This window comes from Klebsiella sp. K5-306 (assembly GCF_051835185.1).
In the GTDB taxonomy this organism is placed as follows: domain Bacteria; phylum Pseudomonadota; class Gammaproteobacteria; order Enterobacterales; family Enterobacteriaceae; genus Klebsiella; species Klebsiella oxytoca.
On record NZ_JAIFJY010000008.1, the window covers coordinates 1 to 57671 of the forward strand.

A 57671-nucleotide genomic window follows, 5' to 3' on the forward strand; every position below is an offset into this window, starting at 1 on the left:
AGATAACATCATGGCCCGGATACGACGGTATCGTAAGAGAGGCCGGATATACGAACGCAACTTACCCCGTTACACAAAATGCAGAGATGGCTTGCATAACGGGAGGTGTCCATATACGGCAAGGCGCTTTGCGCCGCCCCCGGGAGCAAAGCGCAGAGTGGCATAATTTCCCGGAGGCGGTGGTCAACCCGTTGTCCGCAGATATTGGTGAATCTGTAGCCCGGCTAAGCGCAGCGCGAGCCGGGAATCTGGTAGGGACGGCGGGTTACTTGAACCCCACGATCGGGTGAGGTTTATACGGTGCTTCCAGCTTCTCAATCTGCTCTGGCGTCAGCGTTAAATCGACCGCATGCAGCAGTTCATCCAGCTGTTCCTGCCTTGACGCGCCGATAATCGGCGCGGCCACGCCGGGCTTGCTCAATAGCCAGGCCAGCGCGACCTGAGCGCGCTCGGCATCAAGCTCTTCCGCGACCTCCGCAAGGTTTGCGGCAATCTGCTCGTCATTCTCATCCATGGCATTATAGAGCGACTTACCGAATTCATCCGATACCAGGCGGGCGGTGGTTTCTCCCCAGGGACGCGTCAGACGACCGCGCGCAAGCGGGCTCCAGGGCATTACCGCGACCCCTGCGCGGCTGCACAGCGGTAACATCTCATTCTCTTCTTCACGGTAAATCAAATTGTAATGATCCTGCATGGTGACGAAGCGAGCCCAGTTATTTTGCTCCTGCAATGCCAGCGCCTGCGCGAACTGGCGCGCATGCATCGACGATGCGCCGATATAGCGGGCTTTACCCGCCTTGACGACGTCGTTGAGCGCCTCGAGGGTTTCTTCAATGGGCGTGGTGTAATCCCAGCGATGGATCTGCAGCAGGTCGACATACTCCATGCCGAGACGGCGCAGGCTGTCGTCAATAGATCGCAGGATCTGCGCCCGCGACAGTCCCTGCGGCAGATCGCCCACCTGATGATAAACCTTGGTCGCGACAATCACGGAATCGCGTCGGGTATATTCGCGCAGCGCGCGGCCGAGGATCTCTTCGCTGCTGCCGTCAGAGTAATTATTAGAGGTGTCGAAAAAGTTAATCCCGCCTTCGAGGGCGTATTTAATGAGCGGGCGGCTGCTCTCTTCCGGTAAGGTCCATGCATGGTTGCCGCGGTCCGGTTCGCCGAAGGTCATACAGCCAAGGCAGAGCCGGGAAACGCGGAGATCGGTATCGCCAAGAGGGATATAGTGCATAGTGCGCTCCTGCTACGGATAAAAGTATCCCTTAAGCATAGCAGGAGCGGTGACGGCAATTATGCTAGCCAGGCGTGGATTTTGGCTTCAATTCCTGCGGCGTCGAGGCCGAGATCGGCATACGCTTCTTCCTGGGTTCCCTGCGGGATGAAGAAATCAGGCAGGCCGAGATTCAGCACCGGCACCGCGCGACGGCGAGACATCAGCAGCTCATTCACGCCGCTGCCCGCGCCGCCCATAATGGCATTCTCTTCCAGCGTAACCAGCACCTCGTGTTCTGCGGCCAGCTGTAGCACCAGCGCTTCATCCAGCGGTTTGGCAAAGCGCATATCCACCAGAGTGGCGTTAAGCTTCTCCGCGACTTTGGCGGCCTGTGGCAGCAGCGTGCCGAAGTTAAGGATGGCGATCTTCTCGCCTTCGCGTTTCACCACGCCTTTACCGATAGGCAGCGATGCCAGCGGTTCAAAGGCAGCACCGGTACCGGAGCCACGCGGATAGCGCACTGCGCTCGGGCCGTCGTTGTAGTGATAGCCGGTATAGAGCATCTGGCGACATTCATTCTCGTCGCTTGGCGTCATGATAACCATATCCGGGATGCAGCGCAGGAAGGAGATATCGAATGCGCCCTGATGGGTCTGACCGTCAGCGCCAACGATTCCTGCGCGGTCGATAGCGAACAGCACCGGCAGCTTCTGGATAGCGACATCGTGGATCACCTGGTCGTAGGCGCGCTGCAGGAAGGTTGAATAAATCGCCACCACCGGCTTATAGCCGCCAATCGCCAGGCCAGCGGCAAAGGTGACCGCATGCTGTTCGGCGATAGCCACGTCGAAATACTGGCTGGGATACTTTTTCGAAAACTCGACCATTCCTGAACCCTCGCGCATCGCGGGGGTAACGGCCATCAGCTTGTCATCCTTTGCGGCGGTTTCGCACAGCCAGTCGCCGAAGATTTTCGAGTAAGTTGGCAGGCCGCCGCTGCTTTTAGGTAGCACGCCGCTGGTGTGATCGAACTTCGGCACCGCGTGGAAGGTAATCGGGTCTTTTTCGGCGGGCTCATAGCCGCGGCCTTTTTTGGTCATGATATGCAGGAACTGCGGACCTTTCAGGTCGCGCATGTTCTTCAACGTGTTAACCAGACCGATAACATCGTGGCCGTCCACCGGCCCAATGTAGTTAAAGCCCAGCTCTTCAAACAGCGTCCCCGGAACCACCATCCCTTTGATATGTTCCTCGGTGCGTTTGAGCAGCTCTTTAATCGGCGGTACGCCAGAGAAGACCTTTTTGCCGCCTTCGCGCAGCGTGGAGTAGAGTTTTCCGGAAAGCAGCTGCGCCAGATGATTGTTTAGCGCGCCGACGTTCTCAGAGATCGACATTTCGTTATCGTTGAGCACTACCAGCAGGTCGGGTTTGATATCACCAGCGTGGTTCATCGCTTCAAACGCCATCCCGGCGGTGATCGCCCCGTCGCCGATCACGCAGACCGCGCGACGCTGCTTATCTTCTTTGGCCGCGGCGATGGCTATGCCGATGCCGGCGGAGATAGAAGTGGACGAGTGGCCGACGCTAAGAACGTCATACTCGCTCTCCCCGCGCCAGGGAAAGGGGTGCAGTCCGCCTTTCTGACGGATAGTCCCGATTTGATCGCGGCGTCCGGTCAGAATTTTATGCGGGTAAGCCTGGTGGCCGACGTCCCAGATAAGGCGATCGAAAGGCGTGTTATAGACGTAGTGCAGCGCCACGGTTAGCTCTACCGTGCCGAGGCCGGAGGCAAAGTGCCCGCTGGAGCGGCTGACGCTGTCCAGCAGGTAGCGCCGCAGTTCGTCGCACAGTTTCGGCAGGCTATCTTTCGGCAACAAACGCAACTCCTGGGTGGAGTCCACCAGCGCCAGGGTCGGGTATTTGGCAATATCAAAACTCATCAGAGACTCATTTATTGTTTATTTATCACGCTGAATTATGTAATTCGCGAGCGCTTCCAGTGCCGTGGTATCCAGAGATTGCGCGGCCAGCTCGTTTAACGACCGGCGGGCGTCGGTAATCAGGTCATGGGCCTTTTTCCGGGCTTGCTCAAGTCCCAGAAGGGCGGGGTAGGTACTTTTGCCCAACTGCTGGTCGGCTCCCTGACGTTTGCCAAGGGTGGCAGTATCCCCTACCACGTCGAGAATGTCATCCTGGACCTGGAAGGCGAGACCGATATTTTCTGCGTATCGATCGAGAGCGGGCAACGCTCTGCGTCCGGCTTCACCTGCGCTCAGTGCGCCCATTCGTACCGCTGCGCGAATCAATGCACCGGTCTTATGGCGATGAATACGCTCCAGCGACGGCAGGTCAACCTGATGACCTTCCGCTTCCAGATCCAGCGCCTGACCGCCGCACATCCCGGCGATGCCGCTGGCCTGCGCCAGTTCAGAAATCATCGCCAGACGATCGCGATCCGGTACTTCTGGCATCGGCGCATCACTCAGTATAGAAAACGCCAGCGTTTGTAGGGCGTCTCCAGCAAGAATTGCGTTCGCCTCACCGAATTTTATATGGCAGGTCGGCTGTCCACGGCGCAAATCATCATCGTCCATTGCCGGAAGATCGTCGTGCATTAGCGAATAGGCATGGATGCATTCGACGGCGGCGGCGGGAGCGTCCAGCGTAGCGCGGCTAACGCCAAACATGTCGCCGGTCGCGTAAACCAGAAACGGGCGCAGGCGCTTGCCGCCCAATAGTGCGCCGTACTGCATGGCTTCGACCAGCGGAGTGTTCTGAAAGGGCTGCGGAGCGATAAAACGACGCAGCGCTTCGTTAGCCTGCTCAACGCACGACTGTAGCTGTTGCGGAAAATCCATTTATTCAGCGTCCGGCGTAAAAGGCGTCAGCGGCGCATCTTCGCTATCCGCCAGCAAAATTTGCACGCGCTGCTCGGCCTGCTGCAGCTTTGCCTGCCCCTGGCGCGCAAGCTGTATGCCGCGCTCGAATTCGCCGAGCGCTTCTTCTAGCGGCAGCGAGCCGCTTTCCAGACGATTAACAATCTGCTCCAGCTCGCCCAGGGCGGTCTCAAAGCTGGCCGGGGCCTCATTTTTCTTTGGCATAGTGAATATAGACTCTTGTTATGTCTCGATGGCTATCAATATGGTAACGAAGTCGCGCGGTTAATCAAATAACGCGCAATGCCAGGTGAAAAGCGTCCAATAGTGGTATACTCCGCGCCCTGGATGCAGACGCCGATCGCGCCTGTACAACTTTTTATGCTTAAAGCCCCGTCGGGCTTGCCAACGAATATTGTCGCCATGAAGTTTATCATTAAATTGTTCCCGGAAATCACCATCAAAAGCCAATCTGTGCGATTGCGCTTCATTAAAATTTTAACCGGGAACATTCGTAACGTTCTCAAAAACTATGATGAGACGCTTGCCGTCGTTCGTCATTGGGATCATATCGAGGTTCGGGCAAAGGATGAAAACCAGCGCCTGGCTATTCGCGATGCCCTGACCCGTATCCCCGGTATTCACCATATTCTTGAAGTCGAGGACGTTCCTTATACTTCCCTGCACGATATTTTCGAGCAGACGCTGCCGCTGTGGCGTGAAGCGCTGGAAGGTAAAACCTTCTGCGTGCGCGTTAAGCGCCGCGGTAAGCATGAGTTTACCTCAATCGAAGTCGAGCGCTACGTTGGCGGCGGTTTGAACCAACATATTGAAACGGCGCGCGTGAAGTTAACCGACCCCGATGTGACGGTGAACCTCGAGATTGAAAACGATCGCCTGCTGCTGGTTAAAGGGCGCTATGAAGGTATTGGCGGTTTCCCGATCGGCACCCAGGAAGACGTGTTGTCGCTTATTTCCGGCGGTTTCGACTCCGGCGTCTCCAGCTATATGCTGATGCGTCGCGGTTGTCGCGTGCACTACTGCTTCTTTAATCTCGGCGGCGCTGCGCATGAAATCGGCGTACGTCAGGTGGCGCACTACCTGTGGAACCGTTTCGGCAGTTCCCACCGGGTACGTTTCGTGGCGATTAACTTCGAACCCGTGGTTGGCGAGATTCTGGAAAAAGTCGATGATGGCCAGATGGGCGTGGTGCTCAAGCGTATGATGGTTCGCGCGGCGTCAAAAGTCGCCGAGCGCTACGGCGTGCAGGCGCTGGTTACCGGCGAAGCGCTGGGACAGGTCTCCAGCCAGACGCTGACCAACCTGCGTCTGATCGACAACGTCTCGGATACCCTGATTCTGCGTCCGCTGATTTCACACGATAAAGAGCACATTATTAATCTGGCGCGTGAAATCGGTACCGAAGATTTTGCCCGTACCATGCCGGAATACTGCGGGGTTATCTCGAAGAGCCCGACCATTAAAGCGGTAAAGGCGAAGATCGAGGCGGAAGAAGAGCACTTCGATTTCGACATCCTGGAAAGAGTGGTAGCGGAAGCGACGAATATCGATATCCGCGATATTGCTCAGCAGACAGAACAGGACGTGGTGGAAGTGGAAACCGTCAGCGGCTTTGGCCCGAACGACGTAATCCTCGACATTCGTTCTGTCGACGAACAGGATGACAGGCCGTTAAAGGTGGAAGGCGTGGATGTGGTCTCTCTACCGTTCTATAAGCTCAGCACCAAATTTGGCGATCTCGACCAGAATAAAACCTGGCTGCTGTGGTGTGAACGCGGCGTGATGAGCCGCCTGCAGGCGCTGTATCTGCGCGAGCAGGGCTTCCAGAACGTGAAGGTGTATCGCCCATAACAAATTGATAACAAGGATGTTATATGATTCCTGAACAACCCGCAGGCCAGGATGGCGTGCCGTTGACGATTTATATTCCGGGACAGTGTTTGTCGTTTTCCCAATACCAGTGGGGAGCGAGGCTGGCCCGGCTCGCATTGCCAGAACGTCGCCGCCGTTTAGCTCCTGTACCCGCATTTCTTATTAGCACACTTATTATGTGGCTGATTTTTGCCTTTTTTGCGTCATTGAGCGATGGTCATTATCAGTTCAGATTAAGCGCCTGGTCCATTAGCGATGGGGCGGGCGAGTATCTTTTCAGGTTACGCAATTCAAAGGTGATAGCCGTTTTTCTGGGATGCTACATTGTCGGCGTGTTGACCATCCGGCTTCTTTATCGCCGATTTCAGAGATGTTGGTCCCGTCGCTTTTATGACGCCAATGAAGCTATTCGCAGCGGATATTGCCTTCAGCTGTGGGAGGAGGGCGTAAGTTGGATGGATCACTCTAATCAAAATTACCGGGCTTTTCTGGCGTGGAGACACGTTAAGGGGATCGTAAGTCACGGAAAAATGGATTATTTAGATTTAGGGACCTTAGGATTTTTGTGGATCCCCGTTGATTTAGATGCGTATCCGCGAGCGCAGGTATTCAGGTTTATTGAACGTCATATGTGAAGGTAACGGCGGAAATTTCCGCCGTTGGCTCACGCTTCGTAGTAGTTATAAATTCCCGCCGCCATGACCAGCTGTGATGCGACTTCATGGGCTTTTTCACGCCCAACCAGCAGATCAATTATCTTTAAAGCGAAATCAATGGACGTCCCGGGCGCCTGGCTGGTAAGTAGCTTAACGCGAGCATCCCAGACGACGCGCCTGTCCTGCCACTGCCCGGCAGGAATGCGATCTTTCAACCCGGGAAATCCGGTCATATTGCCGATGGGGAACAGATTATGCGGCACCAGTACGGTGGCCGCCGCGGCGCAGATCGCTGCGACGATACGCCCGGAAAGGTGAAACTGACGCACGGTCTCAACCAGCAGAGGGCTGTCGCGGAAGCACTCGGCGCCCTTAATGCCGCCAGGAAGAATGATGATATCGAAGTCGCCATCGGCCACTTCTACCAGTGGCACATCGGCCAGCAGCTTGACGCCGCGCGAGCAGACAATCGTCAGATCGCCATTGCTGGCGACGCTGGCGGTTGTGACCTTTATGCCGCCGCGAACGAGTAAATCTATGGTGGTGACCGCTTCGGTCTCTTCGCTACCAGGGGCGAGGCAAATCAGTGCCGACGCGCTCATATTCATTCTCCTTACGCTTAACCAGTTCAAACAGACGGGTATTTTCAGGTACGGCTATACCGTGGGCTCGAGCACGCTTTAGCAGAAAACCGGTAATATAGTCGATTTCCGTGTGGCGCTGGGCGAGAATATCCTGCAGCATTGAAGAAGTATTTTCTGCCGTACTTTCAATAACCTGATGAACATAGAATAACAGGTTTTCCGGCGAGGTATGCATCCCCTCGCGCTCCATAACCGCCGCAACTTCATAGCAGATGTCAGCGACTTCCTGAGGATATTCGCGTAAGGCGCCGTTCTGGCAGTTCTTCAACGCCGTCAGCGGGTTAATCACGCAGTTTACCGCCAGCTTACTCCAGATTGCGGGGTAGATATTATTATGCCAGGCAACGTCAGGTAGCACGCCCTGGAGCACATCGGCAAGATAACTGTAGTCCTGCGGATAATTTTTCGCCGGACCAATGTGGCTGGTGCCATTGGCAACGTGGACAATGACGTTGCCGTCGCGGCGAGCAGCCTGGGTTGTCGAAGCCATCAGCAGCGGCTGTCTGATGCTTTTAAGCTCATCCACGGTTCCCATACCGTTATGCATGAGCAAAACAGGCGATGATGAGGGCAAAATTGCGCTCAGGTTTTTCACCGCGTTGGAGACCTGCCAGGCTTTCAGCGTGACCAGCAACAGGTCGCTACTGGCGAGAAAATCAGGATCGTTAGCGATAAATGATTCATTAAACACGCTACCGTCGGTATCAATGACATTGACGCTACAGAATGGCTGGGGGACGCGTAACCAGCCCTGGACTTCATGCCCGTGTTTGTACAGCGCAGTTAGCCATAACTGTCCCAGTGCACCGCATCCGAGTACGGTTACTTTCATTATTCCTCCTCACCTGTGAGTGCTGCATCAGGTGCTCATGGCTAAAGTATAGCGTTATCAGTTATCCTTTCGGGATAACAAGTTGAGTTATGTCGCGTTGCAGGTATTATGCAACGCAAAAGAAACTGAAGGAGAGGAAAAGATGCCATCTTTCGATATTGTCTCTGAAGTTGATCTTCAGGAAGTTCGAAACGCCGTAGAGAACGCGACCCGTGAAGTTGAATCGCGTTTTGATTTTCGTAACGTCGAAGCGAGCTTTGAACTGAACGAAAAGAACGAGTCTATCAAGGTCCTCAGTGAATCTGATTTCCAGATTAATCAACTGCTGGATATTCTGCGCGCCAAGCTGCTTAAACGCGGAATTGAAGGCAGTTCTATTGAAGTTCCGGATGAGTTCGTACATAGCGGTAAGACCTGGTTTGTCGATGCAAAGCTGAAGCAGGGGATTGAGAGCGCGACGCAGAAGAAAATCGTTAAGCTTATCAAGGACAGTAAGCTGAAGGTGCAAGCGCAGATCCAGGGTGAAGAAATTCGCGTTACTGGAAAATCTCGTGACGATCTGCAGGCGGTTATGGCGCTGGTACGCGGCGGTGATTTAGGTCAGCCGTTCCAGTTCAAAAATTTCCGCGATTAGTCAGCATGTTCAGATAGTACGCGCTTATCCGGCCCATTAGATCGGTCGGATAAGCCGTCGCTCATTTTGACTCACGTTCTGAATCATGACTTTTAAATGTGAAATAAATGAGTTCAACTACACAATAATATTCCCTTTAGTTAATCAATCTCCTCTCAGCCTCGCAACAGCGGCTTGCTCTCAGACATTAAACCCGCATATCGATTATGACTGGTAAGCGGTATAGCACGCCAGTTGCATAATAGTGGCGATAGCCGGCAGGGTTATGTCCTTGAGCTTGCATTCAAATATATTTCATGTTTTGCCATGCTAACTCCTTAATAGACTATTCATTGACTTATTAGCGTTTTTACCCATCAAAGAGTTGGTTGAATTATTCGACTTTCACTATGCTGCCGCCATATAAAATTTGTACGGTCGAGGAATATGGAGATGTTTTTATTCATCGTGCTTATTATTTACCTGCTTGGTATTTTTATAATTTAATGTTCAATAACACATCGCATAAGGTATCAGAAATTGATGAAAATAAAATTAAAGCGATTTCAGATAGGTAACACTAACATCCGGATGTTTACCAGAACCCTCACTTTATTAATATTGTGAAATGAGTTTTCGAACGAATAGCGCCTGGCCGAATGGTGTGTTTATCTGAGGTTGCTGCTAAAATCCAATAAAATCAGATTATTGAAGCCCGGCTTTGAGCGGTGTTATTCTTTTTGATTTCGCATGAAACAATAGTAAACACAAAGTTGAGGATATTAGAAATCTTCCGATTTAAATTAAAAACAATATTCGTTCTTGATCTTCATCATGAAGGTCTGGAAGTTGATATAACGGGTAATAATTCACTTTTGTTTATGAAACTATTCGAGGAAAGTATAGCGAAGTCAGTTAAGTGTTGTATGAAAGCTGTGGCCGGCAGGGATAATATCAGCGGCCTAAACCATAAGGTGCAGAACAGAGATAAGCTTACGCGGATGCAACCTCTGCAGAGGGTAAAATTCGTAAATTAAAAATATAATTGACTAAATATTTTGCTTAAAAATACTAAAGTTTATGCTTCATATATTTCATAAATCATATTGGTTGCTGTATACAAGATGTTGATGAATTGGATGTGATTTACACACAAGGATCGGTGCACTAATTAGTGTGCTAAAAATGGCCTGATGTGAATGATGATGCTTGCACATTGTGTAATTCCATTAGGCTGTGCTCTATCAATACTATCTGAAAAGGTTTATATGAAACATTACGCGAATAAAAAAAGAATGCTAAAATTAAATCCTGTTGCTGCTTCAATATTACTGCTTTTACCGGTAATGGCCCAGGCTGATATCTCAATCATTAATGGGAACGTCACGTCAGCAAACGGTGTTCCTGTTGTGAATATTAAAGAAGCAAATAGCAAAGGACTCTCACATAACGTTTACGAAACACTAAACGTGGGCAAAGAAGGGGTGATTTTCAATAACTCCGCCAGCGCCGTGCAAACGACTCTGGCCGGGCAGATTGAAGGTAATGCTAATCTCGCGGGTGGAACCGCGAAAGTTATTCTGAATGAAGTAACTTCAAAAAATGCAAGTACCATCAACGGGATGATGGAAGTGGCCGGCGACTCTGCTCATCTGATCATTGCTAACCCAAATGGGATTACCACCCAAGGGGGTGGTTTCATCAATGCGGAAAAAGGGACGCTGACGACCGGTACGCCAAATGTAAAAGATGGTGCATTAACCGGTTATACCGTGAAGGGCGGCAATATTACTGTTGGTAACTTCCAAAGTGAATCACCCACAGAAATTTTAGCCCGCAGCGTCAAAGTGAACGGAAGTCTAAGAGTTGATGAGCTATCAGTCACCGCAGGCAACAACGTTTTCGATGTCGATGGTTCTATCACCGGCACAGTGGAGGCCATCGATAAAGCTGCTTCCTATGGCGTGGATGTCTCTAAACTCGGCGGTATGTATGCCAACCGCATTAATTTGATTAGCACTGAAGGCGGCGTTGGGGTACGTAACGAAGGGACTATTGCCGGCGGTGCCAGTGGCCTTAATATCACTAGCAACGGTAAGCTAATAAATAACAGCGCTATGATCCAATCTAGTGGCGACATAGCTGTAAATACCCATGGTGCTCTGGATAATATAAACGGTAAAATTAACAGCGGTAGAAGTATTACAATTGATACTGCCAAAAGCAGCATCAATAATACCACTGGGGGAAATATTTCTGCTGCATCAGATATTAACATTCTAAGCGGTGCACTGGATAATGCCAATGGTAAGATTGCATCTGGAGGAATGTTAACGGTTAATACCAACAATAATAAGCTGAACAACTCCGGAAGAAGCAAAAACGCTGGTATCGAAGCGGCAATAGTACTTATCGAGAGCGGAGAACTCAGCAATAGTAATGGTCAAATACATGGCAATTATATTAATCTAAAGAATAGCTCTATGGCTAATAACTCTGGCGTTATTGATGCCGATGGAAACGTAGAGATTAATAGTGCTGGTAATATAGAAAATATAACTGGCTTGATTCGCTCCAGTGCAGCTAATGTGAAAATAACAACTACTAAAGCTGTTAAAAATAACAATAATAAATCACTCGATCCGGCCGGTGCGGAAGCCAAAGGTATAATTTCTGGAAGCGGAACAGACATCTCGGCAGATTATGTCTTTAATAATGCTGGAACAATTGCCTCAGCCGGTGATATTAAATTAAAGACCACTAGAGATATCGATAACTACCAGGGGAAAATTGAAAGTAGTCAGAATATTTCAATCGAAGGTCGTGAGCTGCGGACCAGCCAGGCAGGAATCAATGGTATAAAAGGTGTTAATATCGAGCTTAGCGACAAATTTGATAGCCGTCTTGCTATGGTAACGTCTACCGAGGGTGACGTATCGATTAAAGCTAACAAAATTATTAATGACAGCTCGTTGATTCTCGCCAAAAATATCAACGTTGAATCAGGCTCATATCTGGACAGCAAGTATTCAATGATGTTCTCCCGTGAAAACCTGACGTTAAAGGCGGAAGGCGACATTAATGTTAGTTCTAGTAACATGTTTGGAGCTTATGCAGGACAATATTTCGGTTACATCAACCAGGAAGGCGGTGTAATCGCCGGTAAGAATCTGAATATTACCGCAAAAAATGTCAACAATACTTCTGGACGTATTATCTCTCAGTCGGGAGATGCTAACATTAACCTTTCTGGTAACCTGACAAACAACAAAGGGCAGGTGGTTGCTAATTCTGGCGACATGAACATCGCTGCCAAACATGTTGCTGCAGATTATTCAACTATTTACAGTGCAGGCAACATGAATATTAATGTTGACTCGCTGTCTTTAGAAGGTAGCGGTTCTATCGCTAAAAATACCGCAACTGGTATTATTTCCTCAGATAGGGATATTTTCATAAATGTTAATGGTGATTATTTCAATAATGGCTGGATTAGTGGCAAGGGGGATGTGACTGTAAAAAGCACCGGCTATTTAAGAAATTCTCATACCATTAATGCTGACGGGAATCTTAACGTTAGTGGATATACTATAGCTAACAATAAAGATATCGTTTCTGGCAAGGCATTGACAATTACTACCAATACTGACTTGACCAACAATGCTAATGGTAATATCACTGGGTATACGACCAGGGTCGATGCTAATAATGTCTCTAATATGGGTAACCTGGTTGCTTCATCCCAACTCAATTTGAATGTGGCAAATAATATCTATAACTATTTGAATATCTATACCGAAGGAAAAGCCGTAATCAATGCCAAAAAAGTTATCAATACTGGCTTTTGGGCTGTCTTTGGTGGGGCTCAAGGACTTCAGACAGCTGCAAATATAACAAATATATTTGGTACTGTGGTTGGTAAATAGATAGAACGCTAAATATAAGGTAAAGGCAGCAAGGGATTGCTGCTTTTACCTGTCAGGAAACGAAATGGATATTCGATATATTTTCAGCGCGGCCTTGATATTAATGAGTTTCAGCTCGAAGACGTTTGCAGACATGCCGCTCGGGCGTATGATAAAAGAACAACAGAGTAATGATAATACATCAATCAAAGAACGGAAGATTGAAAAAAAAGATGTTTTTTCGCAAGCCGTACAGGAAATAGCGGTGGATAGCGATTTTCCACAAGAGACGCCATGCTATGATATTGACGAGCTTATTCTCGAAAATGACTTCCTGAACGATCGCTGGATCCAAAAAATTAAAAAAAGAATCACCGGTAAGTGTTTGGGGGTCAAAGGATTACAAAAAGCAGCTGTCGTTTTGCAGGATCACTTTATAAATTCCGGGTACATAACAACCCGAGTCGAGATACCTTCTCAGGATCTTTTGACTAAAAAACTAAAGCTGCGAGTTATTCCTGGGCGAATATCACAAGTTATTATATCTGATAATGATATAAGTACATGGGGGTTGCCCTTTAAGGAAGGAGATATTCTGAATGTCAGGGATATTGAGCAGGGGCTGGAAAATATACAGAGGACGCCTTGGGTTGATGTTAAGATAAATATCATACCTGGCGTTAACAACGGTACCAGTGAAGTTGAGATTAAACCTCAGCGTACTAAAAGATGGAATTTAAGAACAACATATAACAATATTGGTGATAAAAGTACTGGCAACCAACTCTTAGGGACAACCGGTTATGTTTATAATTTAACGAAATCTAGCGATCTTTTTTATTTGGCCGGTACCAGTAGTCAGACAGGAGGGTATAAAAATGTTAGCACCTACTATAGTATCCCTTTTGGATACTCTGAATTAAGCCTTTTTTATAGTAGTAGTAAATCAAAACAGAGTATTGATGTTGGCCCCTATGATTTTGACTATGTGGGGAAGACGCAGTACTTCAGCCTTAAGGGATCACGAATGCTGCATCGTGATGCGAGTTCAAAGCTTTCCGCCAATGCAGAACTTATCAGACGCAAGTATGATTATACATTAGGGGGGGAAGAATTAGTTTTACAAAAACGCGATATGAGTAATTTGAAGCTCGGGGTAAATTACAAGAAAAATTTCCCCGGGGCCGTATTAGATTCCAGTTTAAGCTGGCAGCGTTTTATCAAGGCCTTAGGAAGTACAGAAACGCCGGATATGCGTAACGGAGATGTAAGTCGCCAGAGTCAGATCATGAATCTGAATGTGAATTATATGAAATGGCTAACTTCATTACCTGTTGATGCTTATTATGAACTTAATCTCGGTGTACAGTATACGCCGGATAATCTTACTCTACAGGATCAGCTTACTATAGGCGACCGTTGGAGTGTTCGTGGCTTTGATGATAGTGGAGGAATTTATGGTAATAAGGGATTTTATATACAGAACACGCTCAATCTTATTACAGGTTATAAAAACATAACTCCCTATTTTGGTCTGGATTATGGCCAAATCATCGGTAAGGTCCCGGTGCAGGAGATTGAGAGTAAAAAAATAATGGGCGGCATAACCGGTTTAAAAGGAGTTGTTTATGGTTTGGAGTACGATTTATCCTTATCGAGCCCTTTTGTCTACCCCGATAATTTAAATGTAGATAAGTATAAAGTTAAGTTTAACTTTAATTACCAATTATAACTATCGTAGCGATAAATCATGCGTGTTGGTACGGATATTGTTGAAGTGGAAAGAATTATTCAGGCCTTGACGAACAGCAATTCTTGCTTTTTACAGAGAGTGTTTACTCATGCTGAGATTAATAAAATTAACCCGCACGACCCAAATTATGAGCGCGCTTCTGGGTTCTGGGCGGCAAAAGAATCAATTGTAAAAGCAGTAGGTTATGGGTTTAACAATAAAATCCGCTTTCATGATATTGAGGTCACGCATGATGAATATGGAAAGCCAGCGTTTTTGATAACCGGAAGACTGAAGGAAATCCTCGATGAGCAAGGAGTTGCTAATATCTCCTTAAGTATCTCTCATTGCCGTACTCATGCAATCGCAGTGACTATTCTTTGTTAATTAAGGTGATCAATAGATATGTATAATTATAATGACCTCGTTGATAAAACCGTATTAGTCACAGGCGCCAGCGGTGATATCGGTCACGCCATTTGCGGCAAATTTCTTGAGCAAGGATGCGTCGTTTATGCACTTTACTGCACCAATAAAGCGCAGTTGAAGGAGCTTCAATCACATCATCCTGCTGGAAAAAAACTTCATCTCCTGCAGGGGGATCTATCGAATCAGGAAGATGTTGCGGCCATATGTGCACAATTATCCAGTGATAAAGGAAAACTGGATGTTTTAGTGAACAATGCAGGAATAGTGAAAGATAACCTCTTTGCTGCTATGACTTTTGATGATTTTAGCTCTGTTATTAATACTAATCTTCTGGGGCTTTTTCGCTTGACTAAAGAGGTCTTACTTTTGTTACGTTCGGCCCAGAACCCTGCAATCATTAATGTTGCATCTATTGCTGCTATTGTTCCGAGTATTGGTCAGGTTAATTATAGCGCTTCCAAAGGTGCCATTTTAAGTTTCACACGAACGCTGGCCGCTGAGCTTGCGCCACGGGGCGTACGAGTAAATGCCGTTGCGCCGGGAATGATCGAATCAAAAATGGTTAAAAAAGTGTCTCGTACGGTAGTGCGTGAAGTCACTAATTCAATTCCGCTTAAGCGCCTTGGGAAATGTGAAGAAGTTGCAAATACTATTGTTTATTTGAGCTCTTCTGCTTCAAGTTATATTGTCGGGCAAACCATCGTCATTGATGGTGGTATGGTTATGCGGTGATATATGTCAAAATTTAAGATCCCGACAAAAGTTTTTCTGGCTATGGGTGGGTGGCGCCAGCCATTGTTAATGGTAGATAGAATCGATGATTTTAAGTATGGCGAGAATGGGTATGTTAAAGTGATAAAGCATGTCACTTATAATGAACCGTATCTTCTTGGCCATTTTCCTGAAGATCCTATCATGCCAGGGGCTATTATTTCGGAGATATTTGGCCAAGCTAGTGAATATTTCTCTTTTTTGTGTGACATTTGCGATATTTATCAACTACGCACAGGGCGAGAATTTCTAACTCTGCGTGATATCCACACATATATAGATCAACCTGATATGCTTGAAGTTATACATAAGCGTCGGGCACAGGTACGTGGAGTACTGGCTGCGCAAAATTTGAAGTTTAAAGCCTCAGCTTATCCGGGGGATACTATTGAAGTGGTAAGTAAACTCGCGTTTTCTGACAATAATGGCTTTAAACATTACTCGGTTATTGCCAATGTAGGTAAGAAAATTATAAGCCAGGGCACCATTATCAATTTTCGGGAAGTTTTATAATTTATCGTAAGGGAATGTTATGACTGATATTAATGAGAAGATCGATCAAAGAAAATCAATACTTGTGACTATAAAAGCGGAGCTTATTCATCGGCTTAATATTCAACGTGAAGAGCATCAAATTGATGACGATACTCCTTTGTTTGGTAATGGACTGAAGTTGGACTCTGTTGATGCGACGGAGATTATCGTCATGCTTGATAAGGCTTTTAACATTCAAGTGCAAGAAGGGGATGATCCATCATATATGAGAAGTATTAATAGCCTTGCTTCATTTATTATTCAGAAAAAACATTCCTGATGTCAATCATGTTAATTTATAAAGGTGTTTTATGAGCTCGCTTTTCGATTTACATTTAGAAGATAATGCTGTGATGGGCAATTATAACAACCGGAGCATACCTTCATCCTATCATGATATTTTAGATGAATATAAAGCGGTGAGAGAGAATGCTTTGCTGGTCGACTACTCTCATATGGCCATTGTTAGCGTAACAGGTGAAGATGCATGGATTCTTGTAAATCACATTGCCTCTGCTGACATTTCAATTGTACGAGATGAACAAGGAATTTATTCACTCGTCTTGAATGACGACGGGACTATCCTTGGTGATATGTATGTGCTGTGTGCTATGGATGGTTATTATATATTGTCTGAAAATATTTCTGTTGCCAGGATTATAGAAGTCCTTAAGTTCGCAGCGGAAAAATATGATGATTTAGGTATTCAGGAGATCCCGGAAATAAAATCCATGGAAGACGATAACTGGGGGGCTATCATGCTTGAAGGGCCATATTCCTGGGAGTTGATGTCCGAGATCTATGGATATGATATCATCGGTCTTCCTTATTGCGAATACATGAATACTGAAGATGACTTAATTGTCTTCCGCTGCGGTAAGCATGGGGAGTTTGCCTATCAAGTAATTGGCCCTCAAAGTTTACTCGTTGAACTATGGGTTAAATTACAAAAGATAGGAGTTAAGTACTTACTTAAAACTGGCGGTTTGGATTACCAGCGTATAGTTCGCGTAGAAAATCCTGGCTGGGATCAAAGCATTTACGCAGAATATTCAACAAACCCTGTCGAATTACAATTGCAGTGGGCTATCCAGTATGACAAGGAAGATTTCATCGGCAAAGCTGCTGTTGAGCTGATGTCTGCCCAGAGTGCTGCTCGCAAAGTTGTTGGCATTGTTCCGTGCGTTAATTGCGCGTCGCTTAGCAAGGATGATAAAATCCTTGTTAATGGGCAGACCGTTGGGTTTATTATTAATGCTGTATATTCTCCGGCTGCGCAAAGTTGGATAGCGTTGGCGTTTATTAATACCCCTTATGCACTATCAGACATCGACGGTTACATAATAAAAACAGCGCACGGTGATATTGCGGCAAAAACTAAAACTTTACCATTTATATATAATTTCAGTTTGCTGGTTAACCCGACAACGCATAGCTATATTGATCCATCGAAAGCGAAAAGTGTTTTATAAAGCATAGAGTATTAAAGTTAACTTGCTAAACACGGTCGTTATTTTTTATTTGCTGTTTAAATCAAGGGTTTTCCGGATATTATGAAAACAAACAGGAAAAGAGTAGTTATTACAGGGATGGGCATCCTGTCATCTCTTGCGGATAATATTGAGGATTTCAGGCTAGCCCTGCTACAGAAGGAAAATGGTATTACTGATAGCGCACGTTTTTCAGAATGGTTTGAAAACGCACGGGCGGCCGAAGTACTACATGAAATCGATTGTCCTGAATTATCTGAGGAGATTATTGCCTCGCTCGATAACGCTGCGCTGTGGGCATATAAGGTTGGCAGGGACGCGTTGATACAGGCCGGCCTGGTTAACTGCCCTCGTTGCCTTGATGAGATGGGCTTAATAGTTGGCGTTTCCTCTGCGGGTACAGAAGCCTTCCTGCCGCTTTTTGAGCAGCGAATTCAGGATTTTTCCTTACGTAAGGCGATGTATTCCGGTGGCTTCTCTTCCTGCTGTTCCAGCGTTTCGACATTGTTAGGGCTGAAAGGTGGAGTCGAACTTGTTGCCACGGCCTGTACAGCAAGCCCTAATGCCGTAGGTATGGCATTCGATTATATTCAGAATGGCAAGAGTAGCGCTATGCTGGCAGTTGGGACGGAGCCGATCTATTTACCGACCTTTGCTGGCTTTTATGCTCTCAATGTCATGCATCCCGTATCCTGTTCACCTTTCTCTGGCCAATCCGGTATGTCAATTGGCGAGGGGGCGGGGGCTATTGTACTGGAAGAGTATGAACACGCCATTGCACGCGGCGCTACCATCTATGGCGAGATTCTTTCTTATGCCACATCCTGCGACGCTTACCACGAAACAGGGCCCGATCCGCGAGCCAGCGGAGCAGTACAAGTTATGTTAAAGGCCATGGCTAATGCGGGGATTACACCCGATCAGGTTGATTATATTAATGCGCACGGAACAGGTACTGAAGCTAACGATCAAATCGAAACGTTGGCGATGAAAAAAGTGTTTCGCGACATTGAAAATATTCCGATCAGTTCTACGAAATCCTACTTTGGCCATAATATTGGCGCTGCCGGAATCGTTGAACTTATAGCTTGCCTGGTCACTTTGCCTGACCAACAGGTACTACCTACCCTTAATTTCACTGAGGCACGGCCTAACTGCGATCTGGATTACGTCCCGAATGAGTTCGTAAAAAAAGATATTAATATCTTTATGAAGAATAACTATGCATTCGGGGGTAACAACTGCTGCATGATTGTAAGCACCAGGCCGGGCTCGGTTCCGGTGACTTCATATGAGGCCAAAAGGGTAGCGATAACTGGCATAGGAGCTGTATCCGCTATTGGGCATCGTATCAATGAAATACTTACGAATATTAGTCAAATTGAAAGCAGCGCCGTCGAGCTTGAGGTGATCATTTTCCCTCAAGATGTATTAATTGAAGCTGAAGAGCTGCTGCATGTTTTAATAAAGAGCAGGCAGTTTGAGGAGCTTTTTGGGGCAAATTATGGCATTGCCAGCTGTGAAGCATCGCATGAACCATCCACCTTTAAAACTTTCCAGGTCAAAGGGCTTGAGCCGCGTAAACACCTGCGTCGCTTCGATTCGCGTAAGGCTACTCGCGGCGGTACCTTCGCGCTAATTGCGCTTACGGAAGCGCTAAATATGGCTAAGCGACGTATTAAGCGCGATGGAGAAGAACTCGGTCTGGTTATGGGCATGGCGCGCGGGCCACAAGAGACAACTTATAAATATTTGCAGAGTCTGAAGCCAGACCCTGGAAAGGTACGTACGTCGGAGTTTCCTGGTTCACTGATGAATGCGATTGCAACTTTTTGCGGTATTTCTGAAGGGGTAAAAGGGTACACCACTACTCTTGCAACCGGTGAAAATGCGGCTCTTGGCGCATTAACTTATGGTTATGAGATCATTCGCCAGCAGCTTCAGCCGCAAGTTATTGTCGGGGGCGCTGATGAGTATTTCCCTTCCATGTCTCTATACATGGATGGGGTGACGCAGAAGATTCACGCGGCATCTGATGTCAGGGACTATCAGGTCTATGCTAAAGAAGCGAAGGGCTACGTACCTGGCGAAGGCGCCTGTATGTTAATGCTCGAAGATCTGCTTGCGGCCGCTGCGCGCGGCGCTGAGGTTTTAGCGGAAGTTGTCGGGTATGGTAAATCATGCAACAACAGCTATTTTGATGTTACTCAAATTGATGAAAAATCCAGCGCAATGGCCTTAGCCATCGAACGCGCGCTTAATGATGCAGGAATTTGTGCCAGAGATATCGATTTGGTGTGTGGCACCAGCAACGGAAGCATTGAGAATTCAACAATTGAGTTGAATGCCATATATGAATCATTTCGTCAGGTTAATCCAATAGTCCCGGTAGTCAACTACAACGCCTTTTTTGGCTTCGTGGCTTCGTGTGCAGGCTTGTTGAATCTGATCATACTTCTTGATTGTATTAAAAAGCAGGCAGTTCCTGCTATACCGTATACCAGTGACTTTGTTGATCAGCGTATAAATTTTGTGCGTCAGCCTCTGAATATCAAAATTAAATATGTATTGCTGGTAGGGGCGACGGAAGGCGGCAACTATTACGCAATTATTATCAAAGGATAATACGATGGACAGGAAGTCTATTATTTCTGGTTATAGCGTTCATTTACCATTTGCCGATGATGGTTCACAGCTCATTGCAAATCTGAAACAGGGAAAGCGTGTCAAAACCGCGCCTTGGTTCAAGTCGAATGATGAAGCTATTAAATGTGGGCTTCGTGGTAATGTCAATGTTGCAAAGATGAAATATAGTAATGATAGCATTCCTGAATTACTCTATCGCCTAATTGATGAGGCCTTAAGGCAGTCAATGCTGGATGAGAATTGTCTTCGAGAAGATAATATCAGAGTCTATATTACTGGTATAGGGCCTCGAGTTGATGCTATAGATTATCGTTCTTTCGCTACTTATAATGATATTGAAGATCTCGCGCTGACTCCTTCAATAACCAATTTATGCGCCAAAAATATGTCTCAGGATATAATTGCAGAGCTTTTGGCTAAAAAATATCGTTTGCGGTATCTACCACCGAATATTAATTGCACCAGTAACTCCGGGCTTACAGCCGTTCATCTGGCAAGCCATGCAATTGAGCGCGGTGGTATAGAGCTTGCTCTCATTATTAATATATCCCAGGTAAAATCTCAGGATATTTGGTTTCTCTCAACTCAATCAATGTTGGATACGGATCTTGTTCAACCGTTTGGTGTAAATAGCAAAGGGGTGATCTTTGCTGAAGGTTATAGCGTTCTGGTACTTGAAAGTGACCATCATCGCCTGGCTCGACAACTTGTTGATGGAGTGAGTATCAAGACGGCTTATAAACAGATTAATGCCAGTAGAAGTAACGATGTTTACTGGCAGAGTACCTGTATATTAAAACTAGTCAACCAACTCTTGAATGATACGAGAGTTAAAATTGAGGACGTGTGCGCTTTTATCCCTCATGGTAATGGTACAGCGTTCAGTGACAGCATTGAAGCGAAAGCTATTGCTATTCTGGCAGGGGAGAATATGCTACCAGTCCTCGCTTACAAAGGGCAAATAGGTTATACCGCTACTGGTTCTGGATTGGTAGATTTAATAATTGGTCATCATTCAGTAAGTTGTCATGAGTTAATAAAACCGGTAATTAATGAACCCATTGTTAATGGTATAGCTCACCACTTTCTTACCGGGCCGGGAGTAATAAAACATCACAAGAGTCATTTGCTTAAAACCGGCTTAGGGGTAGATGGTTCTATTATCGCAGCTTTGCTGTCCAATACCGCCAGGGAAGCTAGCTAAATGGATGATGCTATGCATTTATTATCGTTGTCTCTTATGGAGCCCGAGGCACCTTTATTTTTATACAGTCCCAGTTGGCTAAATGTTTGGGAAGCACATTCCTATGATATAGCTTTGAAAAATACCGATACAAATAGCTGGGCTTTTAAACGATTTGGTACTCGCGCAGATGCCTATGACAAAGAAGTAGTGAACAGAACTAATTACATGGCGTATATCTCTGCGTTAGAAAAAGTATCCGATGTCGCAATGCAGGCGTTGCCTCAGAAGGAACGTATGCTATTGATGAAATCACGAACTGCTTTTATCTATGTTGACTCATGGGGAGAAGCGGCTGGCTTTGAATATGATATAAGTACGCTGCATTTATCTACCATTGATACACTACCAAAAAATTTAGTAAAAAAGTTTTCTGTAGATAATGTGACATGCAAAATCCGCGGTGAAAAAAATGCGCTGATTCAGGCAATGCGCCTGGCGCAAGACTATTTAAGCTGGGATATCTTTGATTTTGTCATTGTTTGTGGTGGTTATCGTGCCATACCATTGTTAGCGTTTACCGCAACAAATATTAATCCTCGTAGTAAAATGAAAGAATCTCGAAAAATTCCTGGGATGAATTTATCAATCGAACGCGTAGGATGTTTTATTTTCAGTCAAACAACTGGTGATCTAAAAGTAAACTGCGGGCCCTATTTTAGCGCAGACTCATCACAGTATCAAAAAAATTATGCATCAGATATTGATCTGGTTGCATTTTCCGGCAGGGCCAGTTCGATAACGCCATTTTTTAACCATCCTGTAAAATTACTCGATCTTGAAAAGAAATATGGTTCTAGTGGTTGCATAACGCCTGCTTTGAGCTGGCATCATATTTTTCAGCACGCTTTTAAGGGTGGTCGCATGAGAACAATCTTGCCCGATTATAATGGCGGCTTAACTTATTTTGATACCTGGTATTAACCATGAGGCCACAGTGAGAGCTAATATTAAAGAATTGCCAGCTATTTCTTTGCATGGTATTTATAAAAATTATGGAATGGGCGAGAACGAGGTTGTTGCACTTAAAAATATCAATGTTGATATCGCTGCTGGCGAGTTTATGGCTTTATGTGGGCCTTCTGGGAGTGGTAAAAGCACATTGTTAAATATATTATCCGGAATTGATAAACCCTCCGCAGGGCATGTTTTCTTTCTCAATAAAAATATGAATGCATTGACAGAGAGAAATCTGGCAGCAATACGTAGTAAGCATCTGGGATTTATTTTCCAGTTCTTTAATTTAATCCCGGTACTTAACGTGTTTGATAATGTTTTTTATCCATTGATACTTAATGGCCATTTCGATGCCAGAACTGCAAAGGAGCGAACCCTCCATTTTCTGAATAGCGTGGGTTTATCCGGCCTGGAAGACCGGAAACCGGGGCAGCTATCTGGCGGGCAACAACAGCGTGTCGCCATAGCAAGAGCACTCGCACATGAACCTCAGATTGTCGTTGCAGATGAACCTACGGGAAATCTCGACCTGGCGACGGGAGACGCAATTCTGGATCTTTTACTAGATATCAATCATCAAACGGGCACCACTTTTATTATATCGACCCACTCCACCCAGCTAACGGAACGTGCGCGCCGAGTGGTGGAAATCCGTGATGGAGAATTAGCTTATGATTCATATGAATAATTTCTTCAGGTTACTGTGCCTGAGCCTGTCTCTGGTTATTGTAGCCGCCACGGCGGCTCCCACTTATACGCCTGTAGTTGAAAGCATACTCCATAATGGGTTTCCAACTCAGCCTGACGTGTTAGCAAAAACTACTCAATCTCTATCCGATGAGTTCAAAAAGACCGGAAATATTGCTTCGCTGGTTTTTTATGCCTACGGGATGTTGAGGCAAGCAAACTATTTTTTGGCCACTAATGATATTATTAAGGCTTCAGAGTATGCTAAAACAGGCTTCTTTTATCTCGATGAAGCTGTGGATTTAAATCAAAACATACCACTCATCAGATATCTGCGTGCCAAGGTCGATGCGTACCTACCCGCCGAGTTGGGACGCTGCGTTATTACCCTCGAGGACACAGACATACTGCTAAAACAAGAATTAAGTAGCAGAATTCGAGATAACGTCAATGATATGCGCTACAGAGCATTTTATAACTGTAAACTTTATCAACAGGCTGGCCAATTATTATCAATATTACAGGTGGATAATCCAAATAAAAAAATTGATATGGCTTATAACGGTTCATCTACCTGGGAACTTGATGAAGTTACGCAAATTATTATACCCCTTATGAGGGCCAAATAAATGTCAATGAATATGATCTTTGTAAATGGTTTTGTGCTTATAATTGTTTTATTTATCATCTATTGTGTCGTTTTCCGCTTCCGTGATGCTAAGTTTTCTTTTTTGAATTTATTAAGGCATCGCAGAAGAACTTTGTCAACAATTTGTGCGATAATTCTTGGTGGTGTTGCCATATTTTTATATGGCGGCTTTATTAATTATTCTTTCTGGATTCTCCAGCAGCAAACAATCCGCACAAACATTGGTCATGTACAAGTTTATAACAAGGAGTACTTTGATACTGCAAACAAGAGTAAACATCTCATCAATAATTATGCTGCTCTAAAAAATGATATTATGCATAATTCTTCGCTAGCTAATGATATATCCACCCTTTCAGGGCAGCTTGAGTTTACAGGAGTTATTTCTCAATATGAAAATGAAACCTCAAGCTATTTTTCTGCTCAGGGGGTCGAGCCTTTACCTGCCTTGAAACTGGGTGCCTTTGATAAAATCATTTTAGGCAGTGATTTATCGCGCGTAAAACGTAATGAAATCACAATAGGCAGCGGGCTGGCAAAAACTCTTGCCGCGGGTTATGGCGACTGGCTTGATGTGATGGTAGTTAATACATCAGGTGGCCAGGGAGCTTTATCGTTAAAATTGCGTGGGATATTTGCATCCGGTATTAAAGATTATGATGATGTAGCATTGAAGGTTCCGCTAGATACAGCACAAAGGATTATGGGCACAGATGGCGTGAGTAAAGTACTTATATTGCTGAATAATAATAATGTTGATGAATTTATAGTTAAGTTGAATAAATATATTGTTGACAATAAGTTGCCGCTGGTTGTGAAGGACTGGAAAGAAACATCTATTTTTTATCAACAGGTCGAGGGAATGCTCTCAGGCATATATTTCTTTATCAAACTTATTGTCGCGCTTATTGTCGTGTTTATGATTGGTAATTCAATAACGATGAATATTGCTGAGAGAACGCGTGAAATAGCCACCCTGAGAGCCATTGGTCTTGAGGCCTCCCATGTGACATTATTATTTTGGCTGGAAGGTGTTTTTATTGGCGTGTTTGGTGCCATGGGGAGTGTTTTGGTGGGATATTGTTTAGCTGCGATGATCAATGTTTATGGGATTGCTATGCCGCCATCCCCGGGTCAATCGATAGGATATACTGCGTTTATTAAGATCGATAATGTCGAGCTTTTCTGGACTACGCTGGTTTTACCGATTTTAACATCAGCTCTTGCGTCTGTTCTTCCTTCGTATCGCGCATCACGGCTCAATATTTCTGCGGCGTTTAAATATTCCTGAGGAATGAGTATGAAACACCTGAAACTGCGCTTACTTATTCTTATTACTTTTTTTTCTTCGTCCTGGGTAATAGCCGAGACTCCGGCACCTCAGGCTATAGATATTATACGTTTGGCTGATGATATACGTTCGCCTAATGTACCTTTCCGCTATACGGTAACTGTTCTTGAATATAAAGAGGGTGGCGAGCAGCCGGAGAGTAAACAAATTCTCGATGTGTCAATGCGTTTTATGAAACCTGAAAATGGCTCGCGGGCAGATGCGCGTTCTTTAGTCCGGTTTATTTATCCTCCACGGGATAAAGGGAAGATTATGCTTTCTGATTGGTACGATCTCTGGTTTTATACACCTGAACTACGAAAACCGATACCTATTTCACCGGCACAAAGGTTGAGTGGCCAAATCTCAAATGCAGACGTTATCGTCACTAATTTTGAGTACGCCTACGATTCTACAATCGAAGGTACTGAACCTTGCGGACAGAAAGTCTGTTATAGACTATCACTGATACGCAAATCGGATAAGGTAACTTATCCAAAGGTGATATACCTTGTAGAACAAGGAGATGATTTCAGGCCTTACCAGGCATCTTATTACTCCCTTGATAACCAATTGCTCAAAAAAGTCTCCTATAAAAATTACCAGAAAATTTTAGATAAATATCGGCCATCTGAAATTGTCGTACAGAGTGCTCGATATGCAAAAGGCTATTCAGTGATGAAATATAGTAACGTAAGACTGGAAAAATTACCTGAGTATTTTTTTACAAAAGAGGCGATATTAAGGGGGGGGCAATGAAAATATCTCTCTACGTCCTTATTCCCTTTTTTACTTTAGTCTCTACCTTGGTTCAGGGACACTGTCTGTCCGCAAGTGTGTTGCAAGATAATATGGATGTTACTTTGGCAGCGCAGATTTCATATGTAAATAAAGAACCGTCAATCTGGAAAATTGATGGTCGCAATCCGTACGTGGCCGACAATGTTTATAATGATATTGCGTTAGGCATAAAAGGTCAGTGCGATCTAGTGGATAATAATCTCAATATGGATTTTTCATTTTATTCTTTAGGTTATTATCCGATTCGCAGTCCCGGAGTCTTTGAAAAAGATAAAAATCGTGCAAGAATAATGATAGATCGACTGCGTTTTACCTATGCTTTATCTGATACAACACGCCTGGAAGGAGGGAAGCTGAGACCTTCAAAAGGGGCCTTTTTCTTAAGATCCCCCGCTACATTGCTGACAAATTATTATTCCGGTTTTAAAACAAACCGAATATATGGGCCAGCAATGGAATCAGCTTATAGCGAATCATTTTGGGGGGGTACATTATCTAAAGAGTATCAGGATTATAATTTTTTACTTACGCTAGCTCCCAGATTGAGCAGTATCGATAAGTACTATGAATCATCAGGCAACTGGTCTGCAGCACAACGCTCAAATAGCGAAGAGCGTTACCTATTAACTTATAATGATTACCGACTAGCTAGTCATCGCCTGTCCGCTAATTTACTATTAGGCGATAATCCGGCGTTTTCATTATCAGAACTATATAATTATACATCACAGTTTTTAATTAATGCTGAGTTTTCCTGGCATAAAGGCCAGCAGTGGCGTCACTTCTCAAATGATAAAAAAGAGGCCGTACTGGCTGGCGCATTTCCATCCTCACTCTATTCTGTGGAGGATAAACAAGGCGTTGAGTTTGCGCTTGGCGGGCAGTATACAACTGATAGCTTTAGCGTATTCGGCTTAGAATACTATTTTCAGAGTGAGGGATATTCGAAAAAGGCCTGGCAGGAGCAGATTGATTTCATTCGCTTGATGGGATACAGGACTGGCTACGATTTTTTAGACCGGGCGTTTGATAGCTATAAGTATCTTATGGCCTCAGAGATTGGTAACACTTCAAATAAAGGCATGCTGTTATCCAAACATTACTTTAATACCTATTTTAGTCTGCGTAATCATGACCAGTCCACCCTGCAACCCTATGCAATGATAAATATAGCGGATGGCAGCGTATTATTTGGGGCCCATTTTATTAAACCCTTGCAAGGTAAGTGGGCGCCGTTTGAGTTATATGCCGGCGCATACAGCTCCCTGGGAGGTTCTGAATCAGAGTTTGCGCTATTTGGTGAAACACTAAGCATTTATGTCGGTTTTAAATACTATTTATAAGGATATTTTATGGTATCACAGCTATCAACACCTTCTGTCGCTCTTATCTTTGCAGGACAAGGTAACCCTGTTATTGGAATGGGGTCTGATTTGTGGGATCTGAATGCAGTCACAAAAAATATTTGGGACTGCGCGAGCGATATTACCCAAATTGATATTCGCCGTTTATGCGAGCGCGGGCCGATGAGTCGCCTGGTCCAGACAACGGCTCAGCAAGTTGCCGTTACGGCTATTAACGTGACGCTCTATTGCCTCTGTCTGGAAAAAATGCCTGATTTGCCAATCGTGGGTTCTTGCGGGCATAGCGTTGGCGAGTACAGCGCGCTTTTCGCTGCGGGTGCATTTAACCTGGAGGCGCTTTTTAGGATGATACATACCCGTTCAAAGATTATGAATGATTTAAGTAAAATTCATAAAGGAGCTATGCTCGCGGTTAAGGGCGCTGATTTTGAAACCTTAACTAACATGATTTCCGCATCTGGTATACCTGTCGAGGTGAGTTGTGATAACAGCTGTCGTCAGCAGGTTATCGGTGGCACGACTGCTGATCTGGGCCGTATCTCACAGATCCTTTATGGTGCCGGTTTAGAGGCGGTTAAACTGGGGGTTAGCGGCGCATGGCATACGCGTCTGATGGCCGATGGTGTTCAGATGATGCGCGATTTTTTGCAAAAAATCGATATTTGTTCGCCTAAATACAGCGTGCTGATGAATGTTACCGGGCAAGCAGAATTCCTTCCTGAGCAGATCAAAGAAAATCTGGCTCTACATCTGACGCATACGGTGCAATGGACAAAATCTCTTGCGGCTCATTTACAGAATTCTCAGCCGGTAACTTTTCTGGAGTTCAGCAATAAAGCTTATTTAGGACAACTCCTTTATGACTTCCGGCGTTTCGCGCCAGAAAATGTCATGCATTGTAGAAAGCTGATTGGCTTGTAATGGAGGTGCTATGATCCCTGACTATTTAACATTTACTCGTTATCAGGATAAACGAGTGATTATTTATCTTTATCTTTTAACTATGTTTTTACTTTTCCTTTTCTGGAAAAACAATGGTTATAACTTATTGCCGAGTAATGTATTGAGCCTGAGCGTTATCCTGGCATTAATTGTCTTTTCTTTTATTTACGAGCTGAAAAACTATTGGGGTTATAAATGTGTCATGAAGCATATAGATTTTTCCTGTTTTCAGGGGAAAGCTATATCCTCGTATGAGGCGTTTTTGTGGCATCCGGCAGTGGTTACCTTCTCATACTTTGCGATGTTTTATCTTCTCATTACGAGCTGCCTGTCGTTTATGTCATCGGGTCATGCACTACTTTGTATTGCTATTATTTCGCCATTGGCTATTTACCTGGCGTTTAAATATGCACGTTATAGCTATGTGAAGCGAATGAAGGATTTTACTGCCCAAAAGGCAGTCTGGCGCAATCTACATCATTACGTCGGTTTTAATCTTTTTATCACCTTTTTAATGAATAGCTTGATAGTCAGCCCGTTAGCAAATGAGGATGATTTTTCTTTGGCGGATGGTTTTTTTTCAGCCAGATTAATGATAGCGATGTTTATTCTTTGCGTTATTGTTTTGTTTTTAGATATGATCTTCATCCGTCCATCGAAACGCTACATTTTTCTTGGGCGATTGTTCCTGAGGGAATTTGACTTCCATCTATCAAAGTCAATCCCCTGGCCATGGCTCTATAATAAAGCGATGTGGCTTAGATTATTCATGGTTTTAATCACTCAGTTTATTTGGATTGTATTGCTCAATGTCATTTTGGCATTTTCGGGATTGAGTATTTATTTTGAATTTTATTTTTTATCCTGCTCTCTGCCTTCATTTTTTTATTTCTATCTACATGCTTACTGGCATTGGCATAATGATTATATCGTCGCATGTGATATGTATTTTCGTTGCGATCGAATTGAACGTTAAAATGAAATAAAACTTACTAAGGAGATATGCACGACAGCATTGCAGTTTACAATCCTGAATGAGCGGATGTAGATTATATGTGAATGTTAATCTGAAAAGATGTATTGTTGAATGGATAAAGCCAGTCAGTTCCCTGACTGGCTTGGTTTTTTATTTCTGTAAAGAAGAAACTACGTCGCCCCAGTTCGTCGCTGCATCATAGACGAAGTTTGACCAGATACCTGATTTTTCATACATCATTGAATTCAGGTGATCTGCCAGAATGCTACCAATACTGGATGGGCAGCCACTCAGCAAGTTGCTAAGCATATCCAGAGAGGTTTCCAGCGCCGTTTTGGCAATGGTAAGGGAGCCATCAAAGCCGACTTTCATCAGTCCAAGTGCGGATTGAATAGTGAAATCAACCAGGGCACAAGGTAGGTCAAAGAGGCCAGCACCCGAGATATTTTCCATTTCATATTGTGTTAATTCTTTCATTTTTTATTCCTGTGCTATTACTATTTATAATTACTTAGTTGCGGGCAAGCTGAGTACACCCTCGTAAATATTAACCAGGGCTTTGTTTTGATAATAGTGAATATTTAAATGAACCGGTAATTCATTATGAATAGTTAACGTGATGATAAATTCGTGCTTCTAATAAAAATTCCGAATAATTGCGTTTTTTATAATTGATTGATTTTATATTTTATGGATATGGGTTTACTACCAATCTTTTATCTCTCTTACTGAAAGTAATGGCTATGTGGCATTTTTAGAACGTAATTTTTAAATTTTATGCTGCGGGTATTATGAATTCACATAGTGATGTTAGATTGTTTTATGTGAATGGCCCTATACTGCTATCCATAAAAATAAGCTATCTATAATTCACCGTCGCTTTCTTCGTTCTAATATAGATAATCCCTCAGGCAGTTCATGTTTGTCCTTTACCTATTTCAAAAAAGTTGTTTTTGATGTTTATCACCAGGTCAGAACAGCTGCACGGTGATAATCCCAGAGACTGAGCGGCGCTGCTATCCTCCCGGTGCGTTTATTGCGAAGCATCTCATGCCGCTTTCTGCTTGTCTGCCTGGGCTCAGCCCTCTTATGGGGAGGTGAAGTGGGGATTTGAAACGTAGCGTTAGCTTAAAGAAGATGAGAGGGATAACGCTAAACCAACGCTTAAAGCGGCGAAGATAATTGGGAGGGGAGACCGTCACGCAAGCTTTCGCCAGTACGCAGCAGGGACATCATACCTGCCACGTACCATGTCCCTGGCTGCTTAACCACTTTACGCGGGAACGGTCTGAACTGCCCCCTGCTTAATCACCTGCTCAATCTCAAAGCGGTTAGTCACCTTACTGTCGATTTTGATATACACCGAACGTTCGTTGTTAACTACCAGTACCTCTTTAACTCCTGCTTGAGCCTGTAGCCGTTGCTGTAGCATTTCATCCGCCACCACGTCGGCAGGGATCTCGACCCGCAGGCTACTAACGTAAGGCGGTTCGCTCATGGTGCTGGCCACCAGTAACCACAGCATTGCCAGCAGGGCGCCAAGCAGGAAAACGGTTTGTGAATCAAAAAAGCCGTCTACCCAGCCGCCTAGCGAACCGCCAATCGCGACTCCAAGAAACTGGCTGGTAGAGTAAATCCCCATCGCTGTTCCTTTGTAGCCGGCAGGTGATTCTTTACTGATTAACGAAGGCAGTAACGCTTCGAGCAGGTTAAACGCGAGGAAAAATAGCTGAACGCCGGCAACCAGTTCCCAGAAATAGCCTCCCGCTCCCCAAAGTACGATCTCGGCGATCAGTAAAATGGCAACGCAGAGCAGAAAAACGCGCTTCATTTTGCGCTTTACTTCGGCGTAAATAATAAACGGCACCACGGCAACAAAAGAGACCAGCATGGTGACCAGATAGATTTTCCAGTGCTCAGCTGCGGGAAAACCGGCAGCTTCCAACTGACCCGGCAGGGCAACAAAGGTGGACATCAGCATAATATGCAGGCACATAATGCCGAAATTGAGCTTCAGTAGTTTTGGCTCGGCAAGCACTTTGCTAAAGCAGCCTTTCACCATACCGGATTCACGGTTAAGCACGTGATTATGGCTATTTGGCACAACCCACAGCGTAAGCAGAATCCCGAGCATCGCCAGAGCGGCAATCATCCAGAATAAGGCGTGCAGGCCTAACTGGTGGGTGATAATAGGTCCGAGGACCATGGCGATGGCGAAGGTAATACCAAAGCTGACGCCGATAAACGCCATGGCTTTAGTGCGATTCTGTTCGCGGGTTAAGTCGGAAAGCAGCGCCATTACCGCTGCGGCAATCGCTCCGGAGCCTTGCAGCGCGCGGCCAAGAATAATGCCCCAGATCGATTCGGAAAGCGCGGCGATAATGCTGCCGAGAACGAAGATTAACAAGCCGCCGACGATAAGCGGTTTACGGCCAATGCGATCGGAGAGGAGGCCAAAAGGAACCTGGAATATTGCCTGCGCCAGTCCATAGATGCCTATAGCCAGGCCAATAAGGGCTTCACTTGCGCCCTGGAGCGCCATGCCATAAGTGGTCAGAACCGGCAGGACCATAAACATGCCGAGCATGCGCAGAGAGAAAACGGTCCCCAGACCCCAGGTTGCGCGCAGTTCGCCTGGCGTCATTTTGTTATCGTTCATTACCACCTCAATCTAAAAACTGCGCCTAGTGTAGTGGGGGGAGCCAGAAGCGTAAATAGATGTTTGTTTAACAGATATTACTGCTGTGTTGCACGATGAGGTGAGGGCGGTAGACAAAAAGAAACCAGCGGAGCGGGCTCCGCCGGCTAGCGGAGATTATTGGCAGTTAAAATCAACCCATTGGCCGCCTGCATCGGCGGATTTGACGCATTGCTCAACCCAGTAGACCCCGTGGAGCCCGGCTTCGACGTCCGGATACCAGAAGTTATCCAGAAACGCCTGGTCACGGCGATCCATTGCATCGATAGCGATGGCGTAACGGCGGTAAAGGTTAGCCCATGCCTCAAACAGCCCTTCCGGGTGGCCGCCGCCGATGCGGTCGTCTGCCAGCGCCTGCGGACTTAAATAGGGCATTCCACGTTCAAGAACGCGCGCGGGTTCGCCCTGCACCTCATAGCTGAGCTGATTTGGACGCTCATCCCACCACTCAAGGCTGGCTTTCTCGCCAATGACGCGGACTTTTTGTGAGTGCATAGCGCCGCTGTTGACTGCGCTGGTCCACAGTGAACCGACGGCGCCATTATTATATTCCATCAGCACGAAGGCGTTATCTTCCAGCGGCGCGCGCGATTTGACGAAGCTCTGACGTGCGCACATCAGCCGGGTTATATTCAGATTTGGCACCATGGTTTCCGCAATAAATAGCGGGTGAGTCGCCAGATCCCCCAGCACGTAGCTAGGGCCGGCATATTTGGGCGTTACCCGCCAGCGGGTAGATTCAGCCTGCAGTTCAACGGCTTCATTATGAAAACCGTGGGCAAACTGCATATTGATAATGCGGATCTCCCCAAGCATACCCTCCGCGATCATCTGCCGCGCCTGCTGAATCATCTGGTGCCCGGCGTAGCCGTAGGTAACGCCGATTATTTTGTTCTGCTTTTTGCTCAGCGCCAGCAGCTCGCGGGCCTCGGCGGCGGTAAAGCACAGCGGTTTTTCACAGATAACGTGCAGCCCCGCTTCCAGCGCTGCTTTGGTGATCGCGAAATGGGTATTGTTCGGCGTAGTGACCGAAACGGCTTCAATGCCGTCAGGGCGTTTGGCTTCCTCTGCAAATAGCGTTTGATAGTCGGCGTAGCAGCGCTCGGGGGCGATTCCGAGTTGCTCGCCAAATTGACGGCCGCGTTCGGCATCAATATCGAGCGCGCCGGCCAGCAGGGTAAAGACATTGTCGCGCAGTGCTGCACAGCGGTGGCTGTAGCCAATCTGGCTGGTGCCGCCGCCGCCGACCATTCCCCAGCGCAGGGAGCGAGATAAGGGTTTCATGCCGTTTAACATGATGATGCACTCCTCTAAAGAGAGACTTCGGATTTCAGATGTTCTTCTGGATAGCCCGCACCCGGAGAGGCGCGGGCCAGGTTTCGGGCTTTACATTTCTCCACGCGCTTCGCGCTCTTTCAGCTCTTGCATAATCTGTGGGTACTGTTTATCCAGCCGATAAAACAGCAGGGTGATGATGACCACAATCCACAGGAAGAATGAGCCGTAGAGATAAACGTTATTAATCATGTCGATAGCGCTTTGCGGTTGAACGCCGGATCCACTGCTGGAACTGACGTAGCCCGAGAGGCTTAACAGGCCGGAGATAACCGCGGCGGCAATGCCTGCGCCGAGCTTCGTACCGACAGACCCCGCAGAGAAGATCATTCCCTCCTGGCGGACGCGCGTTTTCCACTGGCCGTATTCGACGGCGTCACCGCAGAAGCCGAATAGCACGGCATTCAGCGGCGCGAAGCCGATACCGCGAATAATGGCGTTGGCCAGCGCCCAGTGGTAGTCGTCAGAATTAAACATAAACAGCACCTGGCCTATGGTCGCCAGCACAATGCCGCAAAGGGCCACGTTGCGTTTACCGTATTTTCGAATGGGGATGGAACTCAGGAAGGTGAAAATAATGATGCAGGCGGTTTCGGCCACGAAAATGGAGCTGTAGAAGGTATCGTCGCCTAGCACGTAGCGGCAGTAGTAAGGTAGCGCGATACCAACCACGGTGTAATAAACGCTCTGGGCTGTCCAGAGGATCGCGCTGGCCCAGAAGTACTGGTTACGGAAGAGGGCAGAAAGCTGCGTTTTTACCGCTACGTTTCCCTGCTTTTCCCGCGCTTTGATAACCACTTTTTCTTCACATTTGTAGAAGCAAAACAGCAGTAACAGCAGCGCCAGAAAAGCCCAGATGGCCATGGTTTTAATCCATGCTGCCTGATCGTCGCCGAAATATTTCACCAGCGGCAATGTACAAGCCACGGCGAGAATGCGGCCAAATGGCGACATCGACATGCGGGTGATGCTAAGCATATCCCTTTCCCAGGAGGTCCGGGTCATCATCGCGGAGAGGCTGCCATAGGGGAGGTTGATCGCGGTGTAGCACACGGTGGTACAGAAGTTATAGGCTACCAGCAGGTAGAGAAACTGCAGCGTTCCGGTGGTTTGGGGCACGGTAAAGAGCAGAATCGCCGATACGGCGTAGGGGGCGCTCATCCACAGCAGCCAGGGGCGTGATTTTCCCCAGCGAGAGTTTGTGCGCTCAACCATCAGACCCATAATGACATCGGAAACACCGTCAAACAGACGTGAGATCAGCATTACCAGACCGACCGTGGCGATACTGATGCCGACATAATCCGTATAGAAAAGCGTTAAAACTGTGCCGATCATGCCGAAAACGACGTTACAGGCGGTATCGCCTCCACCATAGGCTATCCGGGTCGTCCAGGTTAACTTATCGCCGCGTGATGCTACGGGAGAAATAAGGATCTGCTGTTCACTCATGGTCTATTCCTTTGTCGGGGGGACAAGTAAGGACCTCAGCGCCAGTTCCACCGGCACTACCTTATCCTGATGTCAGCCAGAACATAAGGAAATGTTTGTTTCGTTTCAATGGTTATATGAAATTTAACTTCTGTATATGAGAGGCGGATCGAAAAATAGAAAAGATTGTGCGTCCGATGTGGATCGGGGAATCATCAAGTCATTCTGATTAATAAGGTTATTTGCTGCCTTTTTTGACGCTCATTGATTCATCTTGTATATGCAATTTGTGATTTTGAGTGCTGATTTTGTGAAGTGAATCGATAAGGCATCAGGTTTTTATTTTTCATTATTAATTAAATTGAAATTAATTTTTCTTTTTTTTGTGGTCGGGCATGCTGCAGCATGCCCGACTGATTAACGCATTTAACCGGTATTGCCGAACGCGGCGGTGGAGGAGGTGGATTTTGGCGCCGAATCAGCCGCGAAAATTCCTTTGGCCGCGAGCCCGGCGACGGTGATCGCGGCGGGGATGCCAAGGATCAGAAAAACGCTTTCGAAGCTTATATTCAGCGCCAGCATCTCAGCTCCGGCAAAAGCGCTGAGGATGGCGCCCATGCGGCCCACGCCGTGCATCCAGCTGGAACCTGTAGCCCGCGCTTCGGTAGGATAGTAGCGGGCGGAAAGCGCATTCATACCGGTATTGGCGCCGTTTAAACAGGCTCCGCTGATAAACGCCAGCAGGCAGATGAGCGCAAAGCTTGCCGCTGCATATCCCATTGCCATCGTAAACAGGCCGCCAACGGCGTAAATCATTCCGAGCGCCCGATGCGGATTAATCCGGTCCATCAACCAGCCCGCAAACAGCGAGCCAATGGTTCCTCCCGCCTGGTACATTGCGGTCATCACCGCCGCCTGGCCAACCGTTAATCCCACCTCTTTCACCAGCGTCGGTAACCAGCTACCGAGAAGATAGACCAGAAAGAGCCCCATAAAATAGACCAGCCAGAGCATCATCGAACCGAAGCGATACTGGCGGGAGAGAACGATGCGCATCGCATTTGCCTGCACGGGCTGGGCTGGGAGAGTGAACTCGGCATCATCGGCGATTTGGCCCGGATAGAGGCGCTGCAAAATCAGCCGAATACGTCGGGCTGGCGCGCGCTTAACCACCAGAAAACGCACCGATTCCGGTAACAGCCAGATCAGGAGCGGCGCGAACAGCAGCGGGAGGATGCCGCCGAGCAGCATCAGCGAGTGCCAGCCAAACTTCGGGATTAGCCATGAGGCGGAGAATCCTCCCGCCGCGGCGCCAAAGGTGAAGCCGCAAAAAATAATCGTAATCAGAAACGAGCGCTGACGCTCAGGCGCATACTCCGACACCAGAGTGCCGATATTCGGCATGGCGGCGCCTAATCCGAGCCCGGTCAGAAAACGAAAAAGCACCATCTGTTCGATGTTTTGCGAAAGGGCGGTGGCAATGGTCCAGAAGCCGAAGAAGAAGACGCTATTGATGATGATTTTTTTCCGCCCCAGCCAGTCGGCGAGCGGCCCGGAGAATATAGCGCCCAGCGCAAGGCCTATCAGCGCGGCGCTGATGACAAAACCGAGTTCATGGTTGCTTACTCCCCATTCCTGCTTCAGCGTCGGGGCGATAAATCCCATGATGGCGATATCAAAGCCGTCCAGCGCAATCACGCAGAAGCCTAAAAACACCACCAGTTTTTGAAAGCGGCTGAGCGGATTGGCGTTGATTAACTCCCTGACGTCCAGGCGTTGAGTCTGTGTCATGGGATGCTCCTTATGCGCAAGGGCGCAGGTAGGACTGCGCGGCGTTAAACAGCAACTGAGCGCGAGTGAGCGCCGGCAGCGCGCCGCGTTCGCCGCTTAGCGGAACCTCGATAGAAACCGGCAGCGTCGCCGGAAGCGCCGCCATCAGTCCATGCAGATCGAGCCCGCCTTCGCCGGGCACCTTACGCGCGGCGCGGGCCTGGTAAATCAGCTCCTGTTCATCTGCGGGGATCTGCGGCGAGGCATCGCAAAGCTGCATATAGTTGAGGCAGTTTTTCGGCAGCGCGGCGAGCGTAGACAGCGACTCGCCTGAGCGCCAGAAATGAATCGCGTCGATCAAAATACCGATATCCTGGCGGCCGCTGGCGGCGATAAGCGCCTGGGCTTCGGCGATGGTGCGCAGCTGTGTCCAGGGCATGGGCTCCAGGTTCATGGTTAAACCATACTCCTGGCCAGCTTCGGCAAGCCGGGCCAGATTTTCCGCGCTGCGAGCGCGGTTGTCATCATTTCCGGCGACTAAAACCTGTCTGGCGCCCAGACGCGCGGCGGTATGGAGAAAGAGCTGCAAACGAGCGTCCAGCGAAAAATCTGGCGTCAGGCGGACTATCTCAACGTCCGAGACGCGAATACCGGTTTCCATCAGCGCTGCCAGGGTATCGCGGACAGCGGCAGTATCGCCCAGCATGCCATAGTCAGGGTCGGTCGCCGTGGCGGGAAGCAGGCGCAGGCCGACGTGAGTAAATCCGGTTTGGGCCGCGATCCGCACCTGTTGCGGTGGCGGGACGTCGAGTAGGGTAAGCGCGGCGAGTGACAGGGTTCGCATGTTCATAAAGGACTCCAGTACAGTTGCAGGTGATTGTTGTTATGCGTATTGCCGTCCCTGGTAAAATGCTTTACTGCGTTGCTTTATTAATGTTTTCTGCCAGTTTTTTACCGACCATGTAGCCAAAGGTCATGGCCGGACCAAGCGTGATACCGCCGCTGGGATAGAATCCCCGCATCACGCTCGACATATCGTTGCCGATGGCGTAAAGGCCCTGAATCGGCTGCTGCTGCGCGTTGAGAACGCGCGCATTCTCATCGGTAAGTAAACCGCTGAAGGAGCCCAGCGAACCGGGCAGAATGCGTACCGCATAAAAAGGCGCGCGGCTGAGTTTCCCAAGCGTAGGGTGAGGGGAACGGCTGGCGTCCCCCTGCGCGCGGTTGTATGCCGACGCGCCGCGCTGATAATCCTTATCCTCTCCCTGGTCTACAAAACCGTTAAAACGGGCGATCGTTTCCGCCAGCTGCTGCGAATCGATAGCGCATGCTTTCGCCAGCGCTTCCAGCGTCTCGCCGACGTACAGATAGCCGGTGCGTCGCCAGGACTCCGGGGCAAAAGGAAAAGGGCGGGCATGGCCTAACCCATAGCGCCGAAGCGCACGGCTATCGCCAATCAGCCACGCCTGTGGCGCTTCGCCAGGCGGCGTGGCCTCCAGCAGCGCGGCGATAAAATCGTGGTAGGAATCAGCTTCATTGGTAAAGCGTTTACCGTTGGGCAGTACGGCAACAAAGCCGGGCTTGGCGCGCTCAACCAGATGTGGGAAGACCAGCTGCAGACCGCTGGCCTGCGTCACGCGCGATACGGGCGCCCAGGCCATCGCATGCCTGAGCGTGGTATCAAACTGGCCGCCGACCGTTTCGCCAAGGCGGATGCCCTCCCCCTGATTACCCGGAGGCGCGGCGGAGAAGTGGCCATAGCCGCTGGCGGCGTGCGGCACGTTTTCGGCCAGGCGCTGTCTGTCGTGAGGAAAGCCGCCGCAGGCGAGGATCACCGCACCGGCCCGAACCTCTATCCGGCCGTCGTCGCTGCGTAATATCGCGCCCTTTACTCCGTTCCCGGATGCGAGCAGCCGTTCAACCGGCGCATTAAGCTGAAAAGTCACTCCTGCATCCAGCGCCGAGCGCAGCAGCCGGGCAACCAAAGCGTTGCCGTTAACCAGATACTGTCCGCGTCCGGCGCGCAGCCGCTGCCAGCCGTGGCGCAGCAGGCGACGGCTGGCATACAGCGCCGATCGCGGAGAGCGAGTGGCGTTGAAAAAGTGTGCCATATCCGTGCCGCCGGCAATGCCCATCCCCGCGAGGCTGATAGTCTCCAGAGGCGGGCGCAGGCGATGCAGCCAGTCGCCGAGCAGCCGCCCATCGAAAGGCTGCGCCGTGACCGAGCGCCCTCCGGCGGCCGATCCCGGCGAATGATGAAAATCGGGCATTTTGCTGCCGGAAAGAAACTGCACGGCAGTATGGCGGCGGAAAAAGTCTATCATCTCCGGTCCGTGCCGTAAGTAGGCAAGCAGGCGCGCATCGGCGGGTTCACCGTTCATTTCATGCTGCAAATAAACCAGCGGTGCGTTGGGCTCTTCCTTAATCCCCTCTTCACGCGCCAGCGGATTATGCGGGATCCACAGCCAGCCGCCGGACCAGGCGCTGGTGCCGCCAATCACCGACTCTTTCTCCGCAACCAGCACGCTGGCGCCGCCAATGGCGGCAGTGACGGCGGCGGAGAGCCCCGCCGCGCCGGAGCCGACCACCAGAACATCCACGTTCATCTGCCCGCTCATAACCGACTCCTTATTGCAGCGGTGAAAAATCAGTAGGGCGCAGAAGAACCGACTCCAGGCGCTCAACGGCGGCCAGTTCGCGGTTCTTGCGTGAAAACGTCAGCCAGCGTTCGTCCTGCGCCATGCGCGCCCGACGCACCAGGCGATCGTCCAGGCTTTCATAGGCCCAGATATGCACCACTTGATTAACCACCCCAATTTCAGTAAAGAAAAAGCCGATGAGTTTGCCGAGATATTCGGTTTGTACGGCGTAAGCATCGCTTTTATATAACGCCAGCCAGTCTGCCATTTTCAGCGGATTAATGGTGTAGGTACGTTTTTCATAGATCATAATTTTCTCCTGTTGAGAGTGCGTGTTGTTGCGCCATATGGCTGGCTGAGAGATAGCCGAAGGTGAGCGCCGGGCCGAGAGTAATGCCTGGACCGGGATAGGTGCCTGCCATAATCGAATCCATATCGTTACCGACGGCATAGAGTCCTTTAATGGGGCGCCCCTGCTGGTTAATGACCTGAGCATTGGCGGTAGTGACCAAGCCGCGCGAGGTGCCGAGATCGCCGGTATAGAGGGTAATGGCGTAAAACGGCGGGCTGCTCAGCGGAGCGTTACAGGCGTTTGGCCGATGGCCGGGATCGCCCATCGCGCGGTTATAGCTGTTGCCGCCTTTGGCGAACTCCGGGTCGTGGCCCTGGGCGGCATCGCGGTTATAGCGTGCCACCGTTTCTGCCAACGTCTGCGGGTCCAGCCCGAGCTGTTGCGCCAGTTCCGCCAGCGTTTCGGCCTGGTGCAGATAGTCCGCCTTCACCAGCGCGTCGTTATTCACCGGAGCAGGGCGCGCAAGGCCCAGGCCATAGCGCTTCATGGCCAGAGCGTCACAAATCAGGAAGCAGGGGGCGTTTTCTGCCCGGCTTTGCATGGCGCTGGCGAAATGGTGATAAGAATTTGATTCATTCACGAAGCGAACCGCTCGCTGGTTAACGGCAATGATGCCGGGTTTCGCGCGGTCGGTGACCAGGTGAGGGAAGCGCTCTTGCGTGCCGTCGGGACGCCGTAGAACCGAGACCGGCGCCCAGAAAAAGTTAGACGGCAGATCGGCGCCTTCGCGGGCATTGACCGCGGCGGCAAGGCGCAGCGCGGCGCCGTCGTTGGCGGCGGGCGACATGGTGTAGTGCTCGCGAGTAGCAGGGCGATAGCGTTCAGCCAGTTTGCCTGCGGCAAAACCTCCCGCCGCCAGCACCACGCCGCAGCGGGCTTCGAGGAGCTGTGGCTGCCCATCGTTCTCGATTTCCACGCCGGTTATTTCGCCATTGCGTTCGCTTAGCGAAAGCACATTCACGTTGAGCCTGAGCTGCATTCCTTTGCGAAAGGCGAGCGTCGCCATGCGCGCTATCAGCGCGTTACCCATCGCCAGCCGTGTTCCTCGAGGGTATTTGAGCCGATCGCGGCCGTAGCGCAGCAGCAGCTTGCCGCAGTGGGTGATAGAGCGCAGGGAGCGGCGCAGATCGAGAAAGTGCTGGATATCGACCCGATTAACCATCATTCCGCCAAATAGCAGCATCCCCGGCGGAGGAGAACGGAGATCGCGGAAATATTCGCCCAGCTTGCGCCCGTCAAACTCCACCACCTCCAGCGCCCGGCCGACGTCGACGGCACCGGGTTCATCCGGGTAATAATCCGGAGAAAGCGGACGCAGGCTATATTTCACCGCCCCCTCTTTTTCAAGAAACGCCAGCGCCTCGCGTCCCGAAGAGATAAAAGCTTCGATCAGATCCTGACGATAGTTGGGCTCGCCGATGATGGTCCGCAGATAGGTTTTGATTGCCTGCTGACTATCGTCTGTAGTCATTGTTCGCGCCTGATCGCTATCGTGGATCCATACCGCGCCGCCGGAAATGGCGGAGGTGCCGCCAAACTGCGGTGCTTTTTCCAGCATCAGCACCGACAGTCCTTTACAGCAGGCGGTCACCGCCGCGGCAAAGCCTGCTGCGCCGCTGCCGATAACGATGACATCCCAGCTTTTCATGCTGCCGCTCCTTGTTCCTGCGGAATGGCGCCAATGAACTGCCCCATGAGTTTCATCTGCGCCAGCGCCATCTCCGGCCCGGTCTGGATAGTGCAGCCGCGATCGCGGGCGAAGGCCAGAAGCGGGGTGACGATCGGCGCGGTTACCACGTCAGCGACATGCGTTGCTGCGGGAAGGGTTTCCAGCAGCGCCTGCGGCAGCGGTAAAGAAGCGAAACCGGTCATTCCCGCCGGAGAGCCATTCACCACTAAATCCAGACCAGTAAGGGTAGCGGGCAGGTCGCTGAGCTGAACGTGGGGAAAATGGGCTGCCAGTCGGTTATGCAGTTGCTGAAGAGTAGCGGGATTCTGGTCATGCAGGGCCAGCTGAAGGATGCCCGCTTCGCATAATCCCCAGGCAATTGCGCTGCCGACGCCGCCGCAGCCGGAGAGCAGCGCCTTTTTACCCGCGGCATTAAATCCATGCGCCTCTGCGGCAAGCTGGAAGCCGACGCCATCCAGCATATCGCCTTGCAAACGGCCATCGGCCAGCTTACGGATGACATTGACGGCATTCAGGTGTCGGGCTCGCGGCGTTAACTCATCAACCAGGGCAGCGGCACGCTGTTTATGCGGAACGGTAACCAGCACGCCGCTCATATTGTGCCAGCCGCGTAGCGTATTGAGATAATCAGCAACGGCATGCGGAGCGATATCCACCGGGATCATGACGCTATCCATCTGTCGTTCGGCAAAGTAGCGGTTGAAGTTCTCCGGCGATTTAACCTGGGTAATCGGGTGGCCGATAACGGCGACGACCTGAGTGAATCCACTGACCATTTCCAACCTCATTTTGTTAAATGAATGTTGTGAAAGTATTTCAGCGGAAGCTGAGAGCGACAACGCAGAATTCGGCCATACTGGTTGTTAATCGCACCACCACTGCGATAATCGCGCTAAACTGATCATATTGTTGCGAAAGTGTGAACAGCTATGCAAAACCAGATTCATTCCCGCGATCTAATCGTCGGCCTGCAAAAGGGGCTGGCGCTGATCCAGCTATTTTCGAAAGAGTTTCCACGTCTCACGGTGCCGCAGGCGGCGAAAATGAGCGGTCTGACGCCTAGCGCCGCACGCCGTTTTTTCCTCACGCTGCTGCATGAGCGCTATCTGCAGACCGACGGACGTCACTACTGGCTGACGCCCAAAGCGTTAAGGCTGGGGCAGGCGTATGTGGATTCGGCGCAGTTTCCGCGGATGGTGCGACCGATCGTGGAGTACATCGCCAGCCGAACGGAAGAGCATGCTTCGGTAGGTGTGATTGATGACGATGAGCTGGTTTATATCGCCCGCAGCAAGCATACGCCGTTTAACTCGACTTCAGTGCGTCTGGGAGAAAGGGTGCCGATTTACTGTACCGCCGGAGGGCGGCTCTGGCTGGCTTCGCTGGCGGAAGATGAATGTGAAACCGTTTTGCAGCGGATCCGCCGCGAACAGCGCACGCCCTATACGGTAACGGACGTAGCGGCTTTAATGGAAAAGATCGCTCAGGTGCGTCGGCAGGGCTATGCCGCGATTGAGCAGGAGTTTGAAATTGGCATGCTGGTGCTGGCGGTGCCGCTGTCCGACAGGGAAGGGCTCTACTGGGGGGCGCTGAGCTTAACCAGCCATCAGTCGAGAACCTCGCTGGAGGCGCTGTGTCGCGATCATCTGGATTTACTCTATAGCGCCCAGGCGATGCTGGTGGGCTAACCCGCGTCGCAGCGCGGAGTAGAAATGGGCAGGCTGATAGCCTGCCCGCATAATTACGCTTTCGCGACGTCGATAAAGCTGTTCCAGTCGGAACCTGCGTTGTTAACGAAGGTTGACCAGCTGTTAGAGGCCGTATTAACGAAGCCATTCCAGTTATCCAGACCTGCGGAGACAAAAGCGTTCCAGTCCACTTGACCGCTGAGGAATTTGCCAAACTGTACCGTGCTATCGATCACGAAGTTAGCGAAGGCTGCGCCGGAGGTCGCGACAAAAGAGCTGAAACCAACTCCCGAGTTGACCACGAAATTGGTAAAGCTCGTGGCAGCATCGACGAGGTTGAAACCACCGGAAACGCATTCCATTTCGCAAATATTTAATTCTTTCATTTTTTATTCCCTTATTGGACATATTGTAAATTGCGAGCTACTTGCTCGAGCGAAAGGCTAACACCATGGGAAAGAGAGAAACCAGATGCCAGGCTGAGGGATATGCTTATTTTTCTATCAATTTTTAATGAATCTAATACATATGATGTACATCATTCACCTGTTAGAAAATGAAGCGAATGGCCAGTTTCTTTAAATAATGTGAATTAGAAGGAAGGGTAGATAAAAAAACAGCCCCCGATCTTACGAACGGAGGCTGTAGAACGATAGCTGACCTGCGAGTTATCTCGCCATTGCCAGCAGGCTATGTGAATCCGGCACCATAAAGTCAACGGACATCATCACCGACAGCGCGGTAATGGCGACAATCGAAAAGACGAACAGCTTACGCGCCCAGACTTTATCATCCGCCACTTTATAGCCGCGCAGCGCCATACCGAGCCACCAGACGCTCACGGCCGCAGCGACAACCAGATATTTATATCCGGCGTAGCCGCCCAGAGAGAGCATCAGCGTAGCCACGGTGAAGGCGATGATGTAAACGGTAATATGATTTTTGGCGACTGAAATGCCTTTCACCACCGGCAGAACCGGAATATTCGCTGCCTGATAATCCTTAAAGCGGAAGATCGCGATAGCGTAGGAGTGGGGCATCTGCCACAGGCTGAAAATCGCCAGCAGAATCGCGGCACCGCTGTCAAAATCACCGGTAACCGCGCAGTAGCCAATCACCGGCGGCGCAGCGCCGGAGAGAGAACCAATCAACGTGCCGTAGACGGAGTGGCGCTTCATGTACAGGCTGTAAACGCCGACATAAACCACGAACCCCATCACCCCCAGCCAGCAGGCCAGGGGATTAGCGCCAAACCACAGGAGCATGAAGCCAGCAATACCCAGCACGGTGGCGTATACCAGCGAAGCTTCTGGCGAGATCAGCCCTTTGACCAGCACCCGGTTTTTCGTCCGTTCCATCTTACGATCGATATCACGGTCGATATAGTTGTTGAAAACACAACCCGAGGCGACCACCAGGGATACTCCGAGGAGCGTCCAGAGAAATAGCGGATAGTCGATGTGGCCTTTGGAGGCCAGCAGGAAACCGCCAATCACGGAGATCAGGTTGCCAAAAATGATGCCTGGTTTCGTTACTTGCAGGTATTGCTTAAACATACTCGCCGCTCTTAGTGCATCATCATGTTGTAGTTCAGGTTCCACATAATCCAGATGGAGCCAACGACTACGATAGCAATGATGATTACGGTGAAGATAAATGCGGTCAGGTTCCAACCTTCGTCCGATTTACTGTTCATATGCAGGAAGTACACGAGGTGTACCACAATCTGCACAACTGCAGTAACCAGGATGGTTCCCAGAATTGCCGCATGCGATGCGGAGCCACTCATCACCATTGCAAACGGGATAACCGTCAGAATGATCGACAGAATAAATCCTGTCATGTAGCTCTTCACGCTGCCGTGAGAAGCGCCGCTATGATCGGTAGAATGACTCATTACATCGCCCCCATCAGATAAACAACAGAGAACACGCAGATCCACACGACGTCCAGGAAGTGCCAGAACAGGCTCAGGCACATAATACGGGTGCGGTTAGTGCTGGTCAGCCCACGACGGGAAACCTGAACCATCAGCACCGCCATCCAGATCAGACCTGAAGTCACGTGCAGACCGTGGGTGCCGACCAGCGCGAAGAACGCTGACAGGAAGCCGCTGCGATCCGGACCCATACCTTCAACAATCAGATGATGGAATTCATAGAGCTCCATCGCGATGAATCCTGCCCCGAAGAGGAAGGTCAGCGCGAGCCAGGAAACGACCTGGCTCTTGTTGTTTTTGTACATGGCGATAGCCGCCATGCCGTAGGTGATGGAGCTGAACAGCAGCAGCGCGGTTTCAACCAGAACGAACGGCAGTTCAAAAATATCTTTACCGGTCGGACCGCCCGCCGTGCCGTTCACCAGAACGGCATAGGTAGCGAACAGAGTGGCGAAGATAATGCAGTCGCTCATCAGGTAGATCCAGAAACCGAATACCTTCATCGGTCCTGTATCATGGTGCCCGTGTTCGTGCGCGTGGGCGTTATGCGCAAGAGTATCAGTTGCCATTTTTCAGCCCTGCTTTGTTAATCTCATCGAAATGCTGATTTTCCAGTTTTTCGACTACTGCAACCGGCACGTAGTAATCCACGTCCTCGTCAAAGCTCTTAATGATCCAGGTCGCCAGGATGCCGACGAAGCTTGCAATCGCCAGCCACCAGATATGCCAGATCATTGCGAAACCAAACAACGTTGCGAAAGCTGCAATGACAATGCCCGCGCCGCTGTTTTTCGGCATATGAATCTCTTCATAGCCAGCCGGTTTCTTATACGCTTCGCCTTTTTCTTTCATTTCCCAGAACGCGTCACGCTCGTGAACGACAGGAACGATAGCGAAGTTGTAGAACGGCGGAGGAGAAGAGGTTGCCCACTCCAGCGTACGGCCGCCCCATGGGTCACCGGTGAGGTCGCGGTTCTGCTCGCGATCGCGGATAGACACGTAGAACTGAATCAGCTGGCAGAGGATACCGCAGGCGATCAGCGCCGCACCGCAGGCTGCAACAACCAGCATCGGATGGAACTGCGGGTCAATCTGCTGGCTCAGGCGACGGGTCATACCCATGAAGCCCAGCACGTACAGCGGCATAAACGCCACGAAGAAACCGATGATCCAGAACCAGAAAGCGCGTTTGCCCCAGGTTTCGTTCAGCGTGAAGCCAAAGGCTTTCGGCCACCAGTAGGTCAGACCTGCGAAGCAACCGAACACCACGCCACCGATGATGACGTTATGGAAGTGCGCGATCAGGAACAGGCTGTTGTGCAGCACGAAGTCTGCGCCCGGTACCGCCAGCAGAACGCCGGTCATACCGCCTACGGAGAAGGTCACGATAAAGCCAATCGTCCACAGCATTGCTGAGTTGAAGACGATGCGGCCCTGGTACATGGTGAACAGCCAGTTGAAGATCTTAACCCCGGTCGGGATAGCGATGATCATGGTCGTAATACCGAAGAAGGCGTTTACGTTCGCGCCCGCACCCATAGTAAAGAAGTGGTGCAGCCAAACGATGAACGACAGAACGGTAATACATACTGTTGCCCATACCAGCGAGGTGTAGCCAAACAGACGCTTACGCGAGAAGGTTGCGGCGATTTCGGAGAAGACGCCGAATACTGGCAGAACCAGAATGTACACTTCCGGGTGACCCCAGGCCCAAATCAGGTTGATGTACATCATCATGTTGCCACCCATATCGTTGGTAAAGAAATGGGTGCCCAGGTAGCGGTCCAGGGTCAGCAGCGCGACGGTGACGGTCAGAATTGGGAAAGAGGCGATAATCAGGATGTTGGCGCACAGAGATGCCCAGCTAAATACCGGCATCTTGAACATGGTCATGCCAGGGGCACGCATCTTGATAATCGTAACAAAGAAGTTAATACCAGTTAACGTTGTACCAATACCGGATAGCTGGAGAGCCCAGATCCAGTAATCGACCCCGACGCCTGGACTGTACTCAATTCCCGATAGCGGCGGATAGGCCAGCCAACCGGTCTGCGCGAATTCACCGACGCCCAGAGAAAGGTTAACCAGAATCACGCCCACAACGGTGAACCAGAAGCTCAGGTTGTTAAGGAATGGGAAGGCAACGTCGCGCGCACCGAGCTGAAGCGGAACCACCAGGTTCATCAGACCGATAACAAACGGCATCGCTACGAAGAAGATCATGATAACGCCGTGGGCGGTAAAGATCTGATCGTAGTGATGAGGCGGCAGGAAGCCTGCTTCCCCGGCTGAGGCCAGCACCTGCTGGCTACGCATCATAACGGCGTCAGCAAAGCCACGCAGCAACATGACGATTGCTACGATAACGTACATGATACCGAGACGTTTGTGGTCAACCGAAGTCAGCCACTCGTTCCAAAGGTAGGACCACTTACCGAAGTAAGTGATGGCAGCCAGAAGCGCCAGCCCCCCAATGATAATTGCAGCCACCGTAACCACAATAATGGGTTCATGGTAGGGCACTGCATCCAGTGTAAGTTTTCCGAACATCGTTTTCTTCCTCGGCCCCTTAGTGAGCGGTTTCCGCGTGGCTCATGTCCATGCCTTCCATTCCTTCGTGCGCTGCATGCTCGCCCTCGGGTTGGGTCATATCCATGCTCTTACCGTGAGACATAAATTTGTTCACCACATCTTTAAACAAATCAGGTTTCACGTTAGAGAAGTATTCCACTTTGTTGTATTCGCTAGGCGCAGCCAGTTTGTCGAACGTTTCCATGGAGTCCATAGCGTTCGCAGACTGTTTGGCTTTCGCTACCCACTGATCGAAGGTTGCACGATCCGGCGTGGCGATAGCTTTGAACTTCATTCCTGAGAAGCCCGGGCCGCTATAGCTGGCGGAGATACCGTCGTAAGTACCAGGTTCGTTCGCGATGAGGTGCAGCTGAGTCTGCATCCCGGCCATTGCGTAAATCTGGCTACCTAAACGTGGGATAAAGAACGAGTTCATCACGGAGTTGGAGGTCACTTTGAAGTGTACCGGTACGTTCGCCGGGAAGGCGATTTCGTTGACGGTAGCAATGCCTTGTTCCGGATAGATGAAGAACCATTTCCAGTCCATCGAAACGACTTCGATGGTGATAGGTTTTTCATCGTGAGCAAGCGGTTTGCTCGGCTCTAATGCGTGAGTTGTTTTCCAGGTCAGAACGGCCAGGAACAGGATGATCAGAATAGGAACCGTCCAGACCACAGCTTCAACTTTGTTGGAGTGTGACCAGTTCGGGCTATACTTCGCATCTTTATTGCTCGCACGATACTTCCAGGCAAATCCTACTGCCATCAAGACGGCTGGAATAACGACGATCATCATCAGGCCAAAGGCCGTCAGAATCAGAGAGCGTTGCTCCAGTCCAATCTGTCCTTTTGGGTCGAGGAGTGCAGAATCACAACCACTGAGTAATACAGTGCCTGCGATTAATGACATCCATCCCAAACTTTTATTGTATTTCCTAAGTCTCATTGAACGACCTCAATTCCACGGAATCTGGTGGCGCTTAAAGTGTACGGGCATTTTACGGGAAGGTTGCATTACTGTAAACATAGTTGGAGCTGTGTCTGTTCTATGTTAGCGGCTTCTGCTTGCCTTGTCACATATGTTACGGAGTGTGACATTATAGCTTGCAAACCTTGATTTACGCGGGATTGATAACGAAAGGGATAAGAACGAAAGGGTTTATAAGAGAATGAGCATAACCACCTGCAAAACAACACAAATAATTAACAATTAATTATCAAATTAAAGACATCATAAAAGCCGAAAATAAAACCAGCTGAGCTGAATCGGTTAAATTATTTATAGATTCGCATAAAAATTGTCAATAATTTCCAGAAATCTAAAACGCACAAAACAACAAATCAGGTACATTGAATATAAAATCGTTAATAAGACGTTATAATTACGTTTAGTAATTACAACGTCCATTTACGTTCTTGCGCTGATTTAAATCAACTCGGTTTTGCGCAATGCGAGGTAGTCAAGGAACGCGCCGAGCAAAATACCCGCAACGGCGGTAAGAACGGCAACCTCAAGCAGGCCCGCGAGGAAGGAAAAGGTGGTGTAATCCAGCGCGTTGAGGACCAGCAGCAGTAGCCATATCGCCAGTATCAGGCAGCCAATCGCCAGAATAACTAATGCCAGCCCGTAGGCCTGAGGAAAAAGCGTGCGCGGCATAAAGCTCTCCGAACGTTGAGTATGTTCAAGCGTACGACGACAAATTAACAGCAGCAAAATCCCCGGAACCGCAGCAACAACGGAAAAGAGATAGAAAGCAGGCCATCCGTGAGCTTCGACAAACCAGCCGGCGATAGGCCCCACATATACGCGCCCAACGGCGGAGAGCGCTGAGAGCAAAGCGAACTGGGTGGCTGAAAATGACTTATTGCACAGCGTCATCAGCAGCGCAACGAATGCCGCCGTGCCCATTCCGCCGCACAGGTTTTCGAAAAACACCGCCGTCGCCATGGAGAAAAGGTGTTTATCGGTAATTGAGAGCAGCCAATACCCGGCGTTGGATACCCCCTGCAGCAGGCCGAAAATCAGCAGCGCGCGGAAAAGCGTCAGGCGCTGCATAAGCACGCCGCCATAAAGCGCACCGACAATCGTGGCGAACAGGCCGAGCGTTTTATTGACCATGCCCACTTCGCCCGCATCAAAACCGACGCCGCGAATCAGGAAGGTGGTGGTCAGACTCATGGCAAACGCGTCGCCAAGCTTATAAAGGACGATAAGCAAGAGAATAAGCCAGGCATTATTGCGGCCGAAGAAGTCGCGCAGCGGTGCGGCGACGGCCTGCTCCAGCGTCTTCGGCACCGGAATGACGTCGCTGGGTTCCGGGGCCAGCAGAGTAGCAATAATGCAGGGGATTAGCAGTGCGGCCATCAGCCAGTACATTCCCTGCCATCCCAGCCAGCGATCGGCCAGCCATAGCGCCAGCCCGCCGGAAACCAGCATCCCCAGACGATAGCCCAGCACGCTGATTGCCGCCCCGGTGCCTCGCTCTTCAGCGGCCAGCACGTCGGTCTTCCACGCGTCAAACACGATATCCTGCGAGGCGGAGCAAAAGGCGATAACGACCGCCAGCGCCGCCATCCAGCGTAGTTGCGTGGAAGGTTCAAGGAATCCCATCGCCGCAATGGCAATAAGTAGCAGGATCTGGGTCGCCAGCAGCCAGCCGCGTCGACGACCAAGAAACGGCGGCGTATAGCGGTCCATTACCGGCGACCAGAGGAATTTAAAGACGTAGGCCTGCCCGACGAGCGAGAAAAAACCGATGGTTTTGAGATCGATGTTTTCAACGGTCATCCACGCCTGTAGCGTGCCGGAGGTCAGGGCTAGCGGTAATCCAGAGGCGAAACCGAGAATCAGCAGGATAGCTGATTTTGGCTGCGTGAAAATGCGTAAATAATGATTGGACATAGCATATCGTGCAGACCCGACGCGAGGCCGGGTCTGCAACTCAAATTAACGCGCGTTTTGCTTGATGAAATCGTGAATGCTGGTGTCCTGCGCCATGTCGGCGATGGTATCGGTCATGACGCTGTTTACCGCATCGGCGATATTTTTGTTCGAGGCCTGGAAGGCGCCTTCAACAGAGTAGCTGGCACGGTAGTTTTTCGTCATCTTATTGCCGTTGGCGGCGGTCGCGATAATCGCAATATCCGCTTTGGTCGCAATGTTGTAGCGTACGTTGCCTTGAGAAACGTCGGCGTACAGTTTGTTGACGATGATTTGCAGGTCAACCGCGCCGTTTGGACCAATCATGTAGCCACGCGAGGTCATCTGCTTCTCAAGCACTTCCTGCAGCAAGAAACGCAGATCGCGGGAGGCGGTTAGCGTAACCTGCTGATTATCACGGGTGACTTTCGCCAGCGCCTGATCCGGACGCTGATCGGCGCCGTTAATGCTGACGGTCACGCCCATCAGGCTCGGATCCTGCTGCGGCAGCGTGATTTTCGGCGATACCTCAATAGTGGTCGGCGGAGTGGCGCATCCGGCCAGCATAAACAGCGCGACCAAAGGAAAGAGAATTTTCTTAAACATGTTCAGGGTCTCAACGCATGGTGGAGTGGTAATGAGGAAAATTCCCGCCATCATAACATCGCCAACGGCAAGGGGAAGTGGCAACGCATGTAAATTCATCGTCTTGTGCGTTTTCTGGCCTTGCCATATCGGTTATCGCCATCCGGACGGGGCTTCAGCGAGACAGAATCAGTAAACCTGATACTTTTGCCGCAAAATATCAGAGGAATGCTAATTTTTTGTTGTTTTCGCCCAATGGAAGCGGTAAAAGCGGCTAACATTTAAAGGGAATGGCGGCAATACAGCGTTGTCGGAGGAGAAAATTCATGATGATACGTGAACAGATCGAAGCAAAACTTAGGGCAGCGTTCGACCCGGTGTATCTTGAAGTCGTGGATGAAAGCTATCGCCACAACGTTCCTGCGGGCTCTGAAAGTCATTTTAAAGTGGTGTTGGTAAGCGATCGCTTCCTTGGCGAGCGTTTTCTTAATCGTCACCGTATGATTTACGGAACGTTGACTGAGGAACTATCAAGCACCGTGCACGCTCTGGCGTTGCATACCTACACAATCAAAGAGTGGGAAGGGCTACAGGATACCGTCTTTGCTTCTCCTCCTTGTCGCGGAGCTGGAAGTATCGCGTAGAAATCACATTTGCAACCGCTGGAGCTTTTCCAGTATGTTGCGTGGAGATTTATGAGAAAACGGCCTGCGGGCCGTTTTGTTTTGCCTGAAAATTGTGCGATGCGCGCATTTGGGCAGGCAAATTTGCTCGGGAAATGTGAAAAAAGCCGCAGCAGTGGGCGACAACCGTTCTCGACTCACAAAAGTGATGCCGCTATAATGCCGCGTCTTTTATTATGAATGTCTTCGGGATGATTCTGACGACAGGGAATGTGTTTCTGATTTGAAGAGGGCATCCCGGTTCTGCGAAGCAACCAGTTCGCGCTTCCAGAGTTGACCGAGCACTGTGATTTTTTTGAGGTAACAAGATGCAAGTTTCAGTTGAAACCACTCAGGGCCTTGGGCGCCGTGTAACGATTACTATCGCCGCTGACAGCATCGAGAATGCTGTCAAAAGCGAGCTGGTCAACGTAGCGAAAAAAGTTCGCATTGACGGCTTCCGTAAAGGCAAAGTGCCGATGAATGTTGTTGCTCAGCGTTATGGCGCATCTGTTCGCCAGGACGTGCTGGGTGATCTGATGAGCCGCAACTTCGTTGACGCGATCATCAAAGAAAAAATTAATCCGGCTGGCGCGCCGAACTATGTTCCGGGCGAATACAAGCTGGGTGAAGATTTCACCTACGCGGTAGAGTTCGAAGTTTATCCGGAAGTTGAGCTGCAGGGTCTGGAAGCGATCGAAGTTGAAAAACCGGTTGTTGAAGTGACCGACGCCGACGTTGATACCATGCTGGATACTCTGCGCAAGCAGCAGGCTAACTGGAAAGAAAAAGACGGCGCAGTTGATGCTGAAGACCGCGTTACCGTTGACTTCACTGGTTCCGTTGACGGCGAAGAGTTCGAAGGCGGCAAAGCCTCTGACTTCGTCCTGGCGATGGGCCAGGGCCGCATGATCCCGGGTTTTGAAGAGGGTATCAAAGGCCACAAAGCTGGCGAAGAGTTCACCATCGACGTGACCTTCCCGGAAGAGTACCACGCTGAAAACCTGAAAGGTAAAGCGGCGAAGTTCGTTATCAACCTGAAAAAAGTTGAAGAACGTGAACTGCCAGAACTGACTGAAGAGTTCATCAAACGTTTTGGCGTTGAAGATGGTTCCGTAGCCGGTCTGCGCGCTGAAGTGCGTAAAAACATGGAGCGCGAGCTGAAAGGCGCCGTGCGTAATCGCGTTAAGTCTCAGGCTATCGAAGGCCTGGTAAAAGCTAACGATATCGACGTACCGGCTGCACTGATCGACAGCGAAATCGACGTTCTGCGTCGTCAGGCTGCTCAGCGTTTTGGCGGTAACGAGAAACAGGCTCTGGAACTGCCGCGTGAGCTGTTCGAAGAGCAGGCTAAACGCCGCGTTGTTGTTGGTCTGCTGCTGGGCGAAGTGATTCGTACCAACGAGCTGAAAGCTGACGAAGATCGCGTAAAAGGTCTGATCGAAGAGATGGCTTCCGCTTACGAAGATCCGAAAGAAGTGGTCGAGTTCTACAGCAAGAACAAAGAGCTGATGGACAACATGCGCAACGTTGCGCTGGAAGAGCAAGCCGTTGAAGCCGTGCTGGCGAAAGCTAAAGTGTCTGAAAAAGCCACTTCCTTCAGCGAACTGATGAACCAGCAGGCGTAATTTCGCCTCAAGGTTTAAGGTTTGAGTAAAAACCCGTTGCCGAAAGGCTGCGGGTTTTTTTATTGCAATGATAGCCTTAGGATGAGTGCGAAAAGGCGATTTCAGTGATAGCGTTACGGCAAAAGATTGTTATGCTTGAATTATGGCGACGTCATCCCCATAACCGGGAGACGTAACTGCATTGGCATAATCATGCGCCGTAATGAAGCGTGCATCTATGCACTTCTGCCCGACAGCAGAAATTCTGGCTGATAATCCGTCCGTAAGGTTACAATCAGTGCAGCGGTTTTTTTCAAATTAATCCAGGAGACGGAAATGTCATACAGTGGCGAACGAGACAACTTTGCACCCCATATGGCCCTGGTGCCGATGGTCATTGAACAGACCTCACGCGGCGAACGTTCATTTGATATTTACTCCCGTCTGCTCAAGGAGCGCGTCATTTTTCTGACCGGCCAGGTAGAAGATCACATGGCTAACCTGATCGTGGCGCAGATGCTGTTTCTGGAAGCGGAAAACCCGGAAAAAGATATCTATCTGTACATTAACTCTCCGGGCGGCGTGATTACCGCCGGGATGTCTATCTATGACACCATGCAGTTCATTAAACCAGACGTGAGCACCATTTGTATGGGCCAGGCGGCCTCTATGGGCGCATTCCTGCTCACCGCCGGGGCGAAAGGCAAGCGTTTCTGCCTGCCGAACTCACGCGTGATGATTCACCAGCCGCTGGGCGGCTACCAGGGCCAGGCGACGGATATCGAAATCCACGCCCGCGAAATCCTGAAGGTGAAAGGTCGCATGAATGAACTGATGGCACATCATACGGGTCAATCTCTTGAGCAGATCGAGCGTGACACCGAGCGCGATCGCTTCCTGTCTGCCTCAGAAGCAGTGGAATACGGCCTCGTCGACTCCATTTTGACTCATCGTAATTGATGCCCCTGGCGCAAGGGTGCCGCTATACTTGGTTGTAAGAGGGCGGCACAACGCTTCATAGCGGTTTGCGCCTGAGAATGGCATTTGCGTCGTCGTGTGCGGCACAAAGAACTTAATAAGAGGTTTGGACTCATGACAGATAAACGCAAAGATGGTTCGGGCAAACTGTTGTACTGCTCTTTTTGCGGCAAAAGCCAGCATGAAGTGCGTAAGCTAATCGCCGGGCCATCCGTGTATATCTGCGACGAATGCGTTGATTTATGTAACGACATCATTCGCGAAGAAATTAAAGAAGTCGCGCCGCATCGCGAGCGCAGCGCGCTGCCGACTCCGCACGAAATTCGCCACCATCTGGACGATTACGTTATCGGCCAGGAGCCGGCGAAAAAAGTGCTGGCGGTGGCGGTATACAATCACTACAAACGTCTGCGCAATGGCGACACCAGCAACGGCGTAGAGTTGGGTAAAAGCAACATTCTGCTGATCGGACCGACCGGTTCCGGTAAAACGCTGCTGGCGGAAACGCTGGCGCGCCTGCTGGATGTGCCTTTCACCATGGCGGATGCCACCACTCTGACCGAAGCCGGTTACGTGGGTGAAGACGTTGAAAACATCATCCAGAAGCTGCTGCAGAAGTGCGACTACGACGTACAGAAAGCCCAGCGCGGTATCGTCTACATTGATGAAATCGACAAAATTTCCCGTAAATCGGATAACCCGTCGATCACCCGCGATGTCTCCGGCGAAGGCGTGCAGCAAGCGCTGTTGAAGCTTATTGAAGGCACTGTTGCCGCGGTTCCGCCGCAGGGCGGGCGTAAGCATCCGCAGCAGGAGTTCCTGCAGGTTGATACCTCTAAGATCCTGTTCATCTGCGGCGGCGCCTTTGCAGGACTGGATAAGGTCATTTCTCACCGTGTTGAAACCGGTTCTGGTATCGGTTTCGGCGCGACGGTTAAGGCTAAATCCGACAAGGCCAGCGAAGGCGAGCTGTTGTCTCAGGTTGAACCGGAAGATCTGATTAAGTTTGGTCTGATTCCTGAGTTCATCGGGCGTCTGCCGGTGGTGGCGACCCTGAGCGAGCTGAGCGAAGAAGCGCTGATTCAGATCCTCAAAGAGCCGAAAAACGCCCTGACCAAGCAGTATCAGGCGCTGTTCAGCCTTGAAGGCGCTGAGCTGGAGTTCCGCGACGAAGCGCTGGATGCTATCGCTAAGAAAGCGATGGCGCGTAAAACCGGCGCTCGCGGCCTGCGTTCTATCGTTGAAGCCGCGCTGCTCGATACCATGTACGATCTTCCGTCAATGGAAGATGTGGAAAAAGTGGTCATCGATGCCTCGGTTATCGATGGTCAGAGCAAGCCGCTGCTGATTTACGGCAAACCGGAAGCACAGCAGGCATCTGGTGAATAATTAACCAATTTGCTCAAGCAGTTAACAAAAAGGGGGGATTTTATCTCCCCTTTTATTTTTCCTGCATTCCCGCCGTTGAATGTATGGAATACATCCCCATATACTGGTTTACATATTAACGGCGACGCGTCGTTGAGTTGCGTCGTCGGCTACCTGGCGGACTTTAAACTAAGAGAGAGCTCTATGAATCCTGAGCGTTCTGAACGCATTGAAATCCCCGTATTGCCGTTGCGCGATGTGGTGGTTTATCCGCACATGGTCATACCCCTGTTTGTAGGGCGGGAAAAATCTATCCGTTGTCTCGAAGCAGCCATGGATCATGATAAAAAAATCATGCTGGTTGCGCAGAAAGAAGCCTCGACGGATGAGCCGGGTGTAAACGATCTTTTCACCGTCGGGACCGTGGCGTCTATTTTGCAAATGCTGAAGCTACCGGACGGTACTGTCAAAGTGCTGGTCGAAGGTTTGCAGCGCGCGCGCATCTCTGCGCTATCTGATAACGGCGAGCATTTTTCGGCGAAAGCTGAATATCTCGAATCGCCGGCGATTGACGAACGCGAGCAGGAAGTGCTGGTTCGTACCGCTATCAGCCAGTTTGAAGGCTACATCAAGCTGAACAAGAAAATCCCACCGGAAGTGCTGACGTCGCTGAATAGCATCGACGATCCGGCGCGCCTTGCGGATACCATCGCAGCCCATATGCCGCTGAAGCTGGCGGACAAGCAGTCCGTGCTGGAGATGTCCGACGTTAACGAACGTCTGGAATATCTGATGGCGATGATGGAGTCAGAAATCGATCTGCTGCAGGTTGAGAAGCGCATTCGCAACCGCGTGAAAAAGCAGATGGAGAAATCTCAGCGCGAGTACTACCTGAATGAGCAAATGAAAGCCATTCAAAAAGAGCTCGGCGAGATGGACGACGCCCCTGACGAGAACGAAGCGCTGAAGCGTAAGATCGACGCGGCGAAAATGCCGAAAGAGGCAAAAGAGAAAACCGAAGCGGAACTGCAAAAACTGAAAATGATGTCCCCGATGTCGGCGGAAGCAACCGTCGTTCGCGGCTACATTGACTGGATGGTGCAGGTACCGTGGAACGCCCGCAGCAAGGTTAAAAAAGACCTGCGTCAGGCTCAGGAGATCCTCGACACCGATCACTACGGTCTGGAGCGCGTGAAGGATCGCATCCTTGAGTACCTCGCGGTGCAGAGCCGTGTTAACAAGCTCAAAGGGCCAATCCTGTGCCTGGTTGGGCCTCCGGGGGTTGGTAAAACCTCGCTGGGTCAATCTATCGCCAAAGCAACCGGACGTAAGTACGTGCGTATGGCGCTGGGCGGCGTGCGTGACGAAGCGGAAATCCGCGGTCACCGCCGTACCTACATTGGCTCAATGCCGGGCAAACTGATCCAGAAAATGGCCAAAGTGGGCGTTAAAAACCCGCTGTTCTTACTGGATGAGATCGACAAAATGTCTTCGGACATGCGGGGCGATCCGGCATCGGCGCTGCTGGAGGTGTTGGATCCGGAACAGAACGTGGCTTTCAACGACCACTATCTGGAAGTGGATTACGATCTCAGCGACGTGATGTTCGTCGCGACCTCTAACTCCATGAATATTCCGGCGCCGCTGCTGGATCGTATGGAAGTGATTCGCCTCTCCGGCTACACCGAAGATGAGAAGCTGAACATCGCCAAACGCCATTTGCTGTCAAAACAGATAGAGCGTAATGCGCTCAAAAAAGGCGAGCTGACGGTTGATGACAGCGCGATTATCGGCATTATCCGTTACTACACTCGTGAAGCGGGCGTGCGTGGTCTGGAGCGCGAAATCTCGAAACTGTGTCGTAAAGCGGTCAAACAGCTGTTGCTGGATAAGTCGCTGAAGCATATTGAGATTAACGGCGACAACCTGCATGACTTCCTGGGCGTGCAGCGCTACGACTATGGCCGTGCGGATAGTGAAAATCGCGTGGGTCAGGTGACTGGCCTGGCGTGGACGGAAGTGGGCGGCGATCTGCTGACCATTGAAACTGCCTGCGTTCCGGGTAAAGGCAAGCTGACCTATACCGGTTCACTGGGTGAGGTTATGCAGGAATCTATCCAGGCTGCGCTGACCGTGGTGCGTTCGCGTGCGGATAAGCTGGGTATTAACTCAGATTTTTATGAAAAACGCGATATCCACGTGCACGTACCGGAAGGCGCAACGCCGAAAGATGGCCCAAGCGCCGG

General features: G+C 49.5%; 50 protein-coding genes (1 of these 50 running past the window's edge). 26 read left to right on the plus strand and 24 right to left on the minus strand.

Annotated elements, in window-relative coordinates; translation table 11 throughout:
• Positions 1–265: 265 nt before the first annotated feature.
• Genes K2184_RS13725 through xseB form a run of 4 tightly spaced genes read right to left on the minus strand, consistent with a single transcriptional unit; the run spans position 266 to position 4323 of the window.
• Complete coding sequence (locus K2184_RS13725; protein ID WP_163524590.1) at positions 266–1240, minus strand: aldo/keto reductase; 975 nt, start codon at positions 1238–1240, stop codon at positions 266–268.
• Between the two features lie 59 nt (positions 1241–1299).
• Positions 1300–3162, minus strand: a complete 1863-nt coding sequence (gene dxs / locus K2184_RS13730; protein WP_016808654.1) for a 1-deoxy-D-xylulose-5-phosphate synthase — start codon at positions 3160–3162, stop codon at positions 1300–1302.
• Between the two features lie 18 nt (positions 3163–3180).
• On the minus strand, positions 3181–4080 hold the full coding sequence (gene ispA / locus K2184_RS13735; RefSeq protein WP_004099466.1) for a (2E,6E)-farnesyl diphosphate synthase: 900 nt from the start codon (positions 4078–4080) through the stop codon (positions 3181–3183).
• Positions 4081–4323, minus strand: a complete 243-nt coding sequence (gene xseB, locus K2184_RS13740; RefSeq protein ID WP_004099468.1) for an exodeoxyribonuclease VII small subunit — start codon at positions 4321–4323, stop codon at positions 4081–4083.
• Between the two features lie 198 nt (positions 4324–4521).
• Here xseB and thiI point away from each other — a divergent pair, with 198 nt between their 5' ends.
• Together thiI and K2184_RS13750 are read left to right on the plus strand one after the other, a co-directional pair.
• Complete coding sequence (gene thiI / locus K2184_RS13745) at positions 4522–5970, plus strand: tRNA uracil 4-sulfurtransferase ThiI (protein ID WP_024273832.1); 1449 nt, start codon at positions 4522–4524, stop codon at positions 5968–5970.
• A 23-nt stretch (positions 5971–5993) separates the two neighbouring features.
• On the plus strand, positions 5994–6626 hold the full coding sequence (locus K2184_RS13750; protein ID WP_004110984.1) for a hypothetical protein: 633 nt from the start codon (positions 5994–5996) through the stop codon (positions 6624–6626).
• 29 nt (positions 6627–6655) lie between these two features.
• Here K2184_RS13750 and yajL read toward each other — a convergent pair whose 3' ends face one another.
• Both yajL and panE read right to left on the minus strand, forming a co-directional pair.
• Positions 6656–7249, minus strand: coding sequence for a protein deglycase YajL (yajL, locus tag K2184_RS13755; protein ID WP_163524592.1), 594 nt, complete (start codon positions 7247–7249; stop codon positions 6656–6658).
• On the minus strand, positions 7212–8123 hold the full coding sequence (gene panE, locus K2184_RS13760; protein ID WP_004099477.1) for a 2-dehydropantoate 2-reductase: 912 nt from the start codon (positions 8121–8123) through the stop codon (positions 7212–7214). The genes yajL and panE overlap by 38 nt, the downstream gene beginning before the upstream one ends.
• A 142-nt stretch (positions 8124–8265) precedes the next feature.
• On the opposite strand from panE, the gene K2184_RS13765 reads away from it, so the two are divergent.
• The 18 genes from K2184_RS13765 to K2184_RS13850 all read left to right on the plus strand — a co-directional run bounded on the left by K2184_RS13765 (position 8266) and on the right by K2184_RS13850 (position 29192).
• A complete protein-coding gene (locus K2184_RS13765) occupies positions 8266–8757 on the plus strand; it encodes a YajQ family cyclic di-GMP-binding protein (protein ID WP_004099480.1) in 492 nt (163 codons plus the stop codon).
• Positions 8758–10004: 1247 nt separating this feature from the next.
• Positions 10005–12662, plus strand: coding sequence for a two-partner secretion domain-containing protein (locus K2184_RS13770; protein WP_439237759.1), 2658 nt, complete (start codon positions 10005–10007; stop codon positions 12660–12662).
• Between the two features lie 64 nt (positions 12663–12726).
• On the plus strand, positions 12727–14373 hold the full coding sequence (locus tag K2184_RS13775) for a ShlB/FhaC/HecB family hemolysin secretion/activation protein (protein WP_163524594.1): 1647 nt from the start codon (positions 12727–12729) through the stop codon (positions 14371–14373).
• An 18-nt stretch (positions 14374–14391) separates the two neighbouring features.
• Positions 14392–14760, plus strand: a complete 369-nt coding sequence (gene acpS, locus K2184_RS13780; protein ID WP_004099485.1) for a holo-ACP synthase — start codon at positions 14392–14394, stop codon at positions 14758–14760.
• An 18-nt stretch (positions 14761–14778) separates the two neighbouring features.
• Entirely contained in the window at positions 14779–15534 is a 756-nt protein-coding gene (locus tag K2184_RS13785; protein ID WP_163524596.1) for an SDR family oxidoreductase, read from the plus strand.
• A 3-nt stretch (positions 15535–15537) separates the two neighbouring features.
• The gene (locus K2184_RS13790; RefSeq protein WP_024273836.1) at positions 15538–16086 is read left to right on the plus strand and encodes a 3-hydroxyacyl-ACP dehydratase FabZ family protein; all 549 of its coding nucleotides are present in this window, start codon (positions 15538–15540) and stop codon (positions 16084–16086) included.
• Positions 16087–16105: 19 nt separating this feature from the next.
• A complete protein-coding gene (locus K2184_RS13795; protein ID WP_004099489.1) occupies positions 16106–16387 on the plus strand; it encodes an acyl carrier protein in 282 nt (93 codons plus the stop codon).
• A gap of 31 nt (positions 16388–16418) precedes the next feature.
• The gene (locus K2184_RS13800) at positions 16419–17579 is read left to right on the plus strand and encodes an aminomethyltransferase family protein (protein ID WP_004099490.1); all 1161 of its coding nucleotides are present in this window, start codon (positions 16419–16421) and stop codon (positions 17577–17579) included.
• Between the two features lie 81 nt (positions 17580–17660).
• Entirely contained in the window at positions 17661–20222 is a 2562-nt protein-coding gene (locus tag K2184_RS13805; protein WP_163524598.1) for a beta-ketoacyl-[acyl-carrier-protein] synthase family protein, read from the plus strand.
• Between the two features lie 4 nt (positions 20223–20226).
• A complete protein-coding gene (locus tag K2184_RS13810; protein WP_004099492.1) occupies positions 20227–21447 on the plus strand; it encodes a beta-ketoacyl synthase N-terminal-like domain-containing protein in 1221 nt (406 codons plus the stop codon).
• Positions 21448–22410 carry a hypothetical protein gene (locus K2184_RS13815; protein WP_004099493.1) on the plus strand — a complete coding sequence of 321 codons (963 nt, stop codon included), beginning with the start codon at positions 21448–21450 and terminating at the stop codon, positions 22408–22410.
• 76 nt (positions 22411–22486) lie between these two features.
• Positions 22487–23131, plus strand: a complete 645-nt coding sequence (locus K2184_RS13820) for an ABC transporter ATP-binding protein (protein WP_373332936.1) — start codon at positions 22487–22489, stop codon at positions 23129–23131.
• Positions 23115–23759, plus strand: a complete 645-nt coding sequence (locus K2184_RS13825) for a hypothetical protein (protein WP_004099495.1) — start codon at positions 23115–23117, stop codon at positions 23757–23759. Before K2184_RS13820 ends, K2184_RS13825 begins: the two co-directional genes overlap by 17 nt.
• Positions 23760–25070, plus strand: coding sequence for an ABC transporter permease (locus tag K2184_RS13830; protein ID WP_004099496.1), 1311 nt, complete (start codon positions 23760–23762; stop codon positions 25068–25070).
• Between the two features lie 9 nt (positions 25071–25079).
• Positions 25080–25868 (plus strand): outer membrane lipoprotein-sorting protein, encoded by a 789-nt coding sequence (locus K2184_RS13835; protein WP_163524600.1) that lies wholly within the window; start codon positions 25080–25082, stop codon positions 25866–25868.
• Positions 25865–27253 (plus strand): hypothetical protein, encoded by a 1389-nt coding sequence (locus tag K2184_RS13840; RefSeq protein WP_064355442.1) that lies wholly within the window; start codon positions 25865–25867, stop codon positions 27251–27253. The genes K2184_RS13835 and K2184_RS13840 overlap by 4 nt, the downstream gene beginning before the upstream one ends.
• 9 nt (positions 27254–27262) lie before the next feature.
• The gene (locus K2184_RS13845; protein WP_163524602.1) at positions 27263–28195 is read left to right on the plus strand and encodes an ACP S-malonyltransferase; all 933 of its coding nucleotides are present in this window, start codon (positions 27263–27265) and stop codon (positions 28193–28195) included.
• Positions 28196–28205: 10 nt separating this feature from the next.
• On the plus strand, positions 28206–29192 hold the full coding sequence (locus K2184_RS13850; protein WP_135800027.1) for a hypothetical protein: 987 nt from the start codon (positions 28206–28208) through the stop codon (positions 29190–29192).
• Positions 29193–29342: 150 nt separating this feature from the next.
• Here the strand turns inward: K2184_RS13850 and K2184_RS13855 are convergent, their stop codons facing one another.
• From K2184_RS13855 to K2184_RS13900, 10 genes are all read right to left on the minus strand, one after another.
• Positions 29343–29669, minus strand: coding sequence for a hypothetical protein (locus tag K2184_RS13855; RefSeq protein ID WP_163524604.1), 327 nt, complete (start codon positions 29667–29669; stop codon positions 29343–29345).
• A gap of 796 nt (positions 29670–30465) precedes the next feature.
• The gene (locus K2184_RS13860) at positions 30466–31851 is read right to left on the minus strand and encodes an MFS transporter (protein WP_004099503.1); all 1386 of its coding nucleotides are present in this window, start codon (positions 31849–31851) and stop codon (positions 30466–30468) included.
• Between the two features lie 156 nt (positions 31852–32007).
• The gene (locus tag K2184_RS13865; RefSeq protein ID WP_004111004.1) at positions 32008–33186 is read right to left on the minus strand and encodes a Gfo/Idh/MocA family protein; all 1179 of its coding nucleotides are present in this window, start codon (positions 33184–33186) and stop codon (positions 32008–32010) included.
• A gap of 90 nt (positions 33187–33276) precedes the next feature.
• Entirely contained in the window at positions 33277–34677 is a 1401-nt protein-coding gene (locus K2184_RS13870; RefSeq protein WP_023329370.1) for an MFS transporter, read from the minus strand.
• A gap of 405 nt (positions 34678–35082) precedes the next feature.
• Positions 35083–36447 carry an MFS transporter gene (locus K2184_RS13875; RefSeq protein ID WP_004099507.1) on the minus strand — a complete coding sequence of 455 codons (1365 nt, stop codon included), beginning with the start codon at positions 36445–36447 and terminating at the stop codon, positions 35083–35085.
• 10 nt (positions 36448–36457) lie between these two features.
• Positions 36458–37276, minus strand: coding sequence for a sugar phosphate isomerase/epimerase family protein (locus K2184_RS13880; protein ID WP_004099508.1), 819 nt, complete (start codon positions 37274–37276; stop codon positions 36458–36460).
• A 64-nt stretch (positions 37277–37340) separates the two neighbouring features.
• Entirely contained in the window at positions 37341–39044 is a 1704-nt protein-coding gene (locus K2184_RS13885) for an FAD-dependent oxidoreductase (protein WP_163524606.1), read from the minus strand.
• A gap of 10 nt (positions 39045–39054) precedes the next feature.
• A complete protein-coding gene (locus K2184_RS13890; protein ID WP_163524608.1) occupies positions 39055–39375 on the minus strand; it encodes an NIPSNAP family protein in 321 nt (106 codons plus the stop codon).
• Positions 39365–41065, minus strand: a complete 1701-nt coding sequence (locus K2184_RS13895) for an FAD-dependent oxidoreductase (protein ID WP_163524610.1) — start codon at positions 41063–41065, stop codon at positions 39365–39367. Before K2184_RS13895 ends, K2184_RS13890 begins: the two co-directional genes overlap by 11 nt.
• Positions 41062–41883 (minus strand): shikimate dehydrogenase family protein, encoded by an 822-nt coding sequence (locus K2184_RS13900; protein ID WP_017146498.1) that lies wholly within the window; start codon positions 41881–41883, stop codon positions 41062–41064. Before K2184_RS13900 ends, K2184_RS13895 begins: the two co-directional genes overlap by 4 nt.
• A 153-nt stretch (positions 41884–42036) precedes the next feature.
• On the opposite strand from K2184_RS13900, the gene K2184_RS13905 reads away from it, so the two are divergent.
• Positions 42037–42795: an IclR family transcriptional regulator domain-containing protein gene (locus K2184_RS13905; protein ID WP_004099518.1), complete on the plus strand. Its 759-nt coding sequence runs from the start codon at positions 42037–42039 to the stop codon at positions 42793–42795.
• A gap of 53 nt (positions 42796–42848) precedes the next feature.
• Here K2184_RS13905 and K2184_RS13910 read toward each other — a convergent pair whose 3' ends face one another.
• From K2184_RS13910 to K2184_RS13945, 8 genes are all read right to left on the minus strand, one after another.
• Entirely contained in the window at positions 42849–43181 is a 333-nt protein-coding gene (locus K2184_RS13910; RefSeq protein WP_004099519.1) for a hypothetical protein, read from the minus strand.
• Between the two features lie 282 nt (positions 43182–43463).
• The gene (gene cyoE, locus K2184_RS13915; RefSeq protein ID WP_004099521.1) at positions 43464–44351 is read right to left on the minus strand and encodes a heme o synthase; all 888 of its coding nucleotides are present in this window, start codon (positions 44349–44351) and stop codon (positions 43464–43466) included.
• Between the two features lie 11 nt (positions 44352–44362).
• Positions 44363–44692: a cytochrome o ubiquinol oxidase subunit IV gene (locus K2184_RS13920; protein WP_004099523.1), complete on the minus strand. Its 330-nt coding sequence runs from the start codon at positions 44690–44692 to the stop codon at positions 44363–44365.
• Positions 44692–45303, minus strand: coding sequence for a cytochrome o ubiquinol oxidase subunit III (locus tag K2184_RS13925; protein ID WP_004099525.1), 612 nt, complete (start codon positions 45301–45303; stop codon positions 44692–44694). Before K2184_RS13925 ends, K2184_RS13920 begins: the two co-directional genes overlap by 1 nt.
• On the minus strand, positions 45293–47284 hold the full coding sequence (cyoB, locus tag K2184_RS13930) for a cytochrome o ubiquinol oxidase subunit I (RefSeq protein WP_004099527.1): 1992 nt from the start codon (positions 47282–47284) through the stop codon (positions 45293–45295). Before cyoB ends, K2184_RS13925 begins: the two co-directional genes overlap by 11 nt.
• Before the next feature lie 19 nt (positions 47285–47303).
• Entirely contained in the window at positions 47304–48251 is a 948-nt protein-coding gene (gene cyoA / locus K2184_RS13935) for a cytochrome o ubiquinol oxidase subunit II (protein WP_004099529.1), read from the minus strand.
• 480 nt (positions 48252–48731) lie between these two features.
• Positions 48732–50207 carry a muropeptide MFS transporter AmpG gene (ampG, locus tag K2184_RS13940; RefSeq protein WP_004111020.1) on the minus strand — a complete coding sequence of 492 codons (1476 nt, stop codon included), beginning with the start codon at positions 50205–50207 and terminating at the stop codon, positions 48732–48734.
• 45 nt (positions 50208–50252) lie between these two features.
• A complete protein-coding gene (locus K2184_RS13945) occupies positions 50253–50831 on the minus strand; it encodes a lipoprotein (protein ID WP_004111021.1) in 579 nt (192 codons plus the stop codon).
• A 305-nt stretch (positions 50832–51136) separates the two neighbouring features.
• On the opposite strand from K2184_RS13945, the gene bolA reads away from it, so the two are divergent.
• From bolA to lon, 5 genes are all read left to right on the plus strand, one after another.
• Complete coding sequence (gene bolA, locus K2184_RS13950; RefSeq protein ID WP_004133447.1) at positions 51137–51454, plus strand: transcriptional regulator BolA; 318 nt, start codon at positions 51137–51139, stop codon at positions 51452–51454.
• A gap of 347 nt (positions 51455–51801) precedes the next feature.
• On the plus strand, positions 51802–53100 hold the full coding sequence (tig, locus tag K2184_RS13955; RefSeq protein WP_004099537.1) for a trigger factor: 1299 nt from the start codon (positions 51802–51804) through the stop codon (positions 53098–53100).
• Between the two features lie 315 nt (positions 53101–53415).
• Complete coding sequence (gene clpP, locus K2184_RS13960; protein ID WP_003021624.1) at positions 53416–54039, plus strand: ATP-dependent Clp endopeptidase proteolytic subunit ClpP; 624 nt, start codon at positions 53416–53418, stop codon at positions 54037–54039.
• 132 nt (positions 54040–54171) lie between these two features.
• Positions 54172–55446 carry an ATP-dependent protease ATP-binding subunit ClpX gene (gene clpX, locus K2184_RS13965; RefSeq protein ID WP_004099538.1) on the plus strand — a complete coding sequence of 425 codons (1275 nt, stop codon included), beginning with the start codon at positions 54172–54174 and terminating at the stop codon, positions 55444–55446.
• 183 nt (positions 55447–55629) lie between these two features.
• Positions 55630–57671 carry the 5' portion of an endopeptidase La gene (gene lon / locus K2184_RS13970; RefSeq protein ID WP_004099539.1) on the plus strand. 313 nt of this gene lie beyond the right edge of the window, so the window shows 2042 of its 2355 coding nt (coding positions 1–2042); it begins with the start codon at positions 55630–55632; the stop codon falls past the right edge of the window.

Bases quoted from the DNA above. Each gene is read 5' to 3' on its own strand.
- K2184_RS13725 (WP_163524590.1), bottom strand. From the start codon at position 1,240: ATGCACTATATCCCTCTTGGCGATACCGATCTCCGCGTTTCCCGGCTC.
- dxs (WP_016808654.1), bottom strand. From the start codon at position 3,162: ATGAGTTTTGATATTGCCAAATACCCGACCCTGGCGCTGGTGGACTCC.
- ispA (WP_004099466.1), bottom strand. From the start codon at position 4,080: ATGGATTTTCCGCAACAGCTACAGTCGTGCGTTGAGCAGGCTAACGAA.
- xseB (WP_004099468.1), bottom strand. From the start codon at position 4,323: ATGCCAAAGAAAAATGAGGCCCCGGCCAGCTTTGAGACCGCCCTGGGC.
- thiI (WP_024273832.1), top strand. From the start codon at position 4,522: ATGAAGTTTATCATTAAATTGTTCCCGGAAATCACCATCAAAAGCCAA.
- K2184_RS13750 (WP_004110984.1), top strand. From the start codon at position 5,994: ATGATTCCTGAACAACCCGCAGGCCAGGATGGCGTGCCGTTGACGATT.
- yajL (WP_163524592.1), bottom strand. From the start codon at position 7,249: ATGAGCGCGTCGGCACTGATTTGCCTCGCCCCTGGTAGCGAAGAGACC.
- panE (WP_004099477.1), bottom strand. From the start codon at position 8,123: ATGAAAGTAACCGTACTCGGATGCGGTGCACTGGGACAGTTATGGCTA.
- K2184_RS13765 (WP_004099480.1), top strand. From the start codon at position 8,266: ATGCCATCTTTCGATATTGTCTCTGAAGTTGATCTTCAGGAAGTTCGA.
- K2184_RS13770 (WP_439237759.1), top strand. From the start codon at position 10,005: ATGAAACATTACGCGAATAAAAAAAGAATGCTAAAATTAAATCCTGTT.
- K2184_RS13775 (WP_163524594.1), top strand. From the start codon at position 12,727: ATGGATATTCGATATATTTTCAGCGCGGCCTTGATATTAATGAGTTTC.
- acpS (WP_004099485.1), top strand. From the start codon at position 14,392: ATGCGTGTTGGTACGGATATTGTTGAAGTGGAAAGAATTATTCAGGCC.
- K2184_RS13785 (WP_163524596.1), top strand. From the start codon at position 14,779: ATGTATAATTATAATGACCTCGTTGATAAAACCGTATTAGTCACAGGC.
- K2184_RS13790 (WP_024273836.1), top strand. From the start codon at position 15,538: ATGTCAAAATTTAAGATCCCGACAAAAGTTTTTCTGGCTATGGGTGGG.
- K2184_RS13795 (WP_004099489.1), top strand. From the start codon at position 16,106: ATGACTGATATTAATGAGAAGATCGATCAAAGAAAATCAATACTTGTG.
- K2184_RS13800 (WP_004099490.1), top strand. From the start codon at position 16,419: ATGAGCTCGCTTTTCGATTTACATTTAGAAGATAATGCTGTGATGGGC.
- K2184_RS13805 (WP_163524598.1), top strand. From the start codon at position 17,661: ATGAAAACAAACAGGAAAAGAGTAGTTATTACAGGGATGGGCATCCTG.
- K2184_RS13810 (WP_004099492.1), top strand. From the start codon at position 20,227: ATGGACAGGAAGTCTATTATTTCTGGTTATAGCGTTCATTTACCATTT.
- K2184_RS13815 (WP_004099493.1), top strand. From the start codon at position 21,448: ATGGATGATGCTATGCATTTATTATCGTTGTCTCTTATGGAGCCCGAG.
- K2184_RS13820 (WP_373332936.1), top strand. From the start codon at position 22,487: ATGGGCGAGAACGAGGTTGTTGCACTTAAAAATATCAATGTTGATATC.
- K2184_RS13825 (WP_004099495.1), top strand. From the start codon at position 23,115: ATGATTCATATGAATAATTTCTTCAGGTTACTGTGCCTGAGCCTGTCT.
- K2184_RS13830 (WP_004099496.1), top strand. From the start codon at position 23,760: ATGTCAATGAATATGATCTTTGTAAATGGTTTTGTGCTTATAATTGTT.
- K2184_RS13835 (WP_163524600.1), top strand. From the start codon at position 25,080: ATGAAACACCTGAAACTGCGCTTACTTATTCTTATTACTTTTTTTTCT.
- K2184_RS13840 (WP_064355442.1), top strand. From the start codon at position 25,865: ATGAAAATATCTCTCTACGTCCTTATTCCCTTTTTTACTTTAGTCTCT.
- K2184_RS13845 (WP_163524602.1), top strand. From the start codon at position 27,263: ATGGTATCACAGCTATCAACACCTTCTGTCGCTCTTATCTTTGCAGGA.
- K2184_RS13850 (WP_135800027.1), top strand. From the start codon at position 28,206: ATGATCCCTGACTATTTAACATTTACTCGTTATCAGGATAAACGAGTG.
- K2184_RS13855 (WP_163524604.1), bottom strand. From the start codon at position 29,669: ATGAAAGAATTAACACAATATGAAATGGAAAATATCTCGGGTGCTGGC.
- K2184_RS13860 (WP_004099503.1), bottom strand. From the start codon at position 31,851: ATGAACGATAACAAAATGACGCCAGGCGAACTGCGCGCAACCTGGGGT.
- K2184_RS13865 (WP_004111004.1), bottom strand. From the start codon at position 33,186: ATGTTAAACGGCATGAAACCCTTATCTCGCTCCCTGCGCTGGGGAATG.
- K2184_RS13870 (WP_023329370.1), bottom strand. From the start codon at position 34,677: ATGAGTGAACAGCAGATCCTTATTTCTCCCGTAGCATCACGCGGCGAT.
- K2184_RS13875 (WP_004099507.1), bottom strand. From the start codon at position 36,447: ATGACACAGACTCAACGCCTGGACGTCAGGGAGTTAATCAACGCCAAT.
- K2184_RS13880 (WP_004099508.1), bottom strand. From the start codon at position 37,276: ATGAACATGCGAACCCTGTCACTCGCCGCGCTTACCCTACTCGACGTC.
- K2184_RS13885 (WP_163524606.1), bottom strand. From the start codon at position 39,044: ATGAGCGGGCAGATGAACGTGGATGTTCTGGTGGTCGGCTCCGGCGCG.
- K2184_RS13890 (WP_163524608.1), bottom strand. From the start codon at position 39,375: ATGATCTATGAAAAACGTACCTACACCATTAATCCGCTGAAAATGGCA.
- K2184_RS13895 (WP_163524610.1), bottom strand. From the start codon at position 41,065: ATGAAAAGCTGGGATGTCATCGTTATCGGCAGCGGCGCAGCAGGCTTT.
- K2184_RS13900 (WP_017146498.1), bottom strand. From the start codon at position 41,883: ATGGTCAGTGGATTCACTCAGGTCGTCGCCGTTATCGGCCACCCGATT.
- K2184_RS13905 (WP_004099518.1), top strand. From the start codon at position 42,037: ATGCAAAACCAGATTCATTCCCGCGATCTAATCGTCGGCCTGCAAAAG.
- K2184_RS13910 (WP_004099519.1), bottom strand. From the start codon at position 43,181: ATGAAAGAATTAAATATTTGCGAAATGGAATGCGTTTCCGGTGGTTTC.
- cyoE (WP_004099521.1), bottom strand. From the start codon at position 44,351: ATGTTTAAGCAATACCTGCAAGTAACGAAACCAGGCATCATTTTTGGC.
- K2184_RS13920 (WP_004099523.1), bottom strand. From the start codon at position 44,692: ATGAGTCATTCTACCGATCATAGCGGCGCTTCTCACGGCAGCGTGAAG.
- K2184_RS13925 (WP_004099525.1), bottom strand. From the start codon at position 45,303: ATGGCAACTGATACTCTTGCGCATAACGCCCACGCGCACGAACACGGG.
- cyoB (WP_004099527.1), bottom strand. From the start codon at position 47,284: ATGTTCGGAAAACTTACACTGGATGCAGTGCCCTACCATGAACCCATT.
- cyoA (WP_004099529.1), bottom strand. From the start codon at position 48,251: ATGAGACTTAGGAAATACAATAAAAGTTTGGGATGGATGTCATTAATC.
- ampG (WP_004111020.1), bottom strand. From the start codon at position 50,207: ATGTCCAATCATTATTTACGCATTTTCACGCAGCCAAAATCAGCTATC.
- K2184_RS13945 (WP_004111021.1), bottom strand. From the start codon at position 50,831: ATGTTTAAGAAAATTCTCTTTCCTTTGGTCGCGCTGTTTATGCTGGCC.
- bolA (WP_004133447.1), top strand. From the start codon at position 51,137: ATGATGATACGTGAACAGATCGAAGCAAAACTTAGGGCAGCGTTCGAC.
- tig (WP_004099537.1), top strand. From the start codon at position 51,802: ATGCAAGTTTCAGTTGAAACCACTCAGGGCCTTGGGCGCCGTGTAACG.
- clpP (WP_003021624.1), top strand. From the start codon at position 53,416: ATGTCATACAGTGGCGAACGAGACAACTTTGCACCCCATATGGCCCTG.
- clpX (WP_004099538.1), top strand. From the start codon at position 54,172: ATGACAGATAAACGCAAAGATGGTTCGGGCAAACTGTTGTACTGCTCT.